Raw genomic sequence first — 57,671 nt, 5'->3', positions numbered from 1 at the left:
CAAAGGATGTACGAGGTGAAAACGGAAGCGGGGATGGCTGCATTGCTGGAACGGACCGTTGCTGCAGAGAACTATTTTAATCCCTTATTGGTCGGGTTTTCCAAACGCATTTTTGAGCGTATGGAGCTGGTGAAACAGGACAAACAGGTGACTGCTTATCTCACCGAATTGCTGGAAATGGAAGCGCTGTTTTACGATCAGTTTAAGAAAATACGTAAAGCGACGGCCTTGCTGAGTGCGACGATCAATGGAAGCGAGTTTACAAAAAAAGATGTGAATGCTTTATTGAGTCAGGCAGAACGGGCGGCAGTGATGGAAAAGGTTTTTGCTGTTCCGGGTAAGCTGGACTTTACAGCCAAGAAAACAAAGTCTACGAAATCTAAAACAACGGTTGTTAAAGAAAAAGCACCTAAAGTTGATACCAAAGAACTCTCTCTGGAGCTGCACAAAGAAGGTAAAACGATCGCTGAAATTGCGAGAGACCGCAAAATGGTGATCGGTACTATAGAAGGGCACCTGGCGCATTATGTGGCCAAACAAGAGATTTCAGCCAAAGACATCATTGGCGCAAAAAAGCTCGATAAAATTATGAAAACGATCCGGGAACTAAAGACGATGCAGATGAACCCGATCCGGGAACACCTGGGCAGAGACTATAGTTTTGGGGAGATCAAGATCGGACTGGCGGCGTACCTTGCTGAGGGAGAATAAGTCAGACCTCAGTCTCTCCCTGGAAAACCTGTGCTGCGGGGCCACATAGAAATACATTTCTAAACTGGCTGCCATCATAGTCAAACTCAATTCGAAGGTCTCCACCTAATACTTTAACAGGTGTTTTAATGTGCCCTTGCTGATGTTTGTGTTGTGCCATTGATAAGGCCACAGCAGTAACTCCTGTGCCACAGGCATAAGTCTCATCTTCCACGCCACGTTCAAAAGTGCGGACAAAAAGGTGATCTCCCTGTTCCTCTACGAAATTCACGTTAATTCCTTCGGCTTTATAGGTCGCGTTATTGCGGATGGCCTTACCTTCCTGGTATACATCCAATGCTGCTAATCCGTTTACCTGTTGCACATAATGTGGTGATCCGGTATTTAACACATAAGCAGTTCCATCGTTTCCAATGTGATCAATATCAATCATTTGCAGGTCAACCCAGTCGCCTTTTTCTGAAATTTTGGCATAATGAGGGCCATCAACTGCCAAAAAATTAGTTTCTGTGTCAATTATTCCCAAATGTTTGGCAAAGGCAACGATACACCTGCCGCCATTTCCACACATACTGCCGAGGTTGCCATCTGCATTGAAATAAAGCATCTCAAAGTCGTAATCTTTATGGTTCTGCAGGAGCATTAATCCATCTGCACCAATCCCAAAACGCCTGTTACAGAGTTGCAGGACCGTATTATTACCCGTATATTTAAAGGATTGATCACGATTGTCTATTAAGATAAAGTCGTTGCCTGCGCCCTGGTATTTGAAAAAGTGGATCTTCATGAGATGTTGGTGCTTGTCATTTAACATTTTTTAACAGTATTCACAGCCTGTTACTTATGCAAATATCGTTTATATGGTATTAAATTTGAGTAATTGAAACAAAAGAATTAGTTCTTAACGAGTAAAACGAATAAATCATAATCCATGCCAGCTTTGCTTTAAGGAGTTAAGGCACCCTGGATTGCTTTTGAAACAATTAAAAAAGAAAAATACAAATGAAAAGAATCGGATTGATAGTGTTAGCCGCATTTATAGGTGGTGCGGCTGCGATTGGCGCTTACAAACTGTTAGAGCGCAACAACGATGGGATGACATTAGCGGAGAAACAAAATGTGCTTTTTGCTAACAATCCCGTAAAAATATCTTCTACAGGAGCGGTCGATTTTGTACAGGCGGCTTCCGTAGTGTCGCCGGCAGTGGTGCACATTAAGACTTCTTATGGCAGCAGCTCCGGCAGCGAAAGAGGTGGAGGTGGCTCACCAATGGATATGTTCGAAGAGTTTTTTGGTGGTGGTGGCCGTAGAATGCCGCGTGCACCAAGAGCGGCATCAGGATCCGGTGTAATTCTTACGCCTGATGGATATATCGTAACAAATAACCATGTGGTGGACAATGCAGATAAAATCGAGGTGATCCTGTCTGACCGTCGTAAGGTAATGGCAAAAGTAATTGGAAAAGACCCAAACACAGATCTTGCCCTGATCAAAGTAGAAGAAACAAATCTTCCGATCGTGAAAATGGGAAATTCAGACAATGTTCAGATCGGGGAATGGGTATTGGCAGTAGGCTTCCCGCTTGATCTTCAGACTACGGTAACTGCAGGAATTGTAAGTGCAAAAGCAAGAAGCATCGGTATCTTGGCCAGACAACAAGGTCAGCTGACGGAAGAAGAATATGATGAATACCGCAGAACTGGTAAAGCACCTGAACGCACCAATAACAGTATTGAAGCTTTCATTCAGACGGATGCGGCAATTAACCCTGGAAACAGTGGGGGGGCATTGGTAAATGCAAACGGAGAACTGATCGGAATTAATGCGGCTATCGCATCTCAGACAGGTACGAATGAAGGTTATGGTTTTGCTATTCCGGTAAATCTGGCGAAAAAGATCCTGGAAGATTTTAGAAAATATGGCGCGGTGAAACGTGGTTATATTGGTGTGAATTTCAGACCTCTTGATGCGGATTATGCAGAAGAATTGAAAATTAAAGATATAAACGGACTGTATGTAAGTGACGTATTGCCTAATGGTGGCGGCGCTGCTGCAGGAATCCAAAAAGGAGATATCATTAAAAAAGTAGATGGTGTAACGATCTACGATTCTCCGGATTTACAGGAAAAAATTGGCCGTATGAGTCCTGGTGATAAAGTGCAGCTGACCGTATTGAGAAATGGTGCTTTAAAGGACTTAAATGTTACCCTTAAAGGAGATGCCAGTGTAAACCTTGCCAAAGCAACACCTGCGGCAAAATCAACGGGTACAACGATCAGCAAATTAGGCGCTGCTTTTGCGCCGGCTTCTGCACAGGTGAAAGCCAAATACGGTGCAAAGAACGGTGTAGTCGTAACTAGTATTGAGCCAGGAAAAGTATTCGATTCTATGGATCTTCCTAAAGGTTTATTGGTCACTACCGTAAATGGTAAGCCTGTAAATAGTGCTAAAGATGTAGAGGCAGCATTGCCTACTTCAAAAAATGGAATGACAACCATCTCTGGTGTTGGCCCGAACGGAAACTATACTTTTACTTTCTAAAAAGGTATCATTCCGATTTTATTCTTAAACGGGAGGCGGTTTTACTGCCTCCCGTTTTTTTATTCAGTCCGGTAGGTTTTTGAATTTTCACTTGTCATCGCTCTGTAAAATTTAGAACGTTTCTAAATAGCTCGATTGTCGTTATTTTATGACAATGATTAACAAATTAATTCTTTTATTAAATACTTTTGCAGGAATAGAACTAAAATACAATCAAATGGCTAGTTTCGGAAACGCTTTTTCCTCGTCTATAGGAAAAAAACTAATAATGGGTATTACCGGCCTGTTTCTTATTTCATTTCTCGCGGTTCATTGCTTTATAAATGCTTTGATCTTCGTGAATGACGGTGGTTTAACCTTCAATGTGGGTGCTCATTTTATGGCTACCAATTGGCTGATCAGAGCCATGGAAGTGGTCTTGATGGCAGGCTTATTGGCGCACATTATTCAGGGTTTACGTTTGGTTTTTCAAAATCAGGCTGCACGTCCGGTGAAATATGCGGTAACTAATGGTGCTGCAAACAGCAAATGGTACTCGAGGTCAATGGGACTATTGGGAACGATCTTATTGATCTTCTTAATTGTACACTTATCTGATTTCTGGGTAGTTTCCCGTTTTACAGGAATTCCTACAGTTGACTCAGCAGGACACGAAAATCTTTTTGCAGTGATGGTGGCAAGATTTCAAACCCTTTGGGTAGTGATTTTATATGTATTGGCAATGGTTTCTCTGGCTTACCACTTATTACATGGTTTTGCTTCTGCTTTCCAGACGCTGGGATGGAATCACAAAAAATATACTCCACTCATCAAAGCATTTGGTATCTGGTATTCAATTATCATCGCAATACTATTTGCAGCTATGCCTGTAGCAATTTATGCAGGTCTTATTAAATAATTTTTGAACGTATAAAGCTTAAATAAAATGGCTGAATTAAATGCAAATATACCGGAAGGCGAATTAACGGATAAATGGACCAAATTAAGGTCTTCTATGCCATTGGTTAACCCGGCAAATAAAAGAAGCATCGAAATTATTGTAGTGGGTTCGGGATTGGCAGGTGCTTCGGCAGCGGCAACCCTGGCGGAGATGGGCTATAAAGTTAAATGTTTTTGCTTTCAGGATTCCCCGAGAAGAGCGCACTCTATCGCAGCTCAGGGTGGGATTAATGCAGCGAAAAACTATCAGAATGATGGTGACAGTACTTACCGTCTATTCTATGATACGATAAAAGGTGGTGATTACCGCGCACGTGAAGCCAACGTTCACCGTTTGGCAGAAGTAAGTGCAAATATTATAGATCAGTGTGTGGCACAAGGTGTGCCTTTGGCAAGGGAATATGGTGGTTTATTAGACAACCGTTCCTTTGGTGGTACACAGGTTCAAAGAACTTTTTATGCTGCCGGTCAAACGGGCCAGCAATTGCTTTTAGGTGCATATAGCGCTTTGGAGCGTCAGGTAGGAATGGGTAAGGTAGAAATGTTTACCCGCCATGAAATGCTTGAAGTAGTGGTAGTGGATGGCAAGGCCCGTGGTATTATTGCCCGTAACCTGCTGACAGGTGAATTAGAGCGTCATTCAGGACATGCGGTATTGTTGTGTACTGGTGGTTACGGTAACGTATTCTACCTTTCTACAAATGCAATGGGCAGTAACGTAACTGCAGCTTGGAAAGCACATAAAAAAGGCGCTTTCTTTGGTAACCCTTGCTATACGCAGATTCACCCTACCTGTATCCCTGTTTCAGGTGATCACCAAAGTAAATTAACCCTGATGTCTGAGTCGTTGCGTAATGACGGAAGAATCTGGGTGCCTAAAAAGAAAGATGATACACGTAAAGCTTCAGAGATTCCTGAAGATGAAAGAGATTATTATTTAGAACGCAGATATCCTGCTTTCGGTAACCTTGTACCACGTGATGTGGCTTCCAGAGCTGCTAAAGAGCGTTGTGATGCAGGTTATGGGGTAGGTAAATCTAAATTAGCGGTTTATCTTGATTTTAAAGCCAATACAGAGCGTTATGGCCGTATTGAAGCCAGTGTTCAGAATATCCATAACCCTGATAAAGAAACCTGCATGCGCTTAGGCCGTGAGGTGATTAAGGAAAAATATGGTAACCTTTTTGATATGTACGCGCAGATCACGGGAGAAGATCCTTATGAACTGCCAATGCGTATTTATCCTGCGGTTCACTATACCATGGGTGGATTATGGGTAGATTATAACTTAATGACAACCGTTCCGGGCTTATACGCTTTAGGAGAGGCAAACTTCTCTGATCACGGTGCTAACCGTTTAGGAGCTTCTGCTTTAATGCAAGGTTTAGCGGATGGTTACTTTGTAATCCCTTATACTATCGGTGCTTACTTATCTAAGGAACTGGCCACAAAACCAATCCCTCAGGATCACCCGGCGTTTGTAGAAGCAGAGGCTAGTGCGAGAGGAATTATTGATAAATTCTTTGCGGTTAAAGGAACTAAAACCGTTGATTATTTCCATAAGAAATTAGGAAAGATCATGTGGGAAAAATGTGGAATGGCACGTAATGCAAAAGGCTTAACCGAAGCGATCGCAGAAATTCAGCAGTTGCGTAAAGATTTCTGGAGCGATGTTCGTGTACCGGGAGAAGCCAATGAGTTCAATCCTGAGCTGGAAAAAGCAGGTCGTGTGGCCGACTTTATTGAGCTGGGAGAATTGATGTGTATCGATGCGTTGAACAGAAACGAATCTTGCGGTGGTCACTTCAGGGAAGAATATCAAACTGAAGAAGGTGAAGCGATGCGCGATGATGAAAACTATGCTTACGTTGCGGCATGGGAGTTCAAAGAAGGTGTTAAATTTGAGCTGCATAAAGAAGAGCTGAAATTTGAAAACATCAAGGTTGCACAAAGAAGTTATAAATAATAGCTAAGTACTAAAATCTCAATATCATGAGTACAGGAAATATGAATTTAACGCTGAAAATCTGGCGTCAAAAAAATACAAAAGCCAAAGGTGGTTTGGTGGATTATAAACTATCAGACATTTCTCCTGATATGTCCTTCTTAGAAATGTTTGATGTATTGAACGAAGAGCTAATTTCTAAGGGTGATGAGCCGGTTGTGTTTGATCACGATTGTAGAGAGGGGATTTGTGGCGCCTGTTCGATGTTTATCAACGGCAGACCTCACGGACCAAAAGAAGGAATTACAACCTGCCAGTTACACATGCGTTCCTTTAAAGATGGAGATACCATCGTTGTGGAACCATGGAGAGCAAAGGCTTTTCCGGTAATTAAAGATTTAACGGTAGATAGGTCTGCGTTCGACAGAGTTATTGCGGCTGGAGGCTTTATTTCTGTGAATACAGGAAATGCACAGGACGCCAACAACCTGCCTATTCCAAAAGTACAGGCGGATTCAGCTTTCGAAGCTGCAGCATGTATCGGTTGCGGTGCTTGTGTGGCAACCTGTAAAAATGCTTCGGCCATGTTATTCGTTTCTGCAAAAGTTTCTCAGTTGGCGCAATTGCCTCAGGGACAGCCTGAACGTTACCGCAGGGTTCAAACTATGGTGGCGCAGATGGATGCGGAAGGATTTGGAAATTGTACCAATACGGGTGCTTGTGAAGCGGAATGCCCTAAAGGAATTTCTTTAGAGAACATTGCACGTATGAATAGAGATTATTTGTCTGCAAAATTTGTATCTGAGGAAGATATTTAATAAATTTAGCTAACGAGACAAGGGTATTTAACACGAAAGCCCGGCTATTTAGCTGGGCTTTCGTGCATTAGGGGGAATTTGGGGGTATTGTCTTTAGTCTTTTTTGTCTACTTTCTGTTTCGCTTGTAAAGCGGTTTTTGTGGTGATTAAAATGGCACCGTTTAAAGCTGCGGTACCATAAAGCGTAGTCGCTGATGCGTCTTTTAAGATTTCGATGGAGGCGATGTTGTTTGGATTGATTTGATTTAGGTCGAGCTCATATTTCTTACCATCTAAGATGACCAATGGATCTTTACCAGTACCGAGGCCTGTAAATTTCAGCTTTTTATCTGTACCCTCTGTAACGCTCAGCCCGATTACTTTACCCGTTTTATTGCCGGCAGGAGGATCACTTGTTAAGGTGAAATTAATTGGAATGTTGTATTTTACCCTGACCGTTTTTCCTTGGTAAATGCCTGGAATCCACTTCGGTGATTCCTTCAAGACCCTTACGGCTTCTTCATCCGTTCCTGCCCCAAGCTTCCTTTCTACCTTAATGTCTGCAAGGTCACCGTTTTTCTCTACGGTAAAGGATAGAAACACTTTACCCTGCACGTTCTTGTCCCGGGCCTCTGCCGGATAACTGACGGCCTGTTTTAGATAGTAATAGAATTTGTCCATTCCTCCGGGAAATCCTGGTTGTTTGTCGATGGAAACAAAGTCATAAATTTTAACATCATTTGGATCTGTCTGAATTTGGTTCAAAGAAGTGGCATTCGCATTTACCGGCTCAGATTTATAACCCATAACCGTGATTTTGCTAAGGCTCTTGTATCCATTTACCGGACTTAATTTCGGATTCCTTTTAGGACTGGTAGCTCCGGATAGGATAAAGGAAACAGGCAATGCATAGTGGCCATCCTGGCTGCTTTTGAAATCCCTGTAGCTCAACACGATCCTCATGATCTCGGTTTCAAATCCTGAACCCAGTTTGTTGACGACGCTGATCGATCCAATATGCCCGTCTTTCAGACTAAATTTAATCTGACTGTTCCCCTGAAGGTCGGTGTTGTAAGCTTCTGCCGGATATCTGATGCCGCGTTTAAGGTAGTTGTAAAAACCTTCCCAGGCTGGGTCAGTTACGTTTTGTGATTTAACCTCTTTGCTCTTCAAATTCGATACCGCAATCTCTATAGGTGCAGATATGACTTCTTTCACGACGTTCAAAGGGGTATTTAATGGAATCTCTTCTGTTACTGCTATGATCTTTTCGTTGCTGCGGATAGTGGCAGACGACATGACCAGCGTGATGGCAAAAAGAGGTAAAAACAAGCCGTATTTTAGTACAGCGGTCTTTTTTGATCTTTGTTTATGAAGCATAAATATTCTCTTTTTTATCAGTGATTTATTAAAGAAAGTATTGGTAAGGCTATTTGGGGCAATGCCAAAAGCTCTGCTTAAAAGGAGCAAGGCATATTGCTCTTTGTCGCCCTGAAATTTAGCAGCTTCCTCATCTGCCAGGTACTCGTGAATGTTTTTAATGGTATGCTTATAAAAATAAATGATGGGATTGAACCAGGTGAAAATGCCTAACAATTCAAAGAACAGCACGTCCAGCGTATGCAATTGACGAATGTGAATCTCCTCATGCCTGTCGATGGTCTGAACTTCCGGCAGGTTTTCATCAATTCTTTTCTTTCTGAAAAAAGAAAAAGCATTTCCCACGTGCTCCTGTTTAAGCAAACGTCGGACCTTGAACAATTTATAGAGGAACAGGAGACCGAAAATCATCAGACCAGTCAAATAGATCATCACGATGACGTTGCCGGAACTTAACTTTTCCGGAGCATCCGATGCGATGCTAACTTGTGTGATGAGTTCATTTAACTGACCAACACCGATATAGATGGGTGTCGCCACAGCCTGCTTACCAAACCATTCGAACCTTAAAAATGGGATCGATAGTGAACATATTCCCGCAGAGATCAGGTATATCCTGTTCAGGATAAAATAGGTCTCCTTAGCTAAAAATAATTTATAAAAGCCATAGAATAATACCAGGTATATATTGGCCTGCAGGATATAATGTGCCCAACTCATCTCGGTCTGTTTTTAATTTTGTTAATCATTTTTAAAATTTCATCTACATCGCTCAGGTCAAGTTTTTCCTCCTTAACAAAAAAGGAAAACATGCTTTCCACAGAATTCTCAAAATAGTTGCCTAGCAACTTTTCCGTAGCATGGCGTTTGTAATCTTCCCTGCTGATGAGCGGAAAGTACTGATGCGATTTTCCGAAAGCCTCGTGCCCGATAAAACCCTTTACTTCCAGAATCCTGATAATCGTAGATACCGTGTTATAGGCAGGCTTTGGCTCTGGTAGAAAATCCATCACGTCTTTTACAAATCCCTTTTCTATTTGCCATAGAATCTGCATCAATTGTTCTTCTGCTTTTGTTAAATCTTTAATGTCCATCTTTTATCGTATTAACCGGTTTTTTTAATTGGTTTAAGGATCATAACTATTCGTCAATAGTACTATAACTAAAACCTTAGTATAAACTTAAAACTAATATTTTAGTTTTCAAAGTTTTTTAATAAAAATATTTTAATGTAACCAAATCAGCCAAAACAAAAAAACCCCCGGATTAGCGGAGGTTTCTTTGTTTACAGGATGCGTTATTGCCTTACTGCTTTGGTGCCTCAGGCGCCTTTGGCAATTCTTTTCTTGGAATTAGCTCTTTGCGTTCGGAAGTATGGTAAACGAAAGAGGCAACGATGGTTGCGGCTCTTTTTAAATCTTCTTCCGCTAAGCGGTCAAATGTATCCTGATTGCTATGGTGGGTCCGGGTATTGTAGTCCATTGGATCCTGAATAAACTGGAAGCCGGGAATACCTACGGCATCAAATGCCTGGTGATCCGTCCCTCCGGTATTGCTAAGTGTTACTGTTTTTGCACCCAGATCATGGAATGGACTGAGCCAATCCTGGAATATTGGTCCTGCTGCTGCGTTTCCCTGTAAATAAATTCCCCGGATCGCACCTGTTCCGTTGTCCAGATTATAATAGGCGCTGATCTTTTTATGATCTTTGGTCAGTATCATGGTCTTTGGATCTCCAAAATGTTGGGCCACATAACCTCTCGATCCAAACAAACCCTGTTCTTCAGAACTCCATAGGGCAATTCTGATGGTCCGTTTAGGTTTAAAGTTAATGGTTTTTAAAATCCTCATGGTTTCCATCATCACTGCTGCTCCGGCAGCATTGTCGGTCGCACCAGTAGCCGAATGCCAGGAATCATAGTGTCCGCCGATCATCACGATTTCTTCTTTTAATTTCTTATCCGTTCCCGGAATTTCTGCAATCACATTATATCCCTTAGGGTCCTGATCGTAGAAGGAAGTCCTGATGTCTGCTTCTACTTCTACCTTTTCTCCGGCCCGTAGGAGGCGCAACATGTGGAGGTAATCTTCTGCGGAGATTTCCAGCTCAGGAGAGACCGGTTTTGCATCGAGGGCATAAGAGGCACCATTGCTGGTAAAGAAGGTTCCATGGTTTCCTCTTGCATAACTGAGGATCAGGCCAACTTGTTCCTGTTGCATAAAGCTCGCCATGGCCGCACGTACTTCCCGCATTTTCATCATTTGAGCCATCATATTGTTGGCTGCTCCGGTACGTGGGCGTTGTGTCTGAGGCGAGGCGGTTGCCTCTGCCATTTTAGACAACACGGAATCGGTATACCTGACTGCATCTGGCTTATAACTGTTTTGTAAGGGTTGTAAGGTCACCTGATCGAAGATCACGATCTTGCCGGCAAGTTTCCCTTTGTAAGGCAAAAGATCGGTTACGGTGTCTGCTTTGATGAGGATGACTTCGGATTTAATCGCACCTTTGGTTCCGGGTGTCCATGCTTTAGGTGCACCAATGATCGCATGGTAATACGGAAGGGTAGTTGCCGCATAATATTTATCAATCTGCCAGCCCTTTCCAAACTGTCCCCAGGATTCCAGGTGTACATTCTTTAATCCCCAGGAAGTAAATTGTCGCACTGCCCAGTCCTGTGCGCGTTTTAAACCGGGAGAATTGGATAACCTTGGCCCTGCCACATCGGTGATCTGAAAGGCAATGTCCATCACTTTTGAGTTTTCAAGGCCTTCCTGCCTTATTTTTTGTACCATATTCATATCCACCTTCTCCTGGGCAGATAAGGAAACACTGATGCACAGTGCCAATGCCGTTATTGTCAATTTTTTCATCAGAATATATTTGTCTTTTTAATGGCTATGAAGCTATCATCAGCATGTTCATTGCTTTTTGTAAGTGGTATGCTTCACTAATACCTGAATTTACATGAAAAGATAATTACTTGTATCTTCCTCATCATATTTTTACATCGGAAGTTAAACCTTCAGGTGATTTACAAATCCCCGGAAAAAGAAAATGGCGGTACTCCGACCGCCACATTCTGACTATTAACTAAAACTAAAAACTATTTGATGCTCTTCCTGGCGACGATAAAGTAACCGGCGATAAAGAAGATAAGGGCGTAAATAAGGCTGCTGTAGATCTCCTGACTAAACAGTTGATCCATATTTTTAGACTTGCTCATGGATAAAGCCAGCGTAGGATGACTGTAAGGAACAAGGTAGGCATATTCCCATCCTTTGGTGGCGACAATAATTCCGGCAATGATCCCGACAAACCCAATCCCCATAGGCTTTAAAAAGTCCGACCAGATCAGGCTAATGATGAACTGTAAGGAGAGTATGCCCAGGGAAGAAAGGAACATCTTGAAATATAATTTTGACAGAAAGGCGACGGGCGAATATCCATTGAACGTAAAACCACTGTTTAATGCTTGTAAAAGATGGCCAAATAAGACGGTGAACAGTGCAAATAAGAACAGACAAATAAAGATCAGTATCACCGCATATAAATACTTTGCTGCATAAATTGAAAACTTATGGAGTGGTTGTGCAAAGAGGGTTTTCCAGGTGTCGTTCTTATGTTCAATATTGTTGACAGAGAAAGCCATGAAGATCACATAAAAAGGAAGGATCAACATGCCCATCACACCAAGGGCACCTCCACTAAAGTTCATCCATAGCACTTGTGGCGGATAATGCATTTTGATGATTTTTTCTGCATTGCTGAGGAATCCAAAAGTAATCAGGCCGCAAATCAACAATGGAAGTAGGATCGAAGCCCAAAAAGCAAGCGTCTTTCTTGATTTATAAAATTCAGATCGTAAGGATAGGAGTAAAGAGCGCATGATTAATTGTTTTTAGTAATGTCAAGGAATAAATGCTCCAGATCTTTTCTAACCTGATAAATACTGTAAACCGTAAAGCCATGTTGTATCAGTAAGGTATTTAGCTTGCCGCATTCTTCGGTGGAAATGAAAGGAAGAATGATTTTCTTTTCGGTGCTGCCTAGTAGCTGATAGCCATTGTTTTTCAGGAATTCCTGGCCTTTGGCAATATCGTTTAACTCCAGTTCAATCATTGGCTTGCTCAAATCATGCAATTCATTGATGGTGCCCTGGAAGAGTAGTTTTCCTTTGTTAATAATGCCTACATGAGTGGCGATCCGTTCAATCTCCGCCAACAGATGGCTGGAAACAAGGATTGTTTTTTGGTGTTTTGTGGCGAGCTCGATCATCAGATTTCTGATTTCGATGATCCCATTAGGGTCAAGGCCATTTGTAGGCTCATCCAAAAGTAACAGTTCCGGATCTGATAACAAGGCAAGGGCAATGCCCAGGCGCTGTTTCATGCCCAATGAATATTTTCCTGCTTTTTTAGTAGCAGCATCTTCCAGGCCTACCAGACGAAGCATCTCTTTCGCTTTAGTCCTGTTAATGCCCAATAACATACACCTGTTGTATAAGTTTTCCTCGCCGGAAAGGTGTGCGTAAATTGCGGGTTGTTCTACGAGTGCGCCAAGGCGTTTTAAACTGGCGATTCGATTGGAGTTGATTTCCTTACCAAAAAGAAACACGGTGTCTGCCGGTGATTTTAAAAGATTTAAAAGGATTTTTATTGAAGTCGTTTTACCGGCACCATTTGGGCCCAGAAAACCGTAAATACTTCCTTTCTCTACCTTCAGCGACAGGTCGTCAACTACTTTTTGGTTACCAAAATAATAGTTAAGTCCGCGGGTTTCAATGATCAGGTCTTTCATTCCTATTTAAACGAAATGGTGCTTACTTTGGCAATCCCTTTTACTGAAGTCGTTGCTTTTGCAGCGATTTCCTCGTCTTGTGAACGGGTTACGTTATTGGCAATGGTTAATACCATCATCATGAATACAGGGACTAATAAAAGTAAGAATGGCGATACGTTTGCTAACTTTTTCATAATATTTATATTGAGAGATGCAGTTTTCATATTCGTTGTGATTTGATGAAACAAATAGAATAATAAAAAAAACGCTGCTAAAATCTTTTAGACCAAGGCCATATTATCCTAGATAAACGCCTATTTATCCTAGTTTTGCAATTGATTGGTTTATTTGCCAATTTGGTAGAAAAAAAATGCCCGTTCGTCGAAAGCAGTTAGTCATAACAGCCGGAAAAATTTACTTTAGACCAATGGAGTTTTTGTCAATAACAAAGTTTAAATGAAAAATAAAGGCCCTCTGATTGTACATGTTGTTTTCTGGTCGTTAATACTAGCCCTTATTTCCTTGAACATCATATTCGCCAAAGAAGCACAAACGCTATCTTCGGTTTCAATTAGATATGGCTACTCCGGTCTGATCAATATTTCTATTTTCTATATCAACTATATGCTTCTCATTCCGATGCTGATCAAAGAGCAGAAGAAATATGGTTTATATATAGGGTCAATCCTGCTCCTGATCGTGGTCATGAGTGCCATCAAAACGGTTATCGCCAGCCTGAACCCAGAAGTCATCCTGGTGACCTGGGAAGGAGGGAAACGGGACTATATCCCTATCGGAACCTTTGGCGCTGTTTCTATATTTACATGTGGCTTTTTTGTAGTGGCCAGTTCTCTGCTCAAATTCGCTGTAGACTGGTTCGGGAATGAACGTGTGCAGCGAAACCTGGAAAGCGAAAAGAAAGAAATGGAACTGCAATTTCTTAAATCCCAGCTAAACCCGCATTTTCTCTTCAATTCCCTGAATAATATTTACTCACTCGCTTATCAGAAGTCTGATAAAACAGCAGATGCAATTCTTAAGCTTTCGGAAATCATGCGTTATATGATTTATGAAAGTAACGACAGCTGGGTTTCACTCAGTAAAGAAATTGAATATGTTCAAAGTTATATTGAACTCCAGAAATTAAGGTTCAGAGATGGAGCAGCGGTGGAGCTGAGCCTGAACGGTGAAATCGAGAATCAACAAATTGTACCACTCATCCTGATCTCTTTTGTGGAGAATGCTTTTAAACATGGTGTGGCCAACGATCCAAAAGATCCGATCAAGATCAATATCATTGCCAATCAAAAGATCCTGCACTTCAGTGTGACCAATAAAAAGAATAAGCACAACAAAGATGAAGTAGGAGGAGTGGGTCTCAATAATGTAGAACGAAGGTTACAATTGCTATATCCTGAAAGATATAAATTAAATATTGTAAATTCGGCTACCCATTACACCAGTGAATTAATGCTAGATTTATGACAAAGTTAAAATGTATTGCGGTCGATGATGAACCATTGGCACTTGATATTATAGAGGATTATGTGTCAAAAGTTCCGTTCCTGGAGCTGGTCAAAAGGACAGAAAATGCGATTGAAGCATTACAGCTGGTACAGGCAGGAGGGATTGATCTGGTTTTTCTGGACATTCAGATGCCTGAACTTACCGGAATCCAGTTTTTGAAAATTGCTAATGGGAAATCAAATTATATCCTGACTACTGCTTATTCACAATATGCTTTGGAAAGTTATGACCTGAACGTCTCAGATTACCTCTTGAAACCAATTGCATTTGACCGTTTCTATAAAGCGGTGGAAAAGGTACATAACCAACAACAAAAAGCGGCAGAACCGAGCCCGGCTCCTCCACCTGTAATTGCACCGTTGATGTCAACACCAGTGGCTGTACACCCTGTTCAGGACTTTATCTTCGTCAAAACAGAGCATAAGATTCAAAAAATTCAACTGGATGATATTCTTTACATTGAAGGGCTAAAGGATTACATTTCTATCTATACCAAAGCGGAAAGGATCATTACACTTCAGAACATGAAGAAAATGGAAGAAACCCTGCCAAACGGACAATTTATAAGGGTGCATAAATCCTATATCATTGCCTTGGATAAGATTGAAAGTATTGAACGCAGCAGGATCAGCATCTTCGGTAAAGTCATTCCGATAGGAGATACCTACCGCGATGAATTCTTCAAACACATCGACAATAAGAATATTTAAATAGCGTTTACTGTCCTAATTTCCGGCGAATTGCCTGTTCTGCTTCCTGAGTAACTTCCTCTGGGTTTTTGCCGGTGGAATCTATTGGCTTTAATACGGTCCAGCGAATCTTTTCACCGAAACTGAGGGGGAAAGTGCCATACTGTACCATTTTCCAGGAGTTCTCAATCGCGATAGGAACGATTAATGCATTGGGTACCTTTTTTAAAAGTGTGGCAATCCCGCCTACATGAAAGGGCTTCAGGTTTCCGTCTTTGGAACGTGTACCTTCAGGAAAAATCATCGCAGACCAGTTGTTTGCTTTCATTCTGTTCCCCAGATGGATGATCTCGCCAACGGCTTGTTTGCTGTCTTTACGGTCGATATTAGCCCCCCCTCCATATTTAAGGTTGAAGGAAATGGAGGGAATGCCTTTGGTCAGCTCTATTTTCGAGATAAACTTGATGTGGTGTTTTCTTAGAAACCAGATCAGCCCGGGAATATCATACATGCTCTGGTGGTTGGCGACAAATATTTTGGGCTGCTCAACGGGGATGTCCTGTTCATTGATAAAAGTAACAGAACTGCCCAGTAAAAGGTCGCAGTAGGTGAGAAAGAAATTCAAACCATCTACTGAGGCTTTATGTGCCTGATAACCGAACAAGCGATAACACACCCATTGAATGGGCTGAAAAACAATTAAGGTCAGCCCAAAGAAGAGGTAAAACAATGGACTGAAAATGTATCCGAAAAATTTATTCATAATAGCTGAAAAGGTTCGTTATAGCTGAGATTCCTGAAGGATTATTTTTGTTCTTAAAATGGCAGCAACACTCATGCTGTCAGTGATCTCCCCATTTAAGACCATTTCATACGCTTCCTGAAAAGGAAGTTTACGGAGCCGGAGCTCTTCGGTTTCTTCAGGTTCAGCAATGCCCATACTCAGGCCTCTGGCGATATAAATAATGGCCAGTTCATTGCTTACCGAATTGGAGAGGTGCATGCGCTGAAGCTCTACCCAGTCTGTTGCCGAAAGCCCGGTTTCTTCCAATAGTTCTCGTTTGGCACTATCCAGCGGATCGGAACCCAAGGGACCTCCGCCTTCCGGAATTTCCCAGCTGTAAGCTTTTAAAGGAAAGCGGTATTGTCCAACCAACCAGGTGTTCAACTCCTCGTCTAAAGGTAAAATTCCAATGGCCAAGTTCTTGAAATGTACTTCGCCATATATTCCTTTACCTCCGGATGGGTTGATCACCTGGTGTTCTGTTAGCCCAATCCAGTTGTTGTCATAGATTTTGCGGCTCTCAATAGTGGTCCAGGGATTGCGTTCTTCCATGGACGCAAATATACTAAAATGACTCTTCATCGGAACGCATTTCCTGCTGATCCGATTTTTTGCCTTTCTTAGGACTGAAGCTGGTCTTTCCGAAACGATAAGAATAGGTTAAACTGGCCATCGTTCCCTGCATGTAACGTCTGAAGTCGACGATAGAGTTTTGAGTGCTGGTCGTCATACTCCAGTTACGGGTATTGAAAATATCACGTACGTTAAGACTTAAAGAAGATTTTTTATTTTTAAAATCATATTTGGCACCTGCGTCTACACCATACATCGCATTCCTTGTACCCTGTGCCATGACCTGGCGCGCACGGTAATCTCCTTTAATCTGTAAGGTGATGTTATAGGGAAGCACGAAGTTGTTGGTTAAATTGGCGTTCCAGGTAAATCCGGAATTGTCCACGATACCGAAGGCAGGAACACCGTCTATTGTACTTTGATACAAGTTGGCATTGGCGGTGAAATTCCATGCTTTAGAGACATCAAAACGGCCAATCAGCTCCAATCCGCTGGACAGCTCCTTCGTTAAGTTCTGAGGAGTGGTAATGGTAATTCCATTTTGGTCAGGCTCTGTTCTGATCCTTTGAATCACATCATTGGTCTGACGCAGGTAAGCAGTGGAGATGAAAGTCACCTTTGGCCAAAATTTGCTGTAGCTTAATTCAAAGGCATGTACATCCTCTGGTTTAAGGTTTGGATTTCCCTGACGATAGTTCAATGGATCCGAAACATCGATGAAAGGATTGGTATCCCAGCCTCTTGGTCTGTTGACCCTTCTGCTATAGCTCAATTGTAACTGTTGTTCGGATTTAAATTTCTGGGTTAGAAAGATACTTGGGTATATTCTGGTGTAAGCCACTTTCCCCGGAAGGGAGCTGAGCTGTCCGTTTGTACCGTACATCCCTAAACGGGTATCAAGGGTGGCATCTTCTGCCCTTAATCCTACCTGATAGCCGAAGTTTTTAACCTGGTTCTGATAATTGGCATATAGAGCGTGTACCTGGTCTTTGCTGTTGAAATCATTGGTCAGCGCGAGGTTGACATCATAATTTCCAGTGAGGTTGTTCAAGCGGTCAGAAAAAGTATTGTTCTCCGCAATTCTCACCTGGCTGCGGTAACCTGCTTCCAGTTTTCCCGATTTTCCAACAGGTAAGGTATAATCTGCCTGGATGTTATAATTTCTGTTGATTCCTGTACCATCATTTCTGATGATTTCCGGTAACTGATCAACAGCGGTACCGTTAAGATTGTAAATGTCTGTATTGTAGATTTGAAGGTTGTCGTTGTCTCCTTCAGAGAAGCTGGCATTAAAGGTAATCTCCTCTTTTGGTTTTTTAAACTTATGGCTGAAATCCAGATTCAGATCGTAGCTGCCACCAGATCCAAGATTGGAATTGTTTCTTCTGCTCAGTTCCAGGGGGGCTTTAAGACTGTTTAACTGATCAATAGTCAGGAACTCGTTTCTATCGTTGTCTCGGATATTAAAGCCACCAGAGAAACTTAAAACGTCTTTGTCGCTCAGGTAATAATCAAGACCTGCTTTCACGTTGTGCCCTTTGTCCAGAGATTTAGAGTCTGTATTTTGATTGGCGAAGGCATTTGGAAACGTGGAATCTAAATAACTGATGTTGTTATAGCCACCGCCAAGACGGTTTCCATACCTGTAACTGTAATTACCGTATAGGTTCACTTTACTGTTCTGAAAGCTTAAACTGGTATTGGCATTATAGTTCTCCCGGTTTCCGGCAGTTAAGGCGATATTACCGTTCAGTCCCAGTTTTTTGTTCTTTTTTAATACGATGTTGATGATTCCTGACTGGCCTTCTGCATCGTATTTGGCCGAAGGATTGGTGATCAGTTCCACACTTTCGATCGAACTCGCCGGAATAGACTGTAAGATCTGCGCTACATTGCCACCGGCAATGAGAGAAGGCTTGCCATCAATCAGGACTTTAACTCCCGTGGAGCCCCTTAGACTCACATTTCCGTCGATATCGGATTGTACAGAAGGGACATTCTGTAAAAGGTCGGAGGCAGAGCCACCCTCACTCACTAAACTCTGATCTACAGAAAATACTTTCTTATCTACACCGAGTTGAATGGTACTCTTCTGGGCAGTAATGGCCACTTCATTTAATACGGTACCTTTGGCCGTTTTCATTTTTATGGTACCCAGGTTGATTTCTTTAACAATCGCAGAGATCGAAACGGAATCGCGAACCATAGTTTGGTAACCTACATAGCTTACTTTAAAGGTGAAAACACCTTTGGGCAATCCGGTCATGGATAAATTTCCGTTCACATCGGTTTGTACTCCTTTTACCAATGCCTTGGTCTTTCTGTCGAGAATCACTGCGGTCGCAAATGGAATAGTTTCGCTGTTTTGGGCATCTACAACCTTCGCTATAATCTTACCTTCTCCGGTAGTTTGTGCATTAAGTTTTACAGTTGTAGTACAAATGGCAAAGGTTAAAAATAGAACTTTGTATAACAGATTCTTCATTGGTGTGTTTAGGTTTTTGTGCTTTTTATATAAGAGGGACAAAGAAACATGCCGGAGGTTTAAAAAGAACAGGCGTAACTATTTTATTACAGCTAATTATGATCGGATACAGTAATATTTTTGTTAACGAAGGAATGAGTTATTCAGCCTATCGTAATTTGATAAATGAGCTGCTGCTCGCGAAAAAAACTACCGGTGAGGACGATAGCGAAGCGATGCTTCACTATACGAAAATGAATGTGCAACGAATGAACCGCGTAGATAAAACGGTACAGCTCAACACAGACTTGCTGGAATCCTTAAATGGCTTAAAAGGGACATACCGATTCCTGGTGATTTCTGAAGGATGGTGTGGAGATGCGGCACAGATTGTTCCCGTTTTTGATAAAATGGCGAGCAGCTTTCCGGATAAAATAAGCCTTCGGTTTGTATTGAGAGATCAAAACCTGCCTTTGATTGATGCACACCTCACCAATGGTGGAAGGGCAATCCCGGTATTGCTGATCCTCGATGAGGAGGGAAAGGTCCTTTGCAAATGGGGGCCGAGGCCACAAATTCTGCAATCGTTATTGGCCGGCTGGAAAAAAGAAAGTACAGATATGATGCTCATCGCAGAAAGACTTCATGGATGGTATGCCAAAGATAAAACGCAAACTACGCAGCAAGAATTGAATGCGCTGGTTCAACAGGTGTTAGTCAACGGAAACAGTTAAACCTTCTTGTTGTAAGATCTTACGGTAAACTTCCATCTCTGTAAAAGAACCTTCCAATACGGCACATTTTCCTTTATTATGAACCTCCCAGGCAATTTTTTCGGCCTGGCTTTCCGAATAATCAAGGTACTTCATCATACAGTGAATGACGTGGTCAAACGTGTTGACATCATCGTTCCATAGGATCAACCGGTGAACCGTTTTTAAGGAGGTCAGGATTTCTTCTAATGTAAAAGTTTCTTCTTTAGTTTCTGTTGACATGGTACAAAAATAAGCTAATTTCAAAATAATGTTGCAGTTAAAGTTATTTTTGCCTAAAATTTGTAATAAACCCAAATATGATGCATCGTTCAAAAATTGCCGGAATAGGCTACTATGTGCCTAAAAATGTCTATACCAATGATGATTTGTCCCGTTTTATGGATACGAATGATGCATGGATTCAGGAACGTACCGGCATAAAGGAACGCAGGTTTGCAGACCGCTTAGAAGAAACTACCACGACTATGGGGATAGAAGCCGCAAAAATTGCGATTGAAAGAGCAGGAACAACCGCCCAGGAAATCGACTTTATAATTTTTGCAACCCTCAGTCCGGATTATTATTTCCCGGGATGTGGCGTATTGCTGCAGCGTGAAATGAAAATGAAAGAGATTGGTGCCTTAGACATCAGGAATCAATGTTCCGGATTTGTATATGCTTTATCCGTTGCGGATCAGTTTATTAAAACCGGCATGTATAAAAATATTCTGGTAGTAGGCAGCGAAAAACATTCTTTTGCTATGGACTTTGAAACGCGCAGCCGCAATGTTTCTGTCATCTTTGGGGATGGGGCAGGAGCGGTAGTTTTACAACCTGCAGAGAAAGAAGGACAAGGCATCATGAGTACGCATTTACATAGTGATGGGGCTGATGCTGAAATTTTGGCGATGTATTATCCTGGAGCAAGTGCCAATAAATGGCTGAAGGATAAACCCGGTTATCCTGACCAGGAGTTGGGTGGTTTATTCATGACCACAGAGCAGTTGGAAAGCGGGGCTTCCCTGCCATATATGGATGGACCTGCAGTATTTAAAAAGGCTGTGGTGAAGTTCCCCGAAGTGATTAAAGAAGCCTTAACGGCAAATAACCTGCAACCTGAAGATATCGATATGCTGGTGCCGCACCAGGCCAATCTGAGGATCAGTCAGTATGTACAGCAATTATTGGGCTTACCCGATGATAAAGTGTTTAATAACATTCAGAAATACGGAAATACTACCGCTGCTTCCGTGCCGATTGCTTTATGTGAAGCATGGGAAGCGGGTAAAATAAAAGAAGGCGACCTGGTATGCCTGGCCGCCTTTGGATCAGGTTTTACCTGGGCCAGTGCTTTAATCAGATGGTAATTGTAAAATCAGCTAAAGGTTTAACTGCCTTTAGCTGATTTTGTCATTTGTGCAAACATATCCCACATCTCATTGGGAATGGCTTCCAGTCCGTTAAACTGACCGGCGCCCTGTAACCATTCTCCACCGTCAATACTAATCACTTCTCCATTGATGTAACCGGCGAAATCGCTGATCAGGAAAGCCGCAAGGTTCGCCAGCTCCTGGTGTTCACCAACACGTTTTAAGGGTACCCGGTTTTTAAAGTCGAACTTCTCGGCCAGATCTCCCGGAAGTAAACGGTCCCATGCGCCTTTGGTAGGAAAAGGTCCCGGAGCAATCGCGTTTGTCCGGATGCCATATTTACCCCATTCTACAGCCAATGAGCGCGTCATGGCCAATACACCGCCCTTTGCGCAAGCAGAAGGAACGACGTAGGCAGAACCGGTAAAAGCATAGGTGGTTACGATATTTAAAATGCTTGCGCTTTGTTTTTCTTTAATCCAGTGCTTTCCGAAAGCAAGGGTACAGTTTACTGATCCTTTTAAGACAATATCGATTACGGTAGAAAAGGCGTTGGCCGACAAGCGTTCCGTAGGAGATATAAAGTTACCTGCTGCATTGTTAAGCAAACCATCTACCTTCCCAAAGGTTTTGATGGTTTCGGCAAGCACATTTTCCACTTGTTCATACTCACGTACATCACAGGCAACGGCCAGCACTCTTCCGCCCGTTTCTTTCTCCATCTCGGCAGCAGTCTTTTCCAATACATCTGCCTTGCGACTGGTGATCACCAGGTTTGCACCCAGCTTCAGGAAATAAGTACCCATTGCTTTTCCAAGACCGGTTCCTCCACCGGTAACTACGATTGTTTTTCCTTTTAAGGCATCATCCCTTAACATTGGTTGATTGTACATGGGCTATTTCTTTTGCAGGTTATCAATAATTGTTTTTAAAATACTTCTTGTACTCGGTGCCCACCATTGTTTTAACATGAGCGCCAGCGCCTCGTCCTGATTGGCACGGGTAGCGGCGATCAGGTCTTTTCTGATGTTCAGCTTGCTCTGTTCCCAGGTATTTCTTTCCATACCCATATACTTTCTGATCCTGCGCTCTGCTGCGGTAAGGATGCTTTCCGGATTCACCAGTTCATCTACCAGGCCAACCTGTAAAGCTTCTTCAGGCGTAAAGAGCTTTCCCTCCAGCAGGCTTCTCGAAGCATGCGCATTGCCTATCCAGAAGGAATAAAGGTGGAAAATGGAATTTGGAACAATGATTCCTACAGGAACCTCATTTAAGCCGATGATGGCCTTTCCCTCTGCCATGATCCTATAGTCACAGGCCAATGCGATGACACAGCCTCCGGCCGGGCTATGCCCGTTGATGGCGGCAACCAATGGCTTTCTAAAAGAGGTGATATTGGCGATAAAATCCAGAAACAGGTGCCAGAAAGACTCAGCCTCTGCTTCCGAATAATTGTACAGTTCGATCAGGTCCAATCCGGCAGAAAAGAAATTCTCTTTACCTGTAATGATCGCCCCGGCAATATTCTGATCTGAAGCGATGCTGTTCAACATGTCATTCAACTCCGTAATCATCTCGCGGTTCAGGGCATTAGATCTTCCGCGATCTAAAGTAATCAGTGCTAAATGGTCTTTTATGGTGACTTTAATGGTATTCATATATATCAGTTTATTTTACTTCATAGGTATAAACGGCTCTTCCCAGACGACCCATATGATCCATTCCTTCCAATACTACCCTATAGGTTCCGGCTTCATCTGTATTAAAAAAGCTGAAGCTCGATTTTCCTTGCTCATTGGTCGGAACCTGAGGTGCCCAGTAAACAGTTGTCCTTAAATCCGGCTTGCGGTCAGGTACCGAAGGTTCATATTTAGGACTATAGAATTCTCTTGGAATGTAAAAACCTTTGGGGTTATAGGTGGTAATGCCGGGGCTAAAGGTATTGCTGTAATTTCCTCCGCCGCGTTTGGTGGTGATGACGAGGACACCGCCTCCGCCATTAGAGCCGTAGATGGCCGTATTTCCAATGGATTTCAGTACTTCAATGGTCTCTACATCCATTACGTTGATGTTGTCCAGAAAATCAGAACCCATGCTCATTCCGTCGAGTATCACTGCCATAGGTGTTCTGCCACCATTCCGGCTCAGGTAAGCCTGGCCATTCATGATCATCAGGCCGGCAACGCGGCCCTGTAAGCATTGAGACAGGGTAACGCAGGTGCTGAGTTGTTCTGCAGTGATGATCGCATCTGCTCTTCCTGCCCCGTTTAGGTTGGCCGAGTTCTTTGCCTGTTGTTTCTTTTCAGTAATCTGTACCTCTTTCAGCAAGAGGGTTTTTTCCAATAGCCCGCGTTTGTTCAGCTCATCAAAATAATTGCTGCTCTGTTGCAGATAAGCAGATAAGGCCTCGTTTACGTTGATCTCTATATCTCCGCTATTTTTACTTTTGGTTACGATCTGCCCGGGAACAATATCCAGGTGAATGTCTACTCTTTTTTTATCCTTTGCAGTTCGTGCCTGTATAATGAACTTGGTGTCTTCAGGGAAAATCAGCTGATCAAAATTAAATCGCCCTTGCGCGTCAGTAAGGGTGTCTAACGCGAAAAAACCACCGGAAGAAGAAAATAGAGAAACTTTACTGTTTGGCGCTGGCTTTCCACTATAGTTGGTAATCGTTCCGCTGATGGTTTGTGATTTTTCTGCTGCAAACCGCGTGATTGGCGGGGCATTATTGATCACATTTTTCCATAAAATTCTCCGCCATCCCTGGGTTAACATCAGATTGTCGAGGTTCTGCTCCACTTCGGGCCCCTCATTGATAAAATAATAATTGGGCTTTTCAATGTAACCGATCAGGTCTGAACTGAGTAGCATGGTGCTGAAAATATTGCTTTCATTTTCAGGATCGGGTTTTACGGATGAGGTATTGGTTACGGATACCGAGAAAGAAGAGGGGTTAGGTTGGCCTGCAAAGCTGCTGCTCAGGTTAACGGTTACATTTTCTCTTTTTGCATAGGTTGTTTTCACCGTTTCCAGTTTTGTCAGGATACGATCTGCCGGATTATGTATAAAAACAAGGCGTTCGGCAAGTGGTACATTCTCTCCGGAGAACAAAGTTAGTTGAAGGATCCCTTCTGGCAGTTCCTTTTTGGAAACGGAAATACTGCTGACCTGTTTATCTGCACTCACTTTCGATGTGAATTGTATCGTTCCGCTATGCTGACCCACGAGTTTCAACTCCTTTTGGTCAATAAGGGCCTCAGATCTTATGATCTTTACACTCAACTTCTCTTTATCGGTATTGTTTACACTTAAAATATAACCGCTTGGACGAACTACGGGCAAGCTGTAATTTTTTTCTGAACCGTCTGAAAATTTAATCTTTGCGCTATAAGTTGCTCCGGGTTGTGGATTAAGCACAAAGTTTCCCATGCCCAGGTGCCTGCTTTCAAAACGGTTGATCTCAGAACCGCTTTGATCTACAATCACTCCGCTCAGCTGTTCACCCAAACCTGAAGCATTCACCGCTTTAAAGGCAATTTTGTTAGGAAGCCCCTCCACCAGGTTTCCGCTTTCGGGGAAAAATTGAACATCCACGTCTTTTGAGGTTGCTTTTATCGGGATTTCCTTCGTTATTTTCTTTTGATCGGCGAGTGTAATGGTCGCGAGTATCTTTCCGGATTTATACAAAGAAGGTTGGGTATTTAAGAAACTGAGCGATACCTCGCCTTGTTCATTGGTTAGGGCTTTGCCTTTAAAAAGGCTCCTGAAATTCAGCTGAACCTCATAACGGACCTCATTTCCGGCATATGGCTTGCCACTTTTATCTTTAAAAATGATGTCGGCTTGTACCTTTTCTGCAGCATTCTCCTTGCTAAAAGTATAACTCGTATTGGTGAATACCGTATTGGACCAGGAATTGCCGACTTTTATCGTTTTATCAAAGTAAAATTCCGGTCCCGCATTTCTCATCCATTGGGTATAAGCGCGAATCCGGTAATTTCCCTCCGCCAGGGAATCGGGAAGCTTAAAATCACCCCAGGTAATGCCTCCCCCAACAGGGAGTCTCAATTGCTTTTTTACGGAGTCTTTCTCATTGATCAGCTCCACATATAAAATTTTACTGATGTCTGAGGCCTCCATATTTTCGGTATTGATAATATAGGCTTTGAACCAAATGTTATCCCCAACGGCATAGTAGGGCTTATCCAGATGAAGGTGCACCTTTTCCTGTGCATATGTTTTATTAAATGCCTTCATCCTTTCTAAAAGGGCCTCAAAAGGGTCTCCATCCATTTGGGATACAAAGGCCATGCAGATTCCTGCAATTAATAACAAAGGATAAAACAGTTTACGTTTCATAAGTGATGAACCTTAGCAAATAATAAAGCCTCAATATACAAATATTGAGGCTTAAAGTAAATTTAAAAGATAAGGGATGTCGAACTTAGAATTTGTTTTTCCACATCATGCTTTCGACCGGTTTAGTGGTCTTATTGCTGTATTTTGCATTGTCTTTACTATTGTACATCGTTTCAATCTCGCCTTCTACGATAAAATAAATCAGCTGACCAATAGGCATGCCTGCGTATATTCTCACTGGTTGTGCGCAGGAAATTTCCAGCGTCCAGGTATTGCAGAAGCCAACATCGCCTTTTCCGGCAGTGGCATGGATGTCTATACCCAAACGACCAGTACTCGATTTGCCCTCCAAAAAGGGAACGTGTGCATGTGTTTCTGTATATTCCAGCGTCACCCCAAGGTAAAGCGTACCGGGCTGTAAAACATATCCATCTTTTGGGATTTCAAAATGCTCTATTTTATTGTGCGCTTTTGCATCAAGTATTCTATCTTTATAAGTAGCGAGGTATTTGCCTAAATGGACGTCATAAGAGTTTGTGCCCAGACATTCAGCCTTAAAAGGCTCAATAATGATGGTGCCCTTCTCTATCTCTTCCAGAATTCGTTTGTCGGAAAGTATCATTTTATCAAGTATTGGGCTAAATTATGATTAATTTAAGATACTTTTGCATAGTTTTCTAAAATAGAGATGCCCGTAGTTTTTAATAAAAATATTGACGAGAATACCATACTTGCAGTATGGAAAATCGAAGAGACTGAAGAGCAATTGCTTTCCGGCCTGCAACTGAAACAGCATGAGCTGGATTTCATTTCCTCTTTAAACAACGGGAAACGTCTGCTACACTGGTTAAGCACGCGTGTGCTGCTTAGAACGATGCTCAATACCTCTGAATATATAGATTGTCAGATGGACGAACATGGCAAACCTTTCCTCCCTAACCTTGATTATCACATCTCCCTGAGTCATTCTTATGATTATGCAGCTGTGATTATCGGAAAGAACAGGAAAGTAGGAGTAGATATAGAGCTCATTAAGCATAAAATCAAAAGCATCAGGCACAAGTTTCTTTCCGATATTGAGCTTGCACAAAAGCAAATCGGCGATAATATCAATGGCCTATACGTTTGTTGGTGTGCGAAAGAGGCAATCTATAAATGGAATGGAAGAAAAGGCCTGGAATTTAAACAGGACATGCACATCAAACCATTTAAACTGAAAACTGAAGGAAGCCTGACTGCCCTGGTCGACTTACCTGAAGGGACCCGGGAGTTGAACGTCAACTACTTCAAAACCAGTGATGGTTATATGTTGGGATATGTAGTGGCTTAATTTTCAAATGATGAATAAAAAAGTAGAATTCATAGATTGGGGACTCACCGATTATCAGGAGGCCTGGGATCGGCAGGAACTGATTTTTAATCAGACGATTGCCGTTAAAACCGATAACAGGAATAACAATACCACTCTGGAAACACCCAACCACCTGGTTTTTGTGGAACATCCACATGTTTATACACTAGGGAAAAGCGGCCATCCGGAAAACCTGTTGCTGGATGAACAAGGTCTGGTAGAAAAAGATGCGACCTATTATAAGATCAATCGCGGGGGAGATATTACCTATCATGGCCCCGGACAGATTGTAGGTTACCCGATTCTTGACCTCGATAATTTCTTTACCGATATCCATCTTTACCTCAGAACATTGGAGGACGCGATTATCCTGACTTTGAAAGATTATGGCATTTCCGCCGGAAGATATCCTGGATTTACTGGAGTCTGGCTGGATGCAGACAATGAGAAAGCCCGCAAAATATGCGCGATGGGTGTAAGGTGCAGCCGATGGGTCACGATGCACGGTTTTGCCTTCAATGTGAATACCGATCTTAATTATTTTAAAAATATTGTTCCCTGCGGGATAGACGATAAAGATGTGACTTCTATGCAAAGAGAATTGGGGCAGCCTTTAAATATGGAAGAGGTGAAGGGAATACTAAAGGGACACATTTCCAGTCTGTTCCATATGGACCTGTTCTGATCCTCTTAAAAAAAGAGCAATAATTCCTTTGTTTTTTTGTAGTAAATATTATCTTTACTCGAAAAACAAACTACTCTTATGGATTACACTTCAGAACAATCAGCTGGTATAGCAGCAGTCGGTGCTGTTGGTGGGATTATTTATCTCGCTCTTATCGTGCTTATCATTGCCTCATTATGGAAAGTCTTTACAAAGGCTGGAAAACCAGGTTGGGCATCACTTATTCCTATCTATAACATTATTGTCCTTCTTGAAATCATTGGCAAACCAACGATCTGGATTCTTTGGATGTTGATTCCGTGTGTAAATATTTACTTCGGAATCTGGGCAATGAATCTTTTAAGCAAAAGTTTCGGTAAAAGCGAAGGCTTTACCGCAGGATTGATCCTGTTACCTGTAGTATTCTATCCTATCTTAGGATTTGGAGATGCGAGATATTTAGGTCCTGCAGCTGCAGAAGCACAACAAGGCTTTCCTGGTACCAATAACCCATTTGGCACGAACAATCCGTTCGGTACAAATGATCCGTTTAATAAACCTCCAACCACACCTCAAGCTTAATTGCTGGTGTTAATGATATACCTGTTATCCGCCTGGTCTTCTTTTCTAGATCAGGCGGATAATTTTTTTCTGCCCTGCCCGGTTAAATACCTGACTGGTTTTGATTGCCCTGGCTGCGGTTTTCAGCGGTCTTTTCTTGCCCTGATTCAGGGCAACATGGAAGAAAGCTTCCACTTATACCCGCCAACGATTCCCCTATTGATTACTTTCATTGTTGGCCTGAGTGCAAATTACCTGACCAAAGGAAACAGCGACAAGTTGATTAAAATACTGTATCTAATTACAGGATCGATCATCACAATCAGCTATTTCTTCAAAATTTTTTCTCCTCACACGCATTCCTGAGTCCGGGAAATGAATAGATGATTCGTAAAATCCATAAGAAGCATTTTCGCGTAAATGTATTTATGATTAAAATTCCTATTTTAATTCTGTCATTAGTGGTATTATTGGCTTGCCAAAAAGATAGTTTTAAAATGACGACAAATACCAGCCCTAGCCTGAATACCAAGCCAAAAAATGAGATTTCTTATTTAGCGATCGGTGATTCTTATACGATTGGAGAAGCAGTTCCTTTGGAAGGTGGCTTTCCTCATCAGTTAACCACGATCTTAAAAGACAATGGCCTTGATGTAGGTCTGCCTCATATCATCGCTAAAACCGGATGGACAACCAGCGAGCTGCAGGCGGCAATTAAAGCTGCAAATCTGAACGAGAAGTTTACAATCGTTACCCTGTTGATTGGTGTAAACAATCAATACCGGGGCGAATCAAAAGAAAAGTATCGTAAGGAATTTAAGGAGCTGCTGCAAACAGCTATCGGTTTTGCCAACGGAAATAAAGCACGGGTCTTTGTGGTTTCTATTCCTGACTGGGGCATTACGCCTTACGGACTGGAAAGTGGCAGAGACATTCCCTCCATCAGTTCAGATATTGACGCTTTTAATGCCATCAATAAAGACGAAACACTTGCGCAGGGGATCAGCTATACGGACATCACTCCCGGCTCCCGGCTGGTAACTTCGGATAAAGAGTTGGTTGCGTCAGATGGATTACATCCTTCTGCAAAAATGTACCATGAATGGGCAGTTCAACTCGCGCCTTCACTGATTAAAGAACTGAAATAATTAGTCTGACTGGGAAGTTAGATGTTTGTAATCTTTAATAACGGTGGTTAGAAAGTTAAGTTCATTCATGCCTTGGGGAATGTTCAGCGATAAATGTTCGGCCACCTTTGCAGACATGTTATAAATCAGATCTGCATTAGATGTTTTATAATAGGTGAGGATGACCTCATGCATGAGCTCTACATCACGGTCGGTCAGCAAATCTGCATTCTTGAAAACAGGGGTGTATTCTTCCTCCGTCGGATGAAAAGCAATGTGGTCAAACCTGGTTCTTGGAACGGTCTTAATCAGCGTAGTTCCGGCCACCATATCACCTATTCTTTGCTTTTTTTCTGAGACCGCTACCGCTATTAAACCACCAATCTGGGCGGTCAATGCAAAATCAACCAACCGGAACAGCCAGCGGATAAAATATTGTCCAATGCTTGCCTGACTTCCATCAATGCTGATGACTTTGATCTTCATCAGCCTTTTCCCTAAACTCTGCCCATTCATAAAGACCTCACAGATAAGGTTGTAAAAAACATAAATGGCACCAAGAGCAATAAGAAGTATGAAAAAAACAGTCTCTGTTCGGATTAAGACGGCCAAAAGAATAACTAACATATATAATCCAAAAAAGGCAGCCAGATCGATGAGCCTTGCAGCTATTCTTTCCCCTAATCCGGCCACCGGATAATCAATGTCTACGTGCTGGCTGGTGTTTACCTTAATTGTTTCCATAAGATCAAATATAATATTGATGTTCAAATTATTATTGTAAAATTGTTTTTTGTCGCTATTTTACAGAAAATTTGATCTTCATTTATGAGAGAGGCATTGTTTGTTAAGCAGAATTCTGAGAAATGGAAGCGTTATGAACAAATGCGTACAGAAAATTCAGATGAACTGGCGGAGCGCTTCATTGACATCACCAATGACCTGGCTTATGCAAACACTTTTTATCCTAAATCAAAAACTACAGCTTACCTTAATGGTTTAGCGGCAGTTTTACACCAGTCTATTTATAAAAATAAAAAAGAAGACAGTAACCGGTTCATCACCTTCTGGAAAACGGAACTGCCTGTTTTGTTCTATACCTATCGCAAACAATTGGGCTATTCTTTCCTGTTCTTTCTCCTCTCCGCATCAATAGGAGCACTTTCTGCTAAATATGATGATTCTTTTGTGAGGCTGATCCTTGGAGATGGTTATGTGAATATGACGAATGAAAATATTGCAAAAGGAGATCCCTTCGGCGTATATAAACGACAGGGAGAACTGGAAATGTTCCTGATGATTGCCGCAAACAATACTTATGTGTCCCTGCTCATGTTTGTCAGTGGAATCTTCCTCTCCATTGGACCTGTTTTTTTTATGTTGAGAAATGGAGTGATGATCGGGGCCTTTGAATATTATTTTTTTAGTAAAGGTTTAGGCGCGGAATCCGTGCTGACCATCTGGATTCATGGAACATTGGAAATCTCAGGCATCATTATCGCCGGTGCCGCCGGACTGGTATTGGGTCATGGTTTGCTTTTTCCTAAAACATATACCCGGTTTCAAGCCTTCAAAAACAGCGCTAAAGACGGAACAAAAATCGCTTTAGGACTGATCCCGATTATATTGGTTGCAGCCTTCTTTGAAGGTTTCATCACCCGCCATACCGGAATGCCGCTTTTACTGAGCATCAGCATTCTGGCAGGATCTCTGTTCTTTATCATCTGGTACGTGATCCTATATCCATCAAAACTTCATAAACGCCATCAAACCATAGAAAATGCCTGAAAACCTGGAATTCAAAAAACTCAGAGAGTTCGGAGAGATCATCAACGATATGTTCTTGTTCATCAAACAGAACTTTAAAGCTTTGTTAAAAGTGTTTGTCTATTTCAGTGGAATCTTCCTCCTTGGATCAATCATCGCTGGAATTTATCAACAAATAGGGATGCAAAGAGCACTCGTGTCTAGTGATAATGTCTTTTCTATGCTGGAAAAGATGTTTAGTATCAGTTATTTTCTCGTACTGCTCTTCAACCTGGCAAGTTATACGGCGATGAATGTTTCCATTCTGAGTTTCATTGCCGTTTACATAAAAAAAGGAAATGTTGCCCCGAGTTTGGAGGAGGTCTGGGCTTATTTTAAATTCTATTTCTTCAGAATGTTGGGAAGCGGGATTTTAATCAGCCTTTTTTTTGTGCTTTGTTTTCTTTTCTTTTTGATTCCCGGAATCTATGTGATGCCAGCCATGCTCTTGTTCTTTCCGGTCATGGTTTATGAAAATGCCAGTTTTGGTTATTCCTTTGAGCGTGCATTCAAACTGGTTAAAGGACAGTGGTGGATTACTTTTGGAACGATATTGATCATTTACTTTATCACTTTGGCCAGCCAGTCAATGGCTTCCCTTCCGGCACTCATTTTTACTTTTTTGAGTGCATTTACTGAAGGAGCAAAAGGCTTGAGTAATACCGCAATTATCATCTCTACCACGGTGCAATATTTGTGTCAGGTATTTATGATTATCCCACTTGTGGGCATTTCTATCTGTTATTTTAACCTCGTGGAAAGGCTGGATAGCACAGGATTAATGGACCGAATCGGTCAGATGGGAGTATCAAAAGAACCTTTCAATACCCCGGAAGAATATTAATATGCGGAAGCTTTTTCTAATCTTTATGCTCATTACTGCCACCGTCAGTGGCTTTACTGCCCCCTTGTTGCAAAAGCCTGCCCGGAAGCAGGTGGGCAATGACAGCAGCAAAGTGATCCTGCGCAATTTTGATGCGGAAAAGCTGAAGGCATATACGGAGCAGTCAGAATTCAGGTATAAGGAAACACCACCTGATCAGGATAGCCTATGGGCCCGCTTCTGGCATTGGTTCTGGAATTGGTTCTCGCGGGTTCTGGAGAATAAAACATCCGGCACTTTTATCAAATATGGAATCGTCACGGCCCTGGCTGCATTAGTGGTCTTTATCATTATAAAGGCAATGGGGCTAGACCTGAAGGTATTTGCCGGCAAATCTAAAGCGGTAGAGGTTCCTTACTCGGAATCCCTGGAGAACATTCATGAGATTAATTTCCGGGCAGAAATAGAAAAAGCAATTTCAGCGGGAAACTACAGACTGGCAGTCCGGCTCTTTTATTTACATTCTTTAAAAATGATGAACGATAGTCAGCTGATCAACTGGCAACCAGACAAAACCAATCAGGCTTATGTGGGCGAACTGACTGACCCCGAAAAAAGAAAACAGTTCGGAGAACTGACCACACAGTTTGAATACATCTGGTATGGTGAATTTTTCATCGATAAAGAAAGCTTTGCTGAAGTAAAGAAGGATTTTGATGCGTTTAACAGGAGGGGCACATGAAAGGCATGAAATTATACCTCTTTGGAACGGGTATTTTGCTCATCTTATACCTCGCAGCAGAATATTACAAACCAAAAGCTACAGATTGGCGCCCGAGTTACCTGAAGGAGGATAAAATTCCCTTTGGTTTATTCGTGTTGAATAAGGAATGTCAAAGCATATTTCCGGAAACCAGAATTGAAGTGTCCAGACTTCCGGTTTACAATACCCTGAAGGATAAAGAGCGGAAAAATACCAATTATCTGATCGTTGCAGGCGCACTGCATGTTGATGAACTGGATTATAAAGAACTCGTTAAATTCATGAAAGCAGGAAATCATGTTTTTATCGCAACGTTTAATACGGGGGATTATCTGAAAGATACCTTGAAACTGGACATCAATTCTTCGTTGAATTACGGCAAAAAGAAAAGTGTACCGATTAATTTTGTCAACCCCTCTATAAAGGAGAAACAGCCTTTTGTTTTTGATAAGGGGTTGGGCGACCTCTATTTTAGTAAGGTAGATACCTCCAGGGCGACAGTGCTGGGGAGAAATGAAGAGGGCGAGGTTAACTTTGTCAAATATACCTTTGGCAAAGGTGCACTGTATGTCTTGCCAAATCCGCAATTGTTGAGCAATTATGCATTGCTGAGCCCTGAGGGTGCGGCTTACGCTGCAAAAGCCCTTTCTTATCTGCCGGTAGCGGAAACGCTGATCTGGGATGAGAACAATACGAAAGGAAACATGGGTGATGAGAGTTTGCTGAGGGTGCTTTTTAAACATGATCAGTTGCGCTGGGCTTATTATTTGTCCATTGTCAGTTTATTGATCTTTGTGCTTTTTGAAATGAAACGAAGGCAGAGAATCATTCCAGTCATCTCCCAGCTCAGAAACTCCTCAGTAGATTTTGTAAGGGTGGTGGGAAAAGTGTATTACCAACAGCGGGATAACAGCGACATTGCCTCTAAAAAAATCAGTTACCTTCTTGAATTTATCAGAGCAACATACCGCTTAAAAACGAATGCGATAGATGAAGAACTAATGGCTGCCCTTATCTCAAAATCAGGCGGAAATGAAAGTGATATCCGGCACTTATTTGCCACAATTGAAGAAGTCAGCAGGCCTGGAAGGGTAACTGATTATCAGTTAATCACATTGAATAAATTAATAGAAAAATTTTATAAACAAGCCCAATAGAAATGGAAGCGGAAATGTTTAACAAAAGAACCGATCTGACACAGCTGAATGTTGCAGTGGAACAAATCAGGGAAACACTGGGTAAGATCATTGTCGGACAAAAAGATACCATAGATTTTCTCATTGCCGGATTGCTGGCTGATGGGCACATCCTGTTAGAAGGTGTGCCAGGTGTTGCAAAGACATTAAGCGCGAAGCTGGTGGCAAAAAGTATTGACGCTTCATTTTCGAGGATTCAGTTTACACCAGATCTGATGCCTTCAGATGTACTGGGTACATCGGTATTTGATCCGCGGAATGCGGCTTTTGAATACCGGAAGGGCCCCATCTTTGGGCATATCATTTTGGTGGATGAAATTAACCGTGCCCCGGCAAAGACACAGTCTGCTTTATTTGAGGTGATGGAGGAACGTCAGATTACGGTTGATGGACATACTTACCTGATGGATGAACCTTTTATGGTCCTGGCTACACAGAATCCAATTGAGCAGGAGGGAACCTATCGTTTGCCGGAAGCGCAGCTGGATCGTTTCTTGTTTAAAATCGAAGTGAAATATCCAAGCCTTGAGGAAGAAACAGCCATTTTGCTCAACCAACACCAGCATCGTCTGGACGATGCGTTAAAAGCTGTAAAGCCGGTATTGAGTATCGATCAGGTGAAGTCATGCCGGGCCATCATCAAAGGATTGCATGTAGAGCCCAAATTGATTGAATATGTGGCAAAGATTACCCATGAAACCAGGAGCAACAAATCGCTGTACCTGGGGGCTTCTCCACGTGCTTCCTTAGCCATGCTGAATGGTGCTAAGGCCTTCGCCGCAATGCAGGGGCGTGACTTCGTCACTCCGGAAGACATCATTAAAGTGGCTGCACCCGTATTGGCACACCGGATCATGCTGACACCGGATAAGGAGATGGAAGGACTTACAACGAGCGATATTGTGGCTCAGATCATTCAGAAAATAGAAATTCCAAGATAAAAAGCAGCATATTGAAAAGCTTCATTACTAAATATTACAAAGACCTCTTCCTCCGTAAAAGACTTTTTGCGGGGATTGGGCTCTGTGTATCCCTGTTTCTGTTTTCTTTCTTTCTGCCCTGGCTTGGACCGTTACCGTACCTATGCTTCTGGGTGTTAACGCTATTGATCGCTGCGGACCTGATTTTATTGTTCAAAACAGAAAGAGGTGTTTTCCTGCGAAGAGACCTTCCGGAGCGAATGAGTAACGGGGACGATAATGAGCTTCAGCTTCATGTAGAGAATTTTTATTCCTTTGGTATTCATATTGGCATTATTGATGAAATCCCTTTTCAGTTTCAAAAAAGAGACCTCTGGTTTAACAGCAGCCTAAAATCCAGAGAAAATAAAACCATCACTTATAAGTTACGTCCAACAAAAAGAGGAGAGTATCACTTTGGACAGACGCGTGTATATGTGCAATCCCCATTGGGCCTGCTCTCCAGAAGGTATAATTTTGGAGAGGAAACCATGGTCGCTGTTTATCCCTCTTTTTTGCAGTTGCGTAAATATGAACTGATGGCGATTTCCAACAGACTCAGTGAAATTGGCATTAAAAAGATCAGAAGGATTGGGCATAGCCTGGAATTTGATCAGGTAAAAACTTATGTGCAAGGGGACGATTACCGAACCATCAACTGGAAGGCTACTGCCAGAAGAGGAGATTTAATGGTAAATTCTTTTACCGATGAGAAGGCACAGCATGTCTATTGTGTAATTGACAAATCCAGAACGATGAAAATGCCCTTTGAGGGATTAAGTCTGCTGGACTATGCCATTAACACAAGTCTTGTACTTTCCAATGTCGCTTTGGTGAAGGAAGATAAAGCAGGGCTAATTACAGTTGCGGAAAAGATAGGCAGTGTGGTTCCCGCAGAACGAAGACCTGCACAGCTGGGGAAAATAATGGAAGTTCTTTACAAAGAAAAGACGCGCTACCTGGAAACCAATATGGAGGCCTTGTATCTGAGCATTCGTGGAGTCTTAAAACAACGAAGTCTGGTGGTCTTTTTCACTAATTTTGAAAGCATGTCTGCCTTAAACAGACAACTTCCATTTTTAAAGAAGATTGCGAAGTTTCACCTCTTACTCATTGTATTTTTTGAAAATACAGAGCTGAAAACGCTGAGTGATGAACCGGCTAAAGACGTGGAAGGGATCTACATTAAAACCATTGCGGCAAAGTTTGCGCACGAGAAAAAACTCATGGTCAAAGAGCTGACTAAACATGGAATTCTAAGTATCCTTACCCCACCGGAAAAGCTGACCATTAACGTTGTTAACCGGTATCTGGCCATAAAAGCCCAGCAGAAAACCTAATTGGTTAACATTCTGGTAAGCTGATCGGAATATTGGTGGCTAAACCTCCATCGGAAGTTTCTTTATATTTAGAGTTCATGTCAAGTGCTGTTTCCCACATGGTATTTACCACTGCATCCAGACTTACTTTTGCTTTGTCTGGGTTACTTTGTAAGGCAAGCTGACTAGCGGTGATCGCCTTAATGGCGCCCATGGTATTCCTTTCGATACATGGAATCTGTACCAGACCCCCAATCGGGTCGCAGGTTAAGCCAAGATGATGCTCCATGGCAATTTCTGCAGCCATTAGAACCTGACGCTGTGAGCCGCCTAAACACTCGGTTAAAGCTGCCGCAGCCATTGCTGAGGATACGCCGATTTCTGCCTGACAACCACCCATAGCTGCCGAAATGGTAGCCCCTTTTTTAAAGATGCTGCCTATTTCTGAAGCACAGGCAATAAACTGACTGATCTTCTCCTCTGTATAGCCATCACAGAAAGCAATGTAATATTGAAGTACTGCCGGAATTACACCTGCCGCACCATTGGTCGGGGCGGTCACGACGCGGCCAAACGAGGCATTTTCCTCATTTACAGCCAAGGCAAAACAACTCACCCAGTCAAGAATGTAATTAAAGCCATTTCCGCCACTTCTGATGGCCTCAATCCAGCTTTCATAATTAGTATAGGTACTGTTGCCAATGAGGCGCTTGTTCAAGGCACAAGCTCTTCTTCCTACATTCAATCCTCCGGGTAAGAATCCCGCAGTATGACAACCCCGGTAAGTACAGTCCTTCATCACATTGAAGTGCTGCATAATGCCCTTTCTGGTCTCTACTTCTGTACGCCAGGCAAGTTCATTTTCCATCACGACTTCAGAAACCTTTAGTCCCGTGGTTAAGCACCAGTGTAAAAGGTCTGCAGCCTTCTCTATCGGGAAAGGAAGGTCTACCTGTTCTTTATCACTACCGCTTTCTCCTTCTTTTACCACAAAACCACCACCGATGGAATAGTAAGTCTCAGAGATGGCTTTACCCGTGTTTAAAAAGGCCTGAAAGGTAACTGCATTGGGGTGGAAAGGAAGGCTCTCAAAAAATAGAAAAACAAGATCTTCTTCATAGTTGAAAGCGATGTTTCGTTCTGCATTCAGGTTCAGTACATGATAGGTTTTAATCTCTTCAATGGTAGAATCAATGGCATTCACATCGAAGGTCACCGGGTCTGCACCATTCAATCCTAATAGGATGGCCACATCAGTCCCGTGTCCTTTACCTGTTTTAGCTAAAGAGCCGTACAGTAAAATCTTGATCTGATCAACCTGTGCTAACAGGTCCTTTTCTTTTAATGATGCGGTAAATTGTTGAGCCGCCCGCCAGGGACCTAAAGTATGTGAGCTTGATGGTCCAACGCCTATCTTAAAAATATCAAAAACTGAGATTTGTTCCCTATGCATATTACAAAGCTAATATAGTTTTGGGACATTTTGGGCTTTTGAGAGGGATAGAAAGGAGATAATTGAAAGAAATTCGACTAAAAATCGAAGGCAATGATCTTTTTATCCTGAAGCATGCGGTCTACAAATCGCTTGTGGTTTTTGGGGCTTCCGATGGCAACCCAGGTCCCGCTGATGATTCCGTTGGCCAGTTCCTGCTTCCCCCTGTTTAATCTCAATCCAGAAGTTTTGATGTCTTCTTCGTACTTCTCCAGACTTTCATTCTCGTATTTCTTCACAATGCGATAGATCCTTTTGGTAAAACGCTGCTCGACCATTTCTTCAAGAAATGGAAAGGTCAGTAAAGCAAAGAGGACAACGAGGGTTACGCCGGTAGCTTGTTCGTAATATCCTGCGCCGATAGCCATTCCAATTGCAGCAACAATCCAGATCACACAGGCAGTGGTTAACCCTTTTACCTGATTGTCTTCTTTGAATATTACCCCTGCGCCTAAAAAGCCAATTCCCGTCACAATATTTGAGGCAATGCGATCATGACTTGTCAGTCCGATCTTGATGGATAAAATCGTGAAGAGGGTAGAACCCAGTCCAATCATAATCATCGTTTTCAGACCGGCTTGTTTGCTTCTGAATTCTCGTTCAGCACCAATCAGGCCACATAAGAGGGTGGCAAGAAGAAATTTGTTGACTTCAGTCTGCGTGAGAAAATGATTGTTTTCTAAGATATTGTCCATAACATTAACAAGCTCAATATAACAAAGATTCATCGTTAATTTACAATTTGTCAGTAGAAATCATAACAACGCAATCCATTGTATTTATTGTAGCTGGGGCTGTTGGGAAAATATTTTTCATACCCAATTCCAATCTCTGTAGTTCCACTGGTATTGGTATAGTTGATCTTGGAAATCGTCGCATCATGACTGGCTCCTAAGCGCAGTTTTTCCCCATTTTTACTGCCCTTAAACAGGTCGAATATCAGCGATACCACAAGCGCATCGGGCCCTCCCATTCCACTGCTGCGATACCACAATCCGGTATTTAAATTTCTGTATTTAAACTGTGCACCTACACTCATGGACGATGCGCTGGCCTGTTTATGATATATTGCAGAAGGAATGATATAAGGACCTTCATCTCGATCATCATATGCGTAAGGACTCAAAGAAATCCGGTAACTGGCATTAATGGTGGTACGGAATGGTAATTTTGCCTGTGTTCCGCTAAAGGACTCGTCGGGTTGATTGATGTGATGAAAGGCGGCCCCAACCATAAAATTATAGAAAACAATGTTAGTACCTGCTGCGGCATCAAAATAAAATTTGCTGGAGATTTCCGGCGCCTGGGCGGAAGAAACACTGCCTGGTATATAGCCAAGGCGCCTGTCAATCTGATCAGAGAAAACCAATTTGCTCCAATCGATATCGCGATTGGTAAAACCAGCCTGTATGCCAAATGAAGCGATAAAGTCGTCACTGCCTACGCTATAGGAATAAGTAGCTGAAGCATTGTTTTTAACCAGATAGGCAGTGCCCTCGCTGCTTCTGGTAAACATCAGGCCCACTCCACCGGCAAACCTTGGGATATGAAGGTCTGCTGAAGCGGTGAAGTAAGCTAAGGTTCCGTTCAGTCCGGACCACTGGTTTCGATACAACATGTTCATCCGGATATCTCCTTCAAACTGGCCTGTCAGTGCCGGGTTAAGGTAAATCGGGGAACTGAAGAACTGCGAATAATTATGGTCTTGTCCGAAAGCACATAGCTTAGAGGTGATCAGAAGTGCTAGCTGCAAATATTTCGTGATTGTCCTCATTTTTATCTGATTAGGTGTATTGGCCCTGTGCGTTTAGGTGCAGCGGCGCCATAAGTCATGCCTTTCCATTCCGATCCGTTGATCATCTGGACATCAACTTTCCAGTAGTACACACCCTGTGGCATGGGTTGCCCTTTAAAGGTACCATCCCATCCTTCTACAGGCCGGCCTTCTTCCAGTAAGGTAGTTTCCCACATCTTTTCACCCCATTTGTCATAGATACTGAACTGCCATGATCTGATACCGGAACCTTTGGCACTGAAGCGTCGCAACTCATTTGTTTCACTTCCCGGAATAAAAGAATTTGGCAGAAATAAATACCCGGGAACCCCGGTAATGCGAACGAATCTATTGGTCTCCGTAAAGCAGCCCTGCTGGTTGCTTACTTTAAGGGTAACTTTATACAATCCGGTATCAAGATAGGTATGACTTGGGTTCTTTAATGCAGAGCTGGTATGGTCCCCAAAGTCCCAGCTCCATTGATCAGGAGTATTGTTGCTTTCGTCGACAAAGCTGAAGGTGTAATTCGGGATGCTGATCTGAACGCCTGGTTTTACACTGAACTGTGCAATTGGAGCACTTACAATGTGAATGAAATTGCGTTGTATCAGGCGGTGGGTACAGCCCAGTCCATTTGTTGTCGTTAATGTGACGGTATAGAAAGATTCCTGGCCTGAATAAACATGTGAGGGCTCAAACTCGTTGGAGCTGGTCCCGTCGCCAAAGTCCCAGAGCTGGGAAACAGCACCGGTGCTGGTATTGATAAATTTAACTACCATTCCCGGACAACCGGTCGTATTGTTGGCACTGAAAGCCGTTAAAGGTTGTTCCAGCACGGTGATGGTTTCGGAGGTACTGACCACGGAACAGCCATTGGAGGCGGTCAGATTCACGGTATAGATTCCGGGTCTTTCGAAGGTATGGGGAACGACCTCCGGAGCGGTTCTGGTCAGCAGGGTGGCGCCATCCCCAAAATCATACTTAAATAGATTGGCACCTTTGGAATTGTTGTAGAAGTTTACTGTGAATGGGGCACATCCTTCTTTTTCATTGGCATTCACCACGAGTTCAGGTGTGATGGTATTGGGTGCTACCCTGATGACAAAACTTTGCTCATTTGTTCCACATTCATTCTCTGCAATCATTTTTACGGTAAAATCCTGCGTGATCAGGGTATTATAGATATGCTCAACGGAGGATTTATCCCTGGTGGTAAATATCGGGCTGCCATCTCCAAAATCATAGTAAAAGGTATTTGTCGCCCCCGGAGAGGTATTGCTGAACGTTACTTTCATGGGGGAACAACCAGCTACTTTATCCGGAGAGAATACTGCTTTCGGTTTCGCTTTTACTAAAATAGCAGAAGTGAATGTGTTTTCACCACAAGAAGTAATTGCAGTTAAAGTCACGGTATAGCTGATGTCATCTCCCGATGGGTCAGGTAAAAATGTGACCGGAGGGGCTAAGGTTTGTGTGGAAGTTGTACCATTTCCAAAATCCCATTTGAAGGTTGCATTGGTCAGAGAAGTAGAGGTGTTGACGAAATTTACCAATAAGGGTCCGCAACCTTCGGTTGCACTTTGTGTATAAGCGGCGGTTACATTTTGCTGGGTACCGAAGGTATGACTGAATTCATCAGGAAGGCAATTCTGACTGCTGCTGGTCACGAGTTTGATCACTACAGATTGATTGCTGGTCGAAATGGTGTATCCTGGAAATACAATTCCTTCTCCTATTTTAACGCCATTTGCATACCAGATATAGGTGCTATTTCCTTCAGGAAAGGGGAGGGCCTTTATGTTTTCTGCATCAATATTAAAGGGGATACACCCTTTATCGGTATTAAAGCTGAACGCAGCCTTCGCATTTGGTTTTACGGTAATCTTAATCGGGCTGCTTTCATTTTGCAATGCCCCGCTGCATTCAATACTACCTGCTAAACGTCGGAAATGGGTCGTGACGCCAAGCACAGCAGGTTGATGGTCCTGAAATTTTGCTCCTGGAATATTAGCCCAGGCAGATCCGTCCAGACTGGATTGCCATTGGTAAAGGTAATTGCTACCGTTTCCTCCTTGTGGGAGCGTTCCTTCCAGTTTTGCGGGTGTCAATCCGGGACAAATGGTCTGAGGAGCGCTGATGGTATTGTTGGTAATTGGCGGCAAGGCGATAATACGAATCACATTGCTGGGCTCCGTACAAGCTCCACTTTTCACGATCCTTCTGAAGCTTAAAGTTTCCAGAAGGTTAAAGTTTAAGTCTGCTCCGTTCTGATCGGGGATGACGTTCCAATCAATTCCATTGCGGCTATTTTCCCAAATATAGATATAAGTATTGTCTCCGCCTGAAAGAGCAGTATTGGTAATATTAATGACCTGTCCATAGCAAACTATGGGTCTTGGATTGCCAATGATATTGATAATCCCGGGAAGATTCGTAATGCTGACTTCATCAGCCGTAGGATCACAGATTGCAGAGCCGGTAATCGTCCATCGGAATTTATAAGTCCCGGGACTAACTGCTGTAACTGTAGTTTGCGGAGCTCTGGGGTCAGTAATCAGGGCATTGGGATCGCCTTGTATCATGGACCATCTGCCGCTTTCTCCGTTGCCGGTGTTTGGCACATTTCCTGAAAGCTGGAAAACGAGCACATTGCAGTGTTGCTGATCCGCACCGGCTGCTGCGATACTGATTGCAGGAATTATGGTAATGGGGATTGCTGCCGTTGTTTTTTCGTCGCAAGCACCATTTTTCAGCACTGCGCGGTATTGGGTGGTTAGGGTTAGGTTACTGAAGTTTAAGATAGGGCTCGTATTGTCGATTATCAGCCAGCTGCTGCCATCAGTTGAACTTTCCCATCGTTGTATCGTCCCGATGTGTCCGGTTAAGGTAATCTGTCCGGTATTTACGCCGTAACAAACAGTAGTTCGGTCTCCTGCAAGTGTTCCTGCTATGGTTGGCGGGTTAACGGTAATACGGACAGTGGCAACGGATGGATTACAGGTTCCTGTGCCGGATATTGTCCAGCTGAAGGTATAGGTTTCTCCAGCAACGAGTCCGCTGACCACTGCGTTTGGAGAATGGAGGTCAGAAAATGTAACGCCTGTTTGCCCTGAAGTCAGCAACCAGGCCCCTGTTTCAGTTGACTTAGGCTGATTTCCATCCAGTCTAGAGGTTAATGCTTCACAAATGCTGATATCCCTTCCGGCGGTTGCTACGGTGACAGCCGGATCTACCGTGATGATGACCGTAATTTCTTCACCTGGGCATCCCGTTGCAGAAACCGGAATGATCTTGTAGGTGACAGTTCCGGCCCGATCTCCGGTATTGACCAATGTTTCATTGATGGCAGTAGTTGCTGTAGGTATCAGCTGATCATGGTTTCCTGTTACGCCATTGGTGGCCACACTTGTCCAGGTGTATTTGATGCCAGGAAAACTTGGTGTTAACGTAATTCCGGAAAGACCGCTACTGCAAATTACAGGTTTTGAAAGCACTGCGGTAGCCGAAGGTTTGGGGTATACCGTTACGGTAAATGTAAATGGAATTCCTGCACAGCCATTCAGTGAAGGTGTAATTTCATAAACGACAACAGCGTTATCAGTACTGCTGGAATTGAGGATAACATCTAATATTTTTCCTGATCCTGCAGGACTAAATGAGTTTCCGGCATTCAGATCGGTATTTTTTGCGGTCCAGCTAAAACTGCTTCCCGGCAGACTTATACCCGTAGCCGGATCGTAAGAAAGAGGGCTGCCCGAGCAGATCTGTTGCGCTGCATTTGTTCCGGCATTTTTAGGAAAAATTCCAATTTCAATGACATCTTCCACCTCCGCACAAAGCCCGGTAAGGTTTGTACTGACGATCAGTTTTATGGTCGCTTTGTGTAAGTCCCGTTCCTGTTGTGTTGGAATATAATTGCTACTCAGATTGTCGACCTGATTAGAGAAGGTGCCTGCTCCGACCCATCTGCTGGCTATATAATTGCCATTGGACACCACTCCGGTCAGGTTTACGGAAGCATCATAACAGATGGGATTTTTGTCTGCTGTAATTTTAACAATAGGGGAAGGATAGAAGGTAATCAACTGCTCCCTGGTAATCGATCCACAACTGTTTTTATGAGTCACAGCTACTTTATAGCTCAGGTATTGTTTGAATAGAATGTCCGGAAACTTACTGTTTACTTTTGTCCCGTTCTCAAAGCTAAAGTCTGCGTTGGTCAGCGGTGTTCCATCTGCTGCAGTTATTGCCCAGGTATAAGTGTCTGCAACATCTAGCTCAGTTCCGAAAAACACGACCTTGGTTGGACCGGTAGTCTGGTCATCATATTTATACAGGCCCGGTCTGCAAAGGTCAACTTTTGAGGCCAGCGTAATAGTAGGAGTACTGTCAATGATAATGATTCGCTGCGGAGGAGCTGTGCTCACTTCCCCACAGGCGGCGCTACTGATTTTTAAGGTAATCTCGTAGGTTCCCTGTTTTAAAAATTTAAATGTTGGTTGCGGAATTCCATTGGTAAAAGTGACTTCTGAGGAGTTGGCATTACGGTTTGATTTGGTCACCACCCAATTGTAGGTATGGTTGGTGCCACAGCGATTGTCAAGGATGGACTTGTCATGTGCCTGAATTTCAAATGGAGCACAATGTGTATTGGTGATGCCATTGAAATCAAAGTCCGGTTTGGGTGGATTTTGAATGCAAATCTGACGTGTAACAGATTCACCGTTACATTGCCCACTGGTGACAGACTCTAATTTGATGGAATAAATTCCCGGGCTTGTAAAACGATATTGGAAAATAGCTGATCTGGGTAAATTAGCTGCTTTTTTAACATTATCTACATACCAGTTGTATTTCACATCATTGTCTGCACAGATGGGATTATTGGCTTCGCTTTCTCCCAGCATAGAGGTATTTAGAAAATTAATTGTGCTGCCGGTACAACCCGTGGCCGGATAACTGAAACTATTTTCAGGTTTTTTAACCACTTTCACATAGGTGGAAAGCTCCCCTCCCGTTATGCCACAGAATGGACTTACGGCGGCAATGTTTATTCCAAATACATTATATCTGGGGCCTGTTCCTGTATTGTATACAGGACTTCCACAAGAGGGTAAAAGGTATTCGTGACGTACGTATCCCAACTGGAGGTCGCAAAGGGTATATACTTCAGGTCTGCCTTGTGAATCTCCCCAGTCTATTTGGTAGGTAGTTCCCGGGTAATTGTTTTTAATTCCGTTCTGAGTTAGATCTACCGGAAACTGGAGATATCCTCCCGGCAAACAAACAATACTTCCTCCAGTGGTGCCAAAACTATTGTTCGTGGTGTTGTTGATGAGCATGTAGGCCTTTGTGCTCATTGTACCATTTAAACCTGCCTTGACGATCAATGTATAATGACCCAATGGAGCGGTAAAGCTTTGAATTGGTGATTCAGGACTAAAGGTCAGATTGGCTACATTTAATTTGCTGAGCTCATTTTGAATACTGGCCGTGACGATGCTTGACACCGTAGAAGTATTGGTAAAGTCAAAGACGACGTTGGCAATCCCAGGGCATCGACCAAAAGCCTCTTTTGTTGCACTCGGGCCTGCAGTTGGCAACTCCGGTGATGAGCCGACTGCTGCGGAAACAGTTGGACCTGCTTTAATCTCAAACGGGACCGAAGGATTAGAAACAAAGGAGGGACTGGTCGATTTGACTTGAAGCCGATAATTCATTCCCGGAAGTACTGCGGGAATTACTCCGTTAACGAAGGTTGTGTAAAAACCATTGTAGGTTCCAATTCTATTATTGCCGCTAAAATTCCCATTGGCGTCAGACAGGTAAAGTTCAAACACATTTCCAGGCTTAAAGCAACTGCCTTCCTGGAGTTCAAGCATAGCGGTGATACCGGAGCCAGGGGTATAAGGACCTGGATCAGCAACAGTAAGAATGATTTGAGAAAAGGCCCCCGTTAACTGGCAAAAAAATACGATAATGGTTAAAAAAGCAAAGCGTTTTACCATTTCTATAAGTTTACATTTATAATGTAATCAATATATTGTGTATTACTTCCGTTCCTTTTGTTCTTTTTTCAAATACAAAAAGAAACCGTCTCCTAATTTTACTTAGAAGACGGTCTCTTTTGTTGTAATTGTAGAGGGAGATGATTACATCATTCCACCCATACCACCACCACCCATTGGAGGCATACCTGCACCAGCAGGAGCATCTTCAGGATCATCAGCCAATACCACTTCTGTTGTTAACAACATCGCTGCGATAGAAGCTGCGTTTTCTAATGCTACACGACCAACTTTAGTTGGATCGATCACACCGGCAGCAATTAAGTTCTCATATACATCAGTACGTGCATTGTAGCCAAAGTCAGCTTTACCTTCTTTAACTTTTTGTACTACGATAGAACCTTCAATACCCGCATTTTGGCAGATTTGACGTAATGGTTCTTCGATCGCACGTTTTACAATAGCAATACCGGTAGTTTCATCATCGTTGCTACCTTTCATTCCTTCTAATGCTTCAATAGCACGGATGAAAGCAACACCACCACCGGCAACAATACCTTCTTCAACCGCAGCGCGTGTTGCATGTAATGCATCGTCTACGCGGTCTTTTTTCTCTTTCATTTCAACTTCAGAAGCTGCACCAACATAAAGAACAGCAACACCGCCAGCTAATTTAGCCAGACGCTCTTGTAATTTCTCTTTGTCATAATCAGATGTAGTAGTCTCGATTTGAGCTTTGATCTGGTTAACACGAGCTTTGATGTCTTCAGACTTACCAGCACCGTTGATTACAGTAGTGTTGTCTTTGTCAACAAGCACTTTCTCAGCAGTACCTAAATAACTAAGGTCAGCATTCTCTAATTTATAACCTCTTTCTTCAGAAATTACAGTACCACCAGTTAAGATCGCGATGTCTTCTAACATTGCTTTTCTACGGTCACCGAAACCTGGTGCTTTAACAGCAACAACTTTCAGAGATCCACGGATCTTGTTTACTACCAATGTAGCCAATGCTTCACCATCTAAGTCTTCAGCAATGATCAATAATGGTTTTCCTGTTTGTACTTGTTTTTCTAAAACCGGCAGCAATTCTTTCATGTTGCTGATTTTTTTATCATAGATTAAAATGTAAGGGTTTTCTAATTCCGCTTCCATTTTATCTGCATTAGTTACGAAGTATGGAGACAGGTAACCGCGGTCAAACTGCATACCTTCCACTGTTTTTACTTCAGTTTCAGTACCTTTTGCTTCTTCTACAGTAATTACACCATCTTTACCTACTTTACCCATTGCTTCAGCAATAAGAGAGCCGATAACTTCATCATTGTTTGCTGAGATAGAAGCAACTTGTTTGATTTTGTTATTGTCTTCACCTACAGTCTGAGACTGAGACTTCAAGTTTGCAACGATTGCAGTAACAGCTTTGTCGATACCACGTTTCAAATCCATAGGATTTGCACCAGCAGCAACGTTTTTAATACCAGCAGTTACGATTGCCTGTGCCAATACAGTTGCAGTTGTAGTTCCGTCACCTGCGATATCTGCAGTTTTAGAAGCCACTTCTTTAACCATTTGAGCACCCATATTTTCAATTGGGTCTTTTAATTCAATTTCTTTAGCTACCGTTACACCATCTTTAGTGATCGCAGGTGAACCAAATTTTTTGTCAATAATTACATTACGTCCTTTAGGACCTAGAGTTACTTTTACTGCATTCGCCAAAATATCCACACCTCTTTTCAGGGCGTCACGGGCTTCTACATTATATTTTACTTGCTTTGCCATTTTAAAATATTGTTATTAATAATTGATTGTTGTAAAGTTGAATCGGTTAATTCAACGATTAAAGGACTGCGTAAAGATCAGACTCACGCATGATAAGGTACTCTTTACCTTCAAAAGTAATTTCAGTACCACCGTATTTACCATATAAAACCTGATCGCCAGCTTTAACGCTCAATGGGATTAGATTACCTGTAGACTCAGCATATTTGCCTGGTCCTACTGCAACTACTGTTCCTTGCTGAGGTTTTTCTTTAGCTGTATCAGGAATATAAATACCCGAAGCTGTTTTTTCTTCGGCAGGAGCAGCTTCAATGACTACTCTATCTGCAATGGGTTTAATGTTTAAAGCCATAACTTATTTGTTGTTTTAATTTTAAAATTAATGTAAAAGTATTACGTGCTCCTTGTATATCAGTTTCTATGCCAAGGGAGGCTTGCTTGCCAAATTTACACTGCATTGTCAGCTAATAGATTAGAGTCAACTATTTTTGTGTCAGAGTGGCAGAACTGTTTCTCCTCTTTCTTACATTTTATACATTCGGTATGCCTGCCGAATGTATACCATAAAAAAAGGCCATCTGAATGTACATTCAGATGGCCTTTTTTTATGGTTGTGTAAAACTTATTTCTTTGTGCTGTCTCCGGCTGCAGGAGCTGCTGTTGCAGGTGCCTGACCAGCAGGTGCAGTTGTTCCAAGTGGAGATGGAGTAGGGATCTTATCCAGGTGCTCCTGAATTTTAGAATCTACTGCAGAAGTAGAGCCACCTGATTTTGCAATGGTAGTAATTGACAAAGTAAGTACTACGATCAATGCTAATAATACCCAAGTGCCTTTTTCAAGAACGTCACCAGTACGTTGAACGCCAAACATGTTGCTGCCTGATCCACCTGTTGCAAGGCCACCACCTTTAGGATTTTGTATCAAAACAAATAGCGCTAAGGCGATGCAGACAATGATTAATAAAATAATTAAAAAAAGCATAATAGGTTATATGGTTAAATTTTCTTTTCTATGGATTGGATAAGGTCGGCAAAGTAACGGCTTTTTTCTGGAAACTTCAAACTTAATTTTTCATAAGTCTCTATGGCCTTGTCATAAAGCATTTGCTCAATATAGATCTTTGCCAGTGTTTCAGATACGAGGTCATTATGGTCTTCCGCACTCTTTTTCGCTTTGTTCTCCGTATTGATCTGCTCCGCATTTGGAGGGCTGATCTGTGGGTCATTTTTAAGGAAACTCTCTATAATGTCGGTTCCTTTGTGTGCATTCCGTAAACCAGAAGGGCTGTAGTCACTTTCTCCTGACTCTGTAAAAGGGCTCTGAAGATGAAAAATGTGTTCTACATACTGCTGTTGTAACTCATTTGGCGTTCCGCTCTGAACCGCAGGTTCTTTTTTAAGTGTAACGTATGGCTGGAAGATCTGCTGATATTCTTTTCTTGTTTTATGTAACCACCAGAGAAAGGTATATGGCAACTGATCATCATCATATTTACTGATGACCACCGGTTCTTCCTTTTGCTCAGCATCCTGCAACGCTCCCAAAGTTGTACTTTCTTCTGGTAACTCCTCAGGTGCAGGCTCCGGACTAAAGTTCTCCTGGAAAGCAAAGAAATCTGTAGAAACGATGTTCTCCAGCACAAAATCATCTGCTGTCTTTTCCTGATCTGACGAGATTTCTGTAGCGGCTGCCACATCGGTTTCCACTGCATCTATGGTATAAGTTTCATCAGATTCTGAAGGCACCTCATCAAGAACGGCTTCGTCTAATGCTTCAGGCTGATTACTCAGCTGATCAAAAGTTGGCGAAAAAACAATATTAAATACAGTCTCTGACAGGTAATCCGGCTCGTAAAGGAAGTTGTGAAGCAACTGTCCGTTGGTGTATAAAGCAGCAGTAGCTAGATGGCCGTTGTTTTCTGTATCCCCTAAGCTCGCCTTCGCAAGTAAAAGATGCAATGGCTGGAAATAAGGATATGATGATACCAGGTCTTTCAGCATAGGCGCATGTTCGGATCTTACCTTTTCCGGTTCCGCTAATAATACTGCCAGTTCTTGTCTAATGTCTATTTCCTGCTCCACGTCGCTAAGTTAACAATTGAAATCTCAATTCCAATTTGCAAATGCACGGTTAAAAATATCCTCTGTAAGTAAATCAAGAACCTGGTCTATCAGACGTTGTTCCTGGGACTGAAAGCTTTGTCCCGCTGTTGGAAAATCCAGATGTCGCTCAAAATTTTCTTCGAAGCTCATTTTCTGATTCAGGTTATTCGTGTATTTAACACTTACCGAGATGCTCATCCTGTTGGTTCCACCTGCCGTTACTCCGCGGGTATTGGCATCCTGCATGGTCGTTGGGCGGATGTCATAATTCGTAATGGTTCCGGAGAAAATAGCATGGGCCTCATTGGTGGTCATATTCAGACTGGTCTGGTTACGGATCCTGTTCCTCAAATTTTCAGTAAACTTACTGGACATATTAGGAACTACCAATGGCGCATTGTTTTCAAAAAAGATAATGTTCACCGTTTTCATCTCCGCAGGAATAGAGGCCCCATTAAACTTAATGGAACAGGAGTTGAAGAGGATAACGATTAAAATTAAAGGGACATATAATTTTTTCATTAGGATATATTTGTCTTTATCGGTGATGAAGTGATCATCTGCATATTATTCATCAATTTTTTAGCCTGGCTAGTTTAAATTGAGTTCTTTAATTTTTCTATATAAAGTGCGTTCAGAAATACCAAGTTCCTGTGCTGCAAATTTACGTTTCCCCTTGTGTTTCTTCAAAGCTTTTTTGATCAGGTCAGATTCTTTATCGATCAATGATAACGATTCTTCGACTTCTTCGGCTTCCTGGGTATAATTATAATCTACCGGCGCATTTTGAACCGGCTTTTTGATCGTAAATGTCGGCTCATTAATCGTCTGGTCTACTTCCTGATAAAGCTGGTTAATGTAATGAGGGTTGTCTGCAATGATATGCGAGGTGTTTCCTCCGCTCTGAATAATCTCTGCGACTAACTTCTTCAGCTCCATCATGTCCTTTTTCATGTCAAACAGTACCTTGTAAAGAATGTCCCTTTCGGTATAGTCTTCCTTGTTACTGCCATTGATGGCCATGGGCAGATTGGTGGCGCTTTCATTTGGAATATAATTTAGTAATGCAGCGGGAGTTACATTCCGTTCTTTCTCCAATACGCAGATCTGTTCTGCAATATTTTTTAGCTGTCTTACATTTCCCGGCCAGCTGTAGTTGCTGAGTAATTGAATGGCTTCCGGCTCCAGCTGAATGCCCGGGCTTCTGTACTTGTCACTAAAGTCGGCAGAAAATTTCCGGAATAATAGATAAATGTCTTCCTTTCTTTCGTGTAGTGCAGGAATACGTAAAGGAACAGTATTTAATCGGTAATATAAATCCTCCCGGAATTTTCCTGATTTCACCCGGTTATACACATCCACATTTGTAGCAGCAATAATCCGCACATCAGTTTTTTGTACTTTGGAAGAACCTACACGTAAATATTCCCCACTCTCCAGAATCCTCAACAGGCGTGCTTGTGTACCCAAGGGTAATTCTGCCACCTCATCTAAAAAGATGGTTCCGCCATTCGCTACTTCAAAATAACCTTTACGGGCTTCATGAGCTCCTGTAAAAGAGCCCTTTTCATGTCCGAACAATTCAGAATCTATCGTTCCTTCAGGAATGGCGCCACAGTTTACGGCAATAAAAGCCCCGTGTTTACGGGTACTCATCTGATGAATGATATGAGAGAAAACTTCTTTACCACTACCGCTTTCTCCGGTAATTAAAACCGACATGTCGGTTGGTGCAACTTGTCTGGCGATATCTATTGCCCGGTTCAACAGCGGAGAGCCACCTATGATCCCGAACCGGTTTTTAATGTCTTGTATGTCCAAAGTAATTTGTTTTTTTAATTAAACAATTTCGGGTACTTCAACTGCAATTGTTCCTAATAAAGTTGCCGATGTACAACGGTCGATATGAACGTTCACATACTGACCCGCCTTAACTCCTGCTGTCGCAGGAAAAACAACCATTGCATTCTGATCATTTCTTCCGCAAAGATCCTTGTCGGATTTTTTGGAAGTACCCTCCACTAAAATCCTAACAGTTTTTCCTACGAATTGTTGTAGGCGGAACAAAGAAGTTTCCTGTTGTTTAAGTAATATTTCTGCTAACCTGCGTTTTTTTACTTCTTCCGGAACGTCATCTTCCAGCTTTCTTGCTGCAAGTGTTCCTGGTCTTTCGGAATAACTAAAGGTAAATGCAAAATCATAGCCTACATAATCCATCATGGTCAGCGTTTCCTGATGCTCTTCTTCGGTTTCTGTACAGAAGCCGGCAATGATATCGGATGAAATGGCGCAACCTGGAATAATGCGTCTGATGGCATCAATCCTGTTGATGTACCATTCACGGGTATAAGTTCTGTTCATCAATTCCAGTACCCTGCTGCTTCCGGATTGTACAGGCAGGTGAATGTAATTACAGATGTTATCATATTTGGCAATGGCATATAATACCTCGTCAGTAATATCTTTGGGATGTGAGGTTGAAAACCTGATTCTTAAATCAGGACTGATTAATGCAACTTTTTCCAAGAGCTGCGCAAAGTTAACTTCGATCTCAGCACTTTCCTCAGCATCCGGACCTTTCCATTTATAGGAATCCACGTTTTGTCCCAGTAAAGTGACCTCTTTGTAACCCTTGTCGAATAAGTCCTGAGCTTCCGCGAGGATAGAATGCGGATCTCTGCTCCGTTCACGTCCTCTGGTAAAAGGAACAACGCAAAAAGAACACATGTTATCGCAACCACGCATGATAGAAATAAATGCAGTGATGCCATTTCCGTTCAGCCTTACCGGGCTAATGTCTGCATAAGTCTCCTCGCGTGACAATAAAACGTTGATGGCTTTATGTCCATCTTCTACCTGATTGATCAGTTGGGGAAGGTCACGGTAGGCATCAGGACCAACCACCATATCCACTAACTTTTCTTCTTCCAGGAATTTAGATTTTAACCGTTCCGCCATACAGCCTAAAACACCAACCACTAATTTGGGATTTCTGCGTTTTTCAGCGCCGAACTGAGACAAACGGTTCCGTACGCGCTGTTCGGCATTTTCACGGATAGAACAAGTATTGATAAATACCACATCAGCTTCATGATAGTCTCCTGTAGTCTCAAATCCCTGATCTTTTAATATCGAGGCTACAATCTCACTATCTGCAAAATTCATTTGACACCCATAGCTTTCAATGTATAGCTTTCGCCCATTGCGTACCTCTGGGGCATCAATCACTAAAGCTTCGCCCTGGCGCTCCTCATCGTGTGTCTTATCTGTTAGCTGTAAATCAATCATAAATGGTTAACATTTTTCTGGGCTTCAAAAATACACATTTATATTTATAAATGACAAAGTGGCAGAATCTTTAAGCCGGAAAATAAATAGAAGAAGCATATAGGACCTTTTTAATAAGTCATTGTCTTTAGACATGAAATCAGGCTAATTAACTCAGGACATGTTCAAAAACCTCTTTGTAAAACGTAGAAGGAACCCATATGGTTGGTTTGGCAATTATTCTTCCTGGGCAGAAGTTGCCAGAGAGGCTGTTGGTTATGATGCAGGCGTGATTCTGGAAAGAACAAAAAATGCAATATTAAAGGTCAAAAACGGAGAAGCCGTTTATGAACGTGACTCCGTTGTCTTCGATAAAAAAGAATATCCTTTTCCCTTAATTACTTTCCTTCTGAATAGTGCAAATTTAAAAAAAGAAGCCCTTCATGTACTGGATTTCGGTGGCTCCCTGGGGAGTACTTATTATCAGATTCGGGAATTCCTGACGAAAGGAGTTTGTGCCAGCTGGAATGTCGTGGAGCAGGAACATTATGTTGCATGTGGAAATCAACATTTTCAAGATGATGTCCTGACATTTCATAATAGCATTGATGCCTGTCTGGAACTTAAAAAAATTGACCTTGTGGTATTGTCTTCAAGCGTCCAGTACCTGGAAAGACCCCATGACTTTTTGCAGCAACTGGCTGCTTATAATTTTCAGTTCTTACTGTTTGACCGTACTGCTTTTCATTATGGGGAGAAAGACCGGCTGACTTTACAAAGAGTGCCCCCTGAAATTTATCCTGCTTCTTATCCGTCCTGGTTTTTTAATGAAGAAAACTTCTTAAACCATTTTTCGGGACAGTATACTAACGTAGCTGAATTTAGTTCCTATGTCAAAGGGGAAGAAACCATGCTGATTGATGGCATTCAATCAGGATATGACAAAGGCTTTTACCTCATTAACTTATCTACCCATGCTTAACTTCTGTACACTATTTAACACGACTTACCTATCACGTGGTTTGGCCATGTATCATTCCCTTGAGCAACAATGTTCAGATTTTCACCTGTATATCTTTGCTTTTGATCAGCATTGCTTTGAGGCCCTGTCTAAACTGAAACTTTCCCAGGCTACCATTGTGAGTCTGAAAGATTTTGAAAATAATGACTTGCTGACGGCGAAATCGGGACGGACGGCTCAAGAGTATTGCTGGACCTGTGCGTCTTCGACGATCAAATATAGCATAGAGACCTTCCAGCTGGATCATTGTACCTATGTAGATGCGGATCTATTGTTCTTTAAAAATCCACAGGTGCTCATTGACGAAATGGCTGAAAAATCGGTGCTGATCACTGAACATCGCTATACGCCGGTCCATGATCAATCCGCCAAAAGCGGGATCTACTGTGTGCAGTTCATGACTTTCAAAAATAATGAAGAAGGCATGGAAGTATTAAACTGGTGGGTCAATGCCTGTCTGGACTGGTGTTTCAACAGATTTGAGGACCACAAATTTGGAGACCAGAAGTATCTGGACGATTGGACAGAAAGATTTTCCTGTGTACATGTCCTGAAACATCTTGGTGGTGGTGTTGCTCCATGGAATGTACAACAGTATGCCTTTAAAAATAATGGTAGCAAAACCATGTGTAAAGAGTTGTCTGAGAATCAAAATTTTGACCTTGTATTTTACCATTATCATGGATTCAGCTATTCTTCTAAAAACAGTTATATGCTGACACATAAAGTTTACCGTCTGACTAGAAACCAGATCAAACATATTTATAAACCCTATGTAAAAGCACTTTCCTTAGCTGAAGAACAGATCAATGTCAGTGTGGGTGGCATTATCCCTTATGCGATCAACAATAAGCCGGAATGGGTTAATAAAATGACGGGCAGGTATCTGTTGTTCTCTCTTTTGGGTTCTTATCGGCATTTTTATGCTAAATGGTCCTTACAATACAGCTTTTTTTATTAAAATGTTAAACCTTAAAAGCCAATGAAAAAACAATAATATACCAATCAAAAAAGTTAGTAATTTAGTCCCTGGCTAAAACTACAACATGTGGGGTATTAAAAATCAGGGGCTTATATTTTTGAGAATGGGGTTGTTCAGTTTGATCTTTTGTTTGTGGACTTGTAAGAAAGCACCCGTAGCAGATCAGAAAATCAAGCCTCCGGTAAGGTTTTATCTGGTAACAGCAAGAATTGATAAAAAAGGAACCAATACAAATTCTGAAGGAACAGCGATATTAAAAGGAGCGTACGACGAAGGAACAAAATTGTTAAGCTATAAGTTGGAATATAAGGATTTGGTGCCGGAAGAAATCAGCCTTAGAAGCGGAACAAAAGGTTCGAAAGGAACATTGACTGCAATCCTCTATAAGAATACAGGAGCAACAGTGCCTTTACCATTGTCCGGCACGCTTACTTTAAGTCCGTTACAGGAAAGAAACCTGTTAAGAGGATTATGGTTTGTAGCCATTAATACATTAGCTAAATCTCCTGAGATTTCAGGGATATTGACGCTAAAGCAAAACTAGGAGGGTATCATGAGCAAAGAACCGATACTTAGTCCGCTTAATGAAGATTTAATACTGATCAGCGCAATCCGTAAAAAAGATAAAAAGGTGTTTGAAGCCTTTTATAAAAAATATTATAAACAGCTGTTTGGTACAGCTTACCAGTATGTAGGACAGTCGGAAGCAGCTGAGGAAATTGTTCATGATTTGTTTATCGCGATATGGAATAAGGCTGACCAATTAAATATTCAGTATTCAATGAAAAGTTATTTGTTCAGGGCAATTGTAAACTCCTCACTGAACTTCGTCAGGAAAGAGAAGATAAATGCACAGAAGCAATTGGCCTGGCAGTCAAGTCATGTGGAACAGGAACCACTTACAGAAGATGGAGAAGTTGCTGAAAACGAAGAAACGTTATTGAAAAGCCTGGAAGAAGCGTTGGTATTGCTGCCAGATAAATGTAAACAGGTAATGTATCTGAGCCGCTTTGGTAAATTGAAACAGCAGGAGATTGCAGACCAGATGGGGATTTCCCTGAAAACAGTTAAAAACCATTTGACCTATGGCTTTCAGAAACTCAGAAGTCATATGGAAAAACAAGGGCAGGTCATTATTTTTTTAATCTTGTTCTTAAAAATAATCATATGCTAATTCGTCCCTACAATGAAACGATCATGATTTCATGAGAGCTTCATAACCGTTAAAAACAAATATATTCAAATGAAAAACTTTGAAACAAACGAAACGCTTATTTTTGGACTGATCATAGACGATCTGGACAAAACTATAACTCCTGCAAACAAGGAATTACTGAAGCAATGGAGAGCAGCTGATCCTGCCAATGAAAAAACCTATCAGGAATTTCTGAACGTTCAGGTGAACCTTGATAAATTGGTAGAACGTCTGGACATTGATGCCCAGCAGTCCTGGGAGTCTCTCGATAAAAAAATTGAAAATTCCCCTGCTTCTGAAGAACTTCCCCTTTTTAAAGAAGAAAAACAAAGCAATTACTGGTTGAAAATCGCTGCCTCATTACTGATTCTATGCTCCATAGGGTATTATTTTGTTCAGAAAAACCAGGATGTGGTTATTAGTACAGATCAGCAGACCGGAGTAACTAATATTGTCCTTCCAGATGGAACGGCGGTTAAATTGAACGCGGCGACAACCATCAGCTACAATAAAAGCAGCTTTAAGAGCGATCGAAGACTGGAACTTTTAAAAGGAGAAGCCTTTGTACAGGTGGTGGAGGATAAGCGTGTTCAGTTTAGAGTAGACCTTGGAGAACTGGAAGCAAAAGACATTGGAACGCGTTTTAACATCAGTAAAAACGAAGATAAAATAGCCGTAATTGTTGAAGAAGGCAAAGTTGCACTGCGACACCACAGCAGTAGTAAAGAAGTGCTTTTAACGCCAGGTAAAATGGGACTATACAACCTGGCTACCAAAGAATTGATTGCGACCGACAATCCAGATCGTAATTATAAAGCCTGGATAGATAAAAATTTTGTATTTACCGCTGTTCCTATAGGGGAGGTTACCAGCCAGCTGGAGAAAGCTTACAATTCCAGAATTGACATTAAAGGTGATCAGCTCAAGAAACGCAAACTGACGGCCAGCCTGAAATACCAGACCCTGGATAGTGCACTTGCTGTGATCTCTGCTTCTTTACAATGTAAAGTGACAAAATTTGAAAACACTTATACTTTATCTGACAATTAATGACTTTTTACAGGCGGCTTTACTGCCTTTGCATTCTTTTATTTTTTACAGGTTCCATCAGGTTATGCGCTCAGAATAAGCGAATCCTGGATCAGCCGCTAAGCATAAATATACCTGCCGATTCCCTGATCCTTGTGTTAAATCTGCTCGAGTCAAAGGCTAAATGTAGTTTTGCTTATGACCCGGATCAATTGCGGAATAAAAAGACCGCAGCCTTTCAGTTTTCTAAGACTCCATTAAGCGGGATTTTAGAACAGTTGCTCTTTGGAACCAAACTGGGCTTTAAGGTCATCGGTTCAGATATTGTAATTGCCCCTGTAAAACCAACAGTAGGAACCATCCGCGGTCATGTCCGTGACGGCTCAAGCGGGGAAGAACTCATTGGAGCCACACTCTATATCCCGGAGCTAGGGGTGGGAATCAATACAAATCAATATGGTTTTTATGCAATTTCTATCCCTGAAGGGGATTATCAGGTGCAAATTTCTAATACAGGCTATCAGACAAAGGAAGAAAAAATCCGTTTATATAAAGATCTTGAACTTGAAATTGAACTCCGCCAGAAAACAAATCGCCTGGAAGAAGTCGAAATTAAGCAATCTGCTATAGCACCAAATCCAATTCTGTTAAACGAACAGAATTTTGGCATTAAGCAATTAAATAATACGACTTATTATGCCGGCGAGACGGATGTCGTGAAAAGATTGCAAATGCAGAATGGAATCAAATCGATGTCGGAGGGAAGCTCCGGTTTATTTGTCAGAGGGGGCAATACCGACCAAAATCTGGTCATGCTGGATGAGGC

The 57,671-nt window shown here is 42.2% G+C and carries 53 protein-coding genes (2 of these 53 only partly in view); 26 read left to right on the top strand and 27 right to left on the bottom strand.

From position 1 onward, the window contains the following. On the top strand, positions 1-711 hold the 3' end of the coding sequence (locus AAFF35_RS27900) for a helix-turn-helix domain-containing protein (RefSeq protein ID WP_342329739.1). The gene continues 1,569 nt to the left of window position 1, outside the view; only the last 711 of its 2,280 coding nucleotides appear in the window; its start codon lies beyond the left edge, outside the window; the stop codon is at positions 709-711. Between the two features lies 1 nt (position 712). Here the strand turns inward: AAFF35_RS27900 and dapF are convergent, their stop codons facing one another. Continuing rightward, positions 713-1,498, bottom strand: a complete 786-nt coding sequence (gene dapF / locus AAFF35_RS27895; protein ID WP_342329738.1) for a diaminopimelate epimerase — start codon at positions 1,496-1,498, stop codon at positions 713-715. A gap of 215 nt (positions 1,499-1,713) precedes the next feature. Here dapF and AAFF35_RS27890 point away from each other — a divergent pair, with 215 nt between their 5' ends. From AAFF35_RS27890 to AAFF35_RS27875, 4 genes are all read left to right on the top strand, one after another. After that, positions 1,714-3,252 (top strand): trypsin-like peptidase domain-containing protein, encoded by a 1,539-nt coding sequence (locus AAFF35_RS27890; RefSeq protein WP_342329737.1) that lies wholly within the window; start codon positions 1,714-1,716, stop codon positions 3,250-3,252. 154 nt (positions 3,253-3,406) lie between these two features. Further along, positions 3,407-4,150 (top strand): succinate dehydrogenase cytochrome b subunit, encoded by a 744-nt coding sequence (locus AAFF35_RS27885; RefSeq protein WP_342329736.1) that lies wholly within the window; start codon positions 3,407-3,409, stop codon positions 4,148-4,150. 27 nt (positions 4,151-4,177) lie between these two features. Beyond that, a complete protein-coding gene (locus tag AAFF35_RS27880; RefSeq protein WP_342329735.1) occupies positions 4,178-6,157 on the top strand; it encodes a fumarate reductase/succinate dehydrogenase flavoprotein subunit in 1,980 nt (659 codons plus the stop codon). Positions 6,158-6,183: 26 nt separating this feature from the next. Continuing rightward, a complete protein-coding gene (locus tag AAFF35_RS27875; protein WP_342329734.1) occupies positions 6,184-6,954 on the top strand; it encodes a succinate dehydrogenase/fumarate reductase iron-sulfur subunit in 771 nt (256 codons plus the stop codon). 93 nt (positions 6,955-7,047) lie between these two features. Here the strand turns inward: AAFF35_RS27875 and AAFF35_RS27870 are convergent, their stop codons facing one another. From AAFF35_RS27870 to AAFF35_RS27845, 6 genes are all read right to left on the bottom strand, one after another. Continuing rightward, positions 7,048-9,033 carry a TonB family protein gene (locus AAFF35_RS27870; RefSeq protein ID WP_342329733.1) on the bottom strand — a complete coding sequence of 662 codons (1,986 nt, stop codon included), beginning with the start codon at positions 9,031-9,033 and terminating at the stop codon, positions 7,048-7,050. After that, a complete protein-coding gene (locus tag AAFF35_RS27865; RefSeq protein ID WP_069379337.1) occupies positions 9,030-9,407 on the bottom strand; it encodes a BlaI/MecI/CopY family transcriptional regulator in 378 nt (125 codons plus the stop codon). The genes AAFF35_RS27870 and AAFF35_RS27865 overlap by 4 nt, the downstream gene beginning before the upstream one ends. A gap of 211 nt (positions 9,408-9,618) precedes the next feature. Beyond that, complete coding sequence (locus AAFF35_RS27860; protein WP_342329732.1) at positions 9,619-11,187, bottom strand: M20/M25/M40 family metallo-hydrolase; 1,569 nt, start codon at positions 11,185-11,187, stop codon at positions 9,619-9,621. Positions 11,188-11,420: 233 nt separating this feature from the next. Next, a complete protein-coding gene (locus AAFF35_RS27855) occupies positions 11,421-12,203 on the bottom strand; it encodes an ABC transporter permease (protein ID WP_342329731.1) in 783 nt (260 codons plus the stop codon). A gap of 2 nt (positions 12,204-12,205) precedes the next feature. Continuing rightward, on the bottom strand, positions 12,206-13,114 hold the full coding sequence (locus AAFF35_RS27850) for an ATP-binding cassette domain-containing protein (protein WP_342329730.1): 909 nt from the start codon (positions 13,112-13,114) through the stop codon (positions 12,206-12,208). A gap of 2 nt (positions 13,115-13,116) precedes the next feature. Then, positions 13,117-13,290 (bottom strand): hypothetical protein, encoded by a 174-nt coding sequence (locus tag AAFF35_RS27845; protein ID WP_342329729.1) that lies wholly within the window; start codon positions 13,288-13,290, stop codon positions 13,117-13,119. A gap of 262 nt (positions 13,291-13,552) precedes the next feature. Here AAFF35_RS27845 and AAFF35_RS27840 point away from each other — a divergent pair, with 262 nt between their 5' ends. Further along, positions 13,553-14,581, top strand: coding sequence for a sensor histidine kinase (locus AAFF35_RS27840; RefSeq protein WP_342329728.1), 1,029 nt, complete (start codon positions 13,553-13,555; stop codon positions 14,579-14,581). Further along, complete coding sequence (locus tag AAFF35_RS27835) at positions 14,578-15,333, top strand: LytTR family DNA-binding domain-containing protein (protein ID WP_342329727.1); 756 nt, start codon at positions 14,578-14,580, stop codon at positions 15,331-15,333. The genes AAFF35_RS27840 and AAFF35_RS27835 overlap by 4 nt, the downstream gene beginning before the upstream one ends. Before the next feature lie 7 nt (positions 15,334-15,340). Here AAFF35_RS27835 and AAFF35_RS27830 read toward each other — a convergent pair whose 3' ends face one another. Genes AAFF35_RS27830 through AAFF35_RS27820 form a run of 3 tightly spaced genes read right to left on the bottom strand, consistent with a single transcriptional unit; the run spans position 15,341 to position 19,154 of the window. Then, positions 15,341-16,075, bottom strand: coding sequence for a lysophospholipid acyltransferase family protein (locus AAFF35_RS27830; RefSeq protein WP_342329726.1), 735 nt, complete (start codon positions 16,073-16,075; stop codon positions 15,341-15,343). Positions 16,076-16,093: 18 nt separating this feature from the next. After that, positions 16,094-16,648: an NUDIX hydrolase gene (locus AAFF35_RS27825; RefSeq protein ID WP_124582107.1), complete on the bottom strand. Its 555-nt coding sequence runs from the start codon at positions 16,646-16,648 to the stop codon at positions 16,094-16,096. A 13-nt stretch (positions 16,649-16,661) separates the two neighbouring features. Beyond that, on the bottom strand, positions 16,662-19,154 hold the full coding sequence (locus tag AAFF35_RS27820; protein ID WP_342329725.1) for a TonB-dependent receptor: 2,493 nt from the start codon (positions 19,152-19,154) through the stop codon (positions 16,662-16,664). Positions 19,155-19,252: 98 nt separating this feature from the next. On the opposite strand from AAFF35_RS27820, the gene AAFF35_RS27815 reads away from it, so the two are divergent. Further along, entirely contained in the window at positions 19,253-19,867 is a 615-nt protein-coding gene (locus AAFF35_RS27815) for a thioredoxin family protein (protein WP_342329724.1), read from the top strand. Here the strand turns inward: AAFF35_RS27815 and AAFF35_RS27810 are convergent. After that, complete coding sequence (locus AAFF35_RS27810; RefSeq protein WP_073231955.1) at positions 19,847-20,128, bottom strand: ATP-dependent Clp protease adaptor ClpS; 282 nt, start codon at positions 20,126-20,128, stop codon at positions 19,847-19,849. The two genes, AAFF35_RS27815 and AAFF35_RS27810, sit on opposite strands and share 21 nt — an antisense overlap. A gap of 77 nt (positions 20,129-20,205) precedes the next feature. Between AAFF35_RS27810 and AAFF35_RS27805 the strand changes: the two genes are divergently transcribed. After that, positions 20,206-21,255: a beta-ketoacyl-ACP synthase III gene (locus AAFF35_RS27805; RefSeq protein ID WP_342329723.1), complete on the top strand. Its 1,050-nt coding sequence runs from the start codon at positions 20,206-20,208 to the stop codon at positions 21,253-21,255. Positions 21,256-21,275: 20 nt separating this feature from the next. Here AAFF35_RS27805 and AAFF35_RS27800 read toward each other — a convergent pair whose 3' ends face one another. The 4 genes from AAFF35_RS27800 to dcd all read right to left on the bottom strand — a co-directional run bounded on the left by AAFF35_RS27800 (position 21,276) and on the right by dcd (position 26,242). Further along, entirely contained in the window at positions 21,276-22,151 is an 876-nt protein-coding gene (locus tag AAFF35_RS27800; RefSeq protein WP_074611624.1) for an SDR family oxidoreductase, read from the bottom strand. Between the two features lie 3 nt (positions 22,152-22,154). Further along, the gene (locus AAFF35_RS27795; RefSeq protein ID WP_342329722.1) at positions 22,155-22,916 is read right to left on the bottom strand and encodes an enoyl-CoA hydratase/isomerase family protein; all 762 of its coding nucleotides are present in this window, start codon (positions 22,914-22,916) and stop codon (positions 22,155-22,157) included. A gap of 10 nt (positions 22,917-22,926) precedes the next feature. Next, entirely contained in the window at positions 22,927-25,620 is a 2,694-nt protein-coding gene (locus tag AAFF35_RS27790) for a TonB-dependent receptor plug domain-containing protein (protein ID WP_342329721.1), read from the bottom strand. An 85-nt stretch (positions 25,621-25,705) separates the two neighbouring features. Then, entirely contained in the window at positions 25,706-26,242 is a 537-nt protein-coding gene (gene dcd, locus AAFF35_RS27785) for a dCTP deaminase (RefSeq protein ID WP_074611628.1), read from the bottom strand. Positions 26,243-26,308: 66 nt separating this feature from the next. Between dcd and AAFF35_RS27780 the strand changes: the two genes are divergently transcribed. The 5 genes from AAFF35_RS27780 (at position 26,309) to AAFF35_RS27760 (ending at position 29,344) form a co-directional block, all read left to right on the top strand. Next, positions 26,309-26,950: a 4'-phosphopantetheinyl transferase superfamily protein gene (locus AAFF35_RS27780; RefSeq protein ID WP_342329720.1), complete on the top strand. Its 642-nt coding sequence runs from the start codon at positions 26,309-26,311 to the stop codon at positions 26,948-26,950. Between the two features lie 10 nt (positions 26,951-26,960). Then, a complete protein-coding gene (gene lipB, locus AAFF35_RS27775; protein WP_342333383.1) occupies positions 26,961-27,656 on the top strand; it encodes a lipoyl(octanoyl) transferase LipB in 696 nt (231 codons plus the stop codon). A gap of 78 nt (positions 27,657-27,734) precedes the next feature. Further along, complete coding sequence (locus tag AAFF35_RS27770; RefSeq protein WP_342329719.1) at positions 27,735-28,217, top strand: DUF5684 domain-containing protein; 483 nt, start codon at positions 27,735-27,737, stop codon at positions 28,215-28,217. 12 nt (positions 28,218-28,229) lie between these two features. Then, positions 28,230-28,562 carry a DUF2752 domain-containing protein gene (locus AAFF35_RS27765; protein WP_342329718.1) on the top strand — a complete coding sequence of 111 codons (333 nt, stop codon included), beginning with the start codon at positions 28,230-28,232 and terminating at the stop codon, positions 28,560-28,562. Between the two features lie 131 nt (positions 28,563-28,693). After that, on the top strand, positions 28,694-29,344 hold the full coding sequence (locus tag AAFF35_RS27760) for an SGNH/GDSL hydrolase family protein (protein ID WP_342329717.1): 651 nt from the start codon (positions 28,694-28,696) through the stop codon (positions 29,342-29,344). Here the strand turns inward: AAFF35_RS27760 and AAFF35_RS27755 are convergent, their stop codons facing one another. Next, the gene (locus AAFF35_RS27755) at positions 29,345-30,067 is read right to left on the bottom strand and encodes an RDD family protein (protein ID WP_342329716.1); all 723 of its coding nucleotides are present in this window, start codon (positions 30,065-30,067) and stop codon (positions 29,345-29,347) included. Between the two features lie 84 nt (positions 30,068-30,151). On the opposite strand from AAFF35_RS27755, the gene AAFF35_RS27750 reads away from it, so the two are divergent. Genes AAFF35_RS27750 through AAFF35_RS27725 form a run of 6 tightly spaced genes read left to right on the top strand, consistent with a single transcriptional unit; the run spans position 30,152 to position 36,210 of the window. Beyond that, positions 30,152-31,111 carry a stage II sporulation protein M gene (locus AAFF35_RS27750; RefSeq protein ID WP_342329715.1) on the top strand — a complete coding sequence of 320 codons (960 nt, stop codon included), beginning with the start codon at positions 30,152-30,154 and terminating at the stop codon, positions 31,109-31,111. After that, positions 31,104-31,973 carry a hypothetical protein gene (locus AAFF35_RS27745; protein ID WP_342329714.1) on the top strand — a complete coding sequence of 290 codons (870 nt, stop codon included), beginning with the start codon at positions 31,104-31,106 and terminating at the stop codon, positions 31,971-31,973. The genes AAFF35_RS27750 and AAFF35_RS27745 overlap by 8 nt, the downstream gene beginning before the upstream one ends. Before the next feature lie 25 nt (positions 31,974-31,998). Continuing rightward, positions 31,999-32,694 carry a DUF4129 domain-containing protein gene (locus AAFF35_RS27740; RefSeq protein ID WP_342329713.1) on the top strand — a complete coding sequence of 232 codons (696 nt, stop codon included), beginning with the start codon at positions 31,999-32,001 and terminating at the stop codon, positions 32,692-32,694. Next, a complete protein-coding gene (locus AAFF35_RS27735; RefSeq protein ID WP_342329712.1) occupies positions 32,691-33,872 on the top strand; it encodes a DUF4350 domain-containing protein in 1,182 nt (393 codons plus the stop codon). Before AAFF35_RS27740 ends, AAFF35_RS27735 begins: the two co-directional genes overlap by 4 nt. A gap of 2 nt (positions 33,873-33,874) precedes the next feature. Next, entirely contained in the window at positions 33,875-34,852 is a 978-nt protein-coding gene (locus tag AAFF35_RS27730) for a MoxR family ATPase (protein WP_342329711.1), read from the top strand. Positions 34,853-34,863: 11 nt separating this feature from the next. Further along, positions 34,864-36,210, top strand: coding sequence for a DUF58 domain-containing protein (locus AAFF35_RS27725; RefSeq protein WP_342329710.1), 1,347 nt, complete (start codon positions 34,864-34,866; stop codon positions 36,208-36,210). A gap of 4 nt (positions 36,211-36,214) precedes the next feature. On the opposite strand, the gene AAFF35_RS27720 is transcribed toward AAFF35_RS27725, so the two are convergent. The 11 genes from AAFF35_RS27720 to miaB all read right to left on the bottom strand — a co-directional run bounded on the left by AAFF35_RS27720 (position 36,215) and on the right by miaB (position 52,639). Next, the gene (locus AAFF35_RS27720) at positions 36,215-37,642 is read right to left on the bottom strand and encodes an L-serine ammonia-lyase (protein ID WP_342329709.1); all 1,428 of its coding nucleotides are present in this window, start codon (positions 37,640-37,642) and stop codon (positions 36,215-36,217) included. Between the two features lie 77 nt (positions 37,643-37,719). Then, positions 37,720-38,376 carry an MgtC/SapB family protein gene (locus AAFF35_RS27715; protein ID WP_342329708.1) on the bottom strand — a complete coding sequence of 219 codons (657 nt, stop codon included), beginning with the start codon at positions 38,374-38,376 and terminating at the stop codon, positions 37,720-37,722. Positions 38,377-38,426: 50 nt separating this feature from the next. Then, positions 38,427-39,455 carry a PorP/SprF family type IX secretion system membrane protein gene (locus tag AAFF35_RS27710; protein WP_342329707.1) on the bottom strand — a complete coding sequence of 343 codons (1,029 nt, stop codon included), beginning with the start codon at positions 39,453-39,455 and terminating at the stop codon, positions 38,427-38,429. A 2-nt stretch (positions 39,456-39,457) separates the two neighbouring features. Further along, a complete protein-coding gene (locus tag AAFF35_RS27705) occupies positions 39,458-45,463 on the bottom strand; it encodes a PKD domain-containing protein (RefSeq protein ID WP_342329706.1) in 6,006 nt (2,001 codons plus the stop codon). A 144-nt stretch (positions 45,464-45,607) separates the two neighbouring features. Continuing rightward, the gene (groL, locus tag AAFF35_RS27700) at positions 45,608-47,248 is read right to left on the bottom strand and encodes a chaperonin GroEL (protein ID WP_124581810.1); all 1,641 of its coding nucleotides are present in this window, start codon (positions 47,246-47,248) and stop codon (positions 45,608-45,610) included. A gap of 58 nt (positions 47,249-47,306) precedes the next feature. Then, positions 47,307-47,600: a co-chaperone GroES gene (groES, locus tag AAFF35_RS27695; protein WP_069379367.1), complete on the bottom strand. Its 294-nt coding sequence runs from the start codon at positions 47,598-47,600 to the stop codon at positions 47,307-47,309. Between the two features lie 270 nt (positions 47,601-47,870). Then, positions 47,871-48,230, bottom strand: a complete 360-nt coding sequence (gene secG / locus AAFF35_RS27690) for a preprotein translocase subunit SecG (protein ID WP_342329705.1) — start codon at positions 48,228-48,230, stop codon at positions 47,871-47,873. 14 nt (positions 48,231-48,244) lie between these two features. Beyond that, positions 48,245-49,330 (bottom strand): hypothetical protein, encoded by a 1,086-nt coding sequence (locus AAFF35_RS27685; RefSeq protein WP_342329704.1) that lies wholly within the window; start codon positions 49,328-49,330, stop codon positions 48,245-48,247. 24 nt (positions 49,331-49,354) lie between these two features. Beyond that, a complete protein-coding gene (locus AAFF35_RS27680) occupies positions 49,355-49,873 on the bottom strand; it encodes an LptE family protein (protein ID WP_342329703.1) in 519 nt (172 codons plus the stop codon). A gap of 69 nt (positions 49,874-49,942) precedes the next feature. After that, positions 49,943-51,172 carry a sigma-54 dependent transcriptional regulator gene (locus AAFF35_RS27675; RefSeq protein ID WP_342329702.1) on the bottom strand — a complete coding sequence of 410 codons (1,230 nt, stop codon included), beginning with the start codon at positions 51,170-51,172 and terminating at the stop codon, positions 49,943-49,945. A gap of 18 nt (positions 51,173-51,190) precedes the next feature. After that, entirely contained in the window at positions 51,191-52,639 is a 1,449-nt protein-coding gene (miaB, locus tag AAFF35_RS27670) for a tRNA (N6-isopentenyl adenosine(37)-C2)-methylthiotransferase MiaB (RefSeq protein ID WP_342329701.1), read from the bottom strand. Between the two features lie 160 nt (positions 52,640-52,799). Between miaB and AAFF35_RS27665 the strand changes: the two genes are divergently transcribed. The 6 genes from AAFF35_RS27665 to AAFF35_RS27640 all read left to right on the top strand — a co-directional run. Then, positions 52,800-53,600: a TIGR04325 family methyltransferase gene (locus tag AAFF35_RS27665; RefSeq protein ID WP_342329700.1), complete on the top strand. Its 801-nt coding sequence runs from the start codon at positions 52,800-52,802 to the stop codon at positions 53,598-53,600. Continuing rightward, complete coding sequence (locus AAFF35_RS27660; RefSeq protein WP_342329699.1) at positions 53,593-54,600, top strand: glycosyl transferase; 1,008 nt, start codon at positions 53,593-53,595, stop codon at positions 54,598-54,600. Before AAFF35_RS27665 ends, AAFF35_RS27660 begins: the two co-directional genes overlap by 8 nt. 124 nt (positions 54,601-54,724) lie before the next feature. Next, on the top strand, positions 54,725-55,165 hold the full coding sequence (locus AAFF35_RS27655; protein ID WP_342329698.1) for a hypothetical protein: 441 nt from the start codon (positions 54,725-54,727) through the stop codon (positions 55,163-55,165). Positions 55,166-55,174: 9 nt separating this feature from the next. Next, complete coding sequence (locus tag AAFF35_RS27650; protein WP_342329697.1) at positions 55,175-55,795, top strand: RNA polymerase sigma-70 factor; 621 nt, start codon at positions 55,175-55,177, stop codon at positions 55,793-55,795. 69 nt (positions 55,796-55,864) lie between these two features. Further along, positions 55,865-56,866, top strand: a complete 1,002-nt coding sequence (locus AAFF35_RS27645) for a FecR domain-containing protein (protein WP_342329696.1) — start codon at positions 55,865-55,867, stop codon at positions 56,864-56,866. Continuing rightward, positions 56,866-57,671, top strand: partial view of a TonB-dependent receptor gene (locus tag AAFF35_RS27640; RefSeq protein ID WP_342329695.1) — the 5' portion only. Its footprint extends 1,744 nt past the window's final position; only the first 806 of its 2,550 coding nucleotides appear in the window; its start codon is at positions 56,866-56,868; its stop codon lies off the right edge, out of view. The genes AAFF35_RS27645 and AAFF35_RS27640 overlap by 1 nt, the downstream gene beginning before the upstream one ends.

The organism is Pedobacter sp. FW305-3-2-15-E-R2A2 (assembly GCF_038446955.1).
Taxonomy (GTDB): Bacteria; Bacteroidota; Bacteroidia; order Sphingobacteriales; family Sphingobacteriaceae; genus Pedobacter.
Note: the sequence above shows the minus strand (reverse complement) of the source record. Positions and strands in the feature narration are given on the sequence as shown.

Coding starts and splice junctions, on each gene's coding strand:
- AAFF35_RS27860 (WP_342329732.1), bottom strand. CDS start 11,187: ATGAAAAAATTGACAATAACGGCATTGGCACTGTGCATCAGTGTTTCC.
- AAFF35_RS27820 (WP_342329725.1), bottom strand. CDS start 19,154: ATGAAGAATCTGTTATACAAAGTTCTATTTTTAACCTTTGCCATTTGT.
- AAFF35_RS27735 (WP_342329712.1), top strand. CDS start 32,691: ATGAAAGGCATGAAATTATACCTCTTTGGAACGGGTATTTTGCTCATC.
- AAFF35_RS27795 (WP_342329722.1), bottom strand. CDS start 22,916: ATGAATACCATTAAAGTCACCATAAAAGACCATTTAGCACTGATTACT.
- AAFF35_RS27660 (WP_342329699.1), top strand. CDS start 53,593: ATGCTTAACTTCTGTACACTATTTAACACGACTTACCTATCACGTGGT.
- AAFF35_RS27680 (WP_342329703.1), bottom strand. CDS start 49,873: ATGAAAAAATTATATGTCCCTTTAATTTTAATCGTTATCCTCTTCAAC.
- AAFF35_RS27705 (WP_342329706.1), bottom strand. CDS start 45,463: ATGGTAAAACGCTTTGCTTTTTTAACCATTATCGTATTTTTTTGCCAG.
- AAFF35_RS27730 (WP_342329711.1), top strand. CDS start 33,875: ATGGAAGCGGAAATGTTTAACAAAAGAACCGATCTGACACAGCTGAAT.
- AAFF35_RS27710 (WP_342329707.1), bottom strand. CDS start 39,455: ATGAGGACAATCACGAAATATTTGCAGCTAGCACTTCTGATCACCTCT.
- AAFF35_RS27760 (WP_342329717.1), top strand. CDS start 28,694: ATGACGACAAATACCAGCCCTAGCCTGAATACCAAGCCAAAAAATGAG.
- AAFF35_RS27770 (WP_342329719.1), top strand. CDS start 27,735: ATGGATTACACTTCAGAACAATCAGCTGGTATAGCAGCAGTCGGTGCT.
- AAFF35_RS27850 (WP_342329730.1), bottom strand. CDS start 13,114: ATGAAAGACCTGATCATTGAAACCCGCGGACTTAACTATTATTTTGGT.
- AAFF35_RS27745 (WP_342329714.1), top strand. CDS start 31,104: ATGCCTGAAAACCTGGAATTCAAAAAACTCAGAGAGTTCGGAGAGATC.
- AAFF35_RS27815 (WP_342329724.1), top strand. CDS start 19,253: ATGATCGGATACAGTAATATTTTTGTTAACGAAGGAATGAGTTATTCA.
- AAFF35_RS27740 (WP_342329713.1), top strand. CDS start 31,999: ATGCTCATTACTGCCACCGTCAGTGGCTTTACTGCCCCCTTGTTGCAA.
- AAFF35_RS27750 (WP_342329715.1), top strand. CDS start 30,152: ATGAGAGAGGCATTGTTTGTTAAGCAGAATTCTGAGAAATGGAAGCGT.
- AAFF35_RS27790 (WP_342329721.1), bottom strand. CDS start 25,620: ATGAAACGTAAACTGTTTTATCCTTTGTTATTAATTGCAGGAATCTGC.
- secG (WP_342329705.1), bottom strand. CDS start 48,230: ATGCTTTTTTTAATTATTTTATTAATCATTGTCTGCATCGCCTTAGCG.
- AAFF35_RS27830 (WP_342329726.1), bottom strand. CDS start 16,075: ATGAATAAATTTTTCGGATACATTTTCAGTCCATTGTTTTACCTCTTC.
- dapF (WP_342329738.1), bottom strand. CDS start 1,498: ATGAAGATCCACTTTTTCAAATACCAGGGCGCAGGCAACGACTTTATC.
- AAFF35_RS27655 (WP_342329698.1), top strand. CDS start 54,725: ATGGGGTTGTTCAGTTTGATCTTTTGTTTGTGGACTTGTAAGAAAGCA.
- AAFF35_RS27835 (WP_342329727.1), top strand. CDS start 14,578: ATGACAAAGTTAAAATGTATTGCGGTCGATGATGAACCATTGGCACTT.
- groES (WP_069379367.1), bottom strand. CDS start 47,600: ATGGCTTTAAACATTAAACCCATTGCAGATAGAGTAGTCATTGAAGCT.
- AAFF35_RS27665 (WP_342329700.1), top strand. CDS start 52,800: ATGTTCAAAAACCTCTTTGTAAAACGTAGAAGGAACCCATATGGTTGG.
- lipB (WP_342333383.1), top strand. CDS start 26,961: ATGAATAAAAAAGTAGAATTCATAGATTGGGGACTCACCGATTATCAG.
- AAFF35_RS27885 (WP_342329736.1), top strand. CDS start 3,407: ATGATTAACAAATTAATTCTTTTATTAAATACTTTTGCAGGAATAGAA.
- AAFF35_RS27650 (WP_342329697.1), top strand. CDS start 55,175: ATGAGCAAAGAACCGATACTTAGTCCGCTTAATGAAGATTTAATACTG.
- AAFF35_RS27780 (WP_342329720.1), top strand. CDS start 26,309: ATGCCCGTAGTTTTTAATAAAAATATTGACGAGAATACCATACTTGCA.
- AAFF35_RS27875 (WP_342329734.1), top strand. CDS start 6,184: ATGAGTACAGGAAATATGAATTTAACGCTGAAAATCTGGCGTCAAAAA.
- AAFF35_RS27855 (WP_342329731.1), bottom strand. CDS start 12,203: ATGCGCTCTTTACTCCTATCCTTACGATCTGAATTTTATAAATCAAGA.
- AAFF35_RS27800 (WP_074611624.1), bottom strand. CDS start 22,151: ATGTACAATCAACCAATGTTAAGGGATGATGCCTTAAAAGGAAAAACA.
- AAFF35_RS27890 (WP_342329737.1), top strand. CDS start 1,714: ATGAAAAGAATCGGATTGATAGTGTTAGCCGCATTTATAGGTGGTGCG.
- AAFF35_RS27810 (WP_073231955.1), bottom strand. CDS start 20,128: ATGTCAACAGAAACTAAAGAAGAAACTTTTACATTAGAAGAAATCCTG.
- miaB (WP_342329701.1), bottom strand. CDS start 52,639: ATGATTGATTTACAGCTAACAGATAAGACACACGATGAGGAGCGCCAG.
- AAFF35_RS27755 (WP_342329716.1), bottom strand. CDS start 30,067: ATGGAAACAATTAAGGTAAACACCAGCCAGCACGTAGACATTGATTAT.
- AAFF35_RS27720 (WP_342329709.1), bottom strand. CDS start 37,642: ATGCATAGGGAACAAATCTCAGTTTTTGATATTTTTAAGATAGGCGTT.
- AAFF35_RS27870 (WP_342329733.1), bottom strand. CDS start 9,033: ATGAGTTGGGCACATTATATCCTGCAGGCCAATATATACCTGGTATTA.
- AAFF35_RS27645 (WP_342329696.1), top strand. CDS start 55,865: ATGAAAAACTTTGAAACAAACGAAACGCTTATTTTTGGACTGATCATA.
- AAFF35_RS27845 (WP_342329729.1), bottom strand. CDS start 13,290: ATGAAAAAGTTAGCAAACGTATCGCCATTCTTACTTTTATTAGTCCCT.
- AAFF35_RS27765 (WP_342329718.1), top strand. CDS start 28,230: ATGATATACCTGTTATCCGCCTGGTCTTCTTTTCTAGATCAGGCGGAT.
- groL (WP_124581810.1), bottom strand. CDS start 47,248: ATGGCAAAGCAAGTAAAATATAATGTAGAAGCCCGTGACGCCCTGAAA.
- AAFF35_RS27865 (WP_069379337.1), bottom strand. CDS start 9,407: ATGGACATTAAAGATTTAACAAAAGCAGAAGAACAATTGATGCAGATT.
- AAFF35_RS27825 (WP_124582107.1), bottom strand. CDS start 16,648: ATGGAAGAACGCAATCCCTGGACCACTATTGAGAGCCGCAAAATCTAT.
- AAFF35_RS27840 (WP_342329728.1), top strand. CDS start 13,553: ATGAAAAATAAAGGCCCTCTGATTGTACATGTTGTTTTCTGGTCGTTA.
- AAFF35_RS27880 (WP_342329735.1), top strand. CDS start 4,178: ATGGCTGAATTAAATGCAAATATACCGGAAGGCGAATTAACGGATAAA.
- AAFF35_RS27805 (WP_342329723.1), top strand. CDS start 20,206: ATGATGCATCGTTCAAAAATTGCCGGAATAGGCTACTATGTGCCTAAA.
- AAFF35_RS27715 (WP_342329708.1), bottom strand. CDS start 38,376: ATGGACAATATCTTAGAAAACAATCATTTTCTCACGCAGACTGAAGTC.
- dcd (WP_074611628.1), bottom strand. CDS start 26,242: ATGATACTTTCCGACAAACGAATTCTGGAAGAGATAGAGAAGGGCACC.